General features: G+C 68.5%; 44 protein-coding genes and 1 pseudogene (1 of these 45 running past the window's edge). 18 read left to right on the top strand and 27 right to left on the bottom strand.

Features of this window, described 5'->3' with window-relative positions:
- The 4 genes and pseudogenes from Q8N19_RS11305 to Q8N19_RS11290 all read right to left on the bottom strand — a co-directional run.
- Nucleotides 1–223, bottom strand: a pseudogene (locus Q8N19_RS11305) (ferritin-like domain-containing protein); the annotation flags it as partial.
- A gap of 232 nt (nt 224–455) precedes the next feature.
- Nucleotides 456–1586, bottom strand: coding sequence for a ferritin-like domain-containing protein (locus tag Q8N19_RS11300; protein ID WP_305590689.1), 1131 nt, complete (start codon nt 1584–1586; stop codon nt 456–458).
- Between the two features lie 154 nt (nt 1587–1740).
- On the bottom strand, nt 1741–2148 hold the full coding sequence (locus Q8N19_RS11295; RefSeq protein WP_305590687.1) for a metallopeptidase family protein: 408 nt from the start codon (nt 2146–2148) through the stop codon (nt 1741–1743).
- Entirely contained in the window at nt 2145–2753 is a 609-nt protein-coding gene (locus tag Q8N19_RS11290) for a hypothetical protein (RefSeq protein WP_305590685.1), read from the bottom strand. The genes Q8N19_RS11295 and Q8N19_RS11290 overlap by 4 nt, the downstream gene beginning before the upstream one ends.
- 104 nt (nt 2754–2857) lie before the next feature.
- Here Q8N19_RS11290 and Q8N19_RS11285 point away from each other — a divergent pair, with 104 nt between their 5' ends.
- Nucleotides 2858–5179, top strand: a complete 2322-nt coding sequence (locus Q8N19_RS11285; RefSeq protein WP_305590683.1) for an ATP-binding protein — start codon at nt 2858–2860, stop codon at nt 5177–5179.
- Nucleotides 5180–5231: 52 nt separating this feature from the next.
- Here Q8N19_RS11285 and Q8N19_RS11280 read toward each other — a convergent pair whose 3' ends face one another.
- The 6 genes from Q8N19_RS11280 to sdhC all read right to left on the bottom strand — a co-directional run bounded on the left by Q8N19_RS11280 (nt 5232) and on the right by sdhC (nt 10336).
- Nucleotides 5232–5552: a 2Fe-2S iron-sulfur cluster-binding protein gene (locus Q8N19_RS11280; protein WP_293319931.1), complete on the bottom strand. Its 321-nt coding sequence runs from the start codon at nt 5550–5552 to the stop codon at nt 5232–5234.
- A gap of 20 nt (nt 5553–5572) precedes the next feature.
- Entirely contained in the window at nt 5573–6802 is a 1230-nt protein-coding gene (locus Q8N19_RS11275; RefSeq protein WP_305590681.1) for an NAD(P)/FAD-dependent oxidoreductase, read from the bottom strand.
- Nucleotides 6803–6863: 61 nt separating this feature from the next.
- Nucleotides 6864–7646, bottom strand: a complete 783-nt coding sequence (locus Q8N19_RS11270) for a succinate dehydrogenase iron-sulfur subunit (protein ID WP_293319927.1) — start codon at nt 7644–7646, stop codon at nt 6864–6866.
- 97 nt (nt 7647–7743) lie between these two features.
- Nucleotides 7744–9531: a succinate dehydrogenase flavoprotein subunit gene (sdhA, locus tag Q8N19_RS11265; RefSeq protein WP_305590680.1), complete on the bottom strand. Its 1788-nt coding sequence runs from the start codon at nt 9529–9531 to the stop codon at nt 7744–7746.
- A 2-nt stretch (nt 9532–9533) separates the two neighbouring features.
- Nucleotides 9534–9926 (bottom strand): succinate dehydrogenase, hydrophobic membrane anchor protein, encoded by a 393-nt coding sequence (gene sdhD / locus Q8N19_RS11260; RefSeq protein ID WP_305590678.1) that lies wholly within the window; start codon nt 9924–9926, stop codon nt 9534–9536.
- Nucleotides 9927–9928: 2 nt separating this feature from the next.
- A complete protein-coding gene (gene sdhC / locus Q8N19_RS11255; RefSeq protein ID WP_305590676.1) occupies nt 9929–10336 on the bottom strand; it encodes a succinate dehydrogenase, cytochrome b556 subunit in 408 nt (135 codons plus the stop codon).
- Nucleotides 10337–10522: 186 nt separating this feature from the next.
- Here sdhC and Q8N19_RS11250 point away from each other — a divergent pair, with 186 nt between their 5' ends.
- A complete protein-coding gene (locus Q8N19_RS11250) occupies nt 10523–11410 on the top strand; it encodes a LysR substrate-binding domain-containing protein (RefSeq protein ID WP_305590674.1) in 888 nt (295 codons plus the stop codon).
- Here Q8N19_RS11250 and zapE read toward each other — a convergent pair.
- Complete coding sequence (gene zapE / locus Q8N19_RS11245; protein WP_305590673.1) at nt 11407–12522, bottom strand: cell division protein ZapE; 1116 nt, start codon at nt 12520–12522, stop codon at nt 11407–11409. The genes Q8N19_RS11250 and zapE overlap by 4 nt on opposite strands.
- Before the next feature lie 131 nt (nt 12523–12653).
- Here zapE and Q8N19_RS11240 point away from each other — a divergent pair, with 131 nt between their 5' ends.
- On the top strand, nt 12654–13103 hold the full coding sequence (locus tag Q8N19_RS11240; protein ID WP_305590671.1) for a hypothetical protein: 450 nt from the start codon (nt 12654–12656) through the stop codon (nt 13101–13103).
- Between the two features lie 6 nt (nt 13104–13109).
- Here the strand turns inward: Q8N19_RS11240 and Q8N19_RS11235 are convergent, their stop codons facing one another.
- Together Q8N19_RS11235 and Q8N19_RS11230 are read right to left on the bottom strand one after the other, a co-directional pair.
- Entirely contained in the window at nt 13110–13838 is a 729-nt protein-coding gene (locus Q8N19_RS11235; RefSeq protein ID WP_305590670.1) for a hypothetical protein, read from the bottom strand.
- A 58-nt stretch (nt 13839–13896) separates the two neighbouring features.
- The gene (locus tag Q8N19_RS11230; protein ID WP_305590669.1) at nt 13897–15408 is read right to left on the bottom strand and encodes a CoA-acylating methylmalonate-semialdehyde dehydrogenase; all 1512 of its coding nucleotides are present in this window, start codon (nt 15406–15408) and stop codon (nt 13897–13899) included.
- Between the two features lie 77 nt (nt 15409–15485).
- On the opposite strand from Q8N19_RS11230, the gene Q8N19_RS11225 reads away from it, so the two are divergent.
- From Q8N19_RS11225 to trxA, 7 genes are all read left to right on the top strand, one after another.
- Nucleotides 15486–16361, top strand: coding sequence for a GNAT family N-acetyltransferase (locus Q8N19_RS11225; protein ID WP_305590667.1), 876 nt, complete (start codon nt 15486–15488; stop codon nt 16359–16361).
- On the top strand, nt 16358–16819 hold the full coding sequence (gene tsaE, locus Q8N19_RS11220; RefSeq protein WP_305590665.1) for a tRNA (adenosine(37)-N6)-threonylcarbamoyltransferase complex ATPase subunit type 1 TsaE: 462 nt from the start codon (nt 16358–16360) through the stop codon (nt 16817–16819). The genes Q8N19_RS11225 and tsaE overlap by 4 nt, the downstream gene beginning before the upstream one ends.
- Nucleotides 16803–17897, top strand: a complete 1095-nt coding sequence (gene amgK / locus Q8N19_RS11215; RefSeq protein WP_305590701.1) for an N-acetylmuramate/N-acetylglucosamine kinase AmgK — start codon at nt 16803–16805, stop codon at nt 17895–17897. The genes tsaE and amgK overlap by 17 nt, the downstream gene beginning before the upstream one ends.
- Nucleotides 17894–18616 (top strand): nucleotidyltransferase family protein, encoded by a 723-nt coding sequence (locus tag Q8N19_RS11210; protein WP_371133836.1) that lies wholly within the window; start codon nt 17894–17896, stop codon nt 18614–18616. Before amgK ends, Q8N19_RS11210 begins: the two co-directional genes overlap by 4 nt.
- The gene (gene addB / locus Q8N19_RS11205) at nt 18613–21642 is read left to right on the top strand and encodes a double-strand break repair protein AddB (RefSeq protein WP_305590663.1); all 3030 of its coding nucleotides are present in this window, start codon (nt 18613–18615) and stop codon (nt 21640–21642) included. Before Q8N19_RS11210 ends, addB begins: the two co-directional genes overlap by 4 nt.
- Complete coding sequence (gene addA / locus Q8N19_RS11200; protein ID WP_305590661.1) at nt 21639–25136, top strand: double-strand break repair helicase AddA; 3498 nt, start codon at nt 21639–21641, stop codon at nt 25134–25136. The genes addB and addA overlap by 4 nt, the downstream gene beginning before the upstream one ends.
- A 79-nt stretch (nt 25137–25215) precedes the next feature.
- On the top strand, nt 25216–25551 hold the full coding sequence (gene trxA, locus Q8N19_RS11195; RefSeq protein ID WP_305590660.1) for a thioredoxin: 336 nt from the start codon (nt 25216–25218) through the stop codon (nt 25549–25551).
- A gap of 153 nt (nt 25552–25704) precedes the next feature.
- On the opposite strand, the gene Q8N19_RS11190 is transcribed toward trxA, so the two are convergent.
- Together Q8N19_RS11190 and Q8N19_RS11185 are read right to left on the bottom strand one after the other, a co-directional pair.
- Nucleotides 25705–26199: a hypothetical protein gene (locus Q8N19_RS11190; RefSeq protein WP_305590657.1), complete on the bottom strand. Its 495-nt coding sequence runs from the start codon at nt 26197–26199 to the stop codon at nt 25705–25707.
- Nucleotides 26200–26370: 171 nt separating this feature from the next.
- The gene (locus Q8N19_RS11185; protein WP_305590655.1) at nt 26371–28293 is read right to left on the bottom strand and encodes an ATP-binding protein; all 1923 of its coding nucleotides are present in this window, start codon (nt 28291–28293) and stop codon (nt 26371–26373) included.
- A gap of 224 nt (nt 28294–28517) precedes the next feature.
- Here Q8N19_RS11185 and Q8N19_RS11180 point away from each other — a divergent pair, with 224 nt between their 5' ends.
- Together Q8N19_RS11180 and Q8N19_RS11175 are read left to right on the top strand one after the other, a co-directional pair.
- Nucleotides 28518–29495 carry a nitronate monooxygenase family protein gene (locus Q8N19_RS11180; protein ID WP_305590653.1) on the top strand — a complete coding sequence of 326 codons (978 nt, stop codon included), beginning with the start codon at nt 28518–28520 and terminating at the stop codon, nt 29493–29495.
- Nucleotides 29496–29559: 64 nt separating this feature from the next.
- The gene (locus Q8N19_RS11175; protein WP_305590651.1) at nt 29560–29802 is read left to right on the top strand and encodes a DUF5961 family protein; all 243 of its coding nucleotides are present in this window, start codon (nt 29560–29562) and stop codon (nt 29800–29802) included.
- Nucleotides 29803–29828: 26 nt separating this feature from the next.
- Here the strand turns inward: Q8N19_RS11175 and Q8N19_RS11170 are convergent, their stop codons facing one another.
- Complete coding sequence (locus Q8N19_RS11170) at nt 29829–30224, bottom strand: helix-turn-helix domain-containing protein (RefSeq protein ID WP_305590649.1); 396 nt, start codon at nt 30222–30224, stop codon at nt 29829–29831.
- Between the two features lie 54 nt (nt 30225–30278).
- On the opposite strand from Q8N19_RS11170, the gene Q8N19_RS11165 reads away from it, so the two are divergent.
- From Q8N19_RS11165 to Q8N19_RS11140, 6 genes are all read left to right on the top strand, one after another.
- The gene (locus Q8N19_RS11165; protein ID WP_305590647.1) at nt 30279–31385 is read left to right on the top strand and encodes an SDR family oxidoreductase; all 1107 of its coding nucleotides are present in this window, start codon (nt 30279–30281) and stop codon (nt 31383–31385) included.
- Between the two features lie 59 nt (nt 31386–31444).
- Nucleotides 31445–31618, top strand: a complete 174-nt coding sequence (locus Q8N19_RS11160; RefSeq protein ID WP_305590645.1) for a hypothetical protein — start codon at nt 31445–31447, stop codon at nt 31616–31618.
- Between the two features lie 64 nt (nt 31619–31682).
- On the top strand, nt 31683–32033 hold the full coding sequence (locus Q8N19_RS11155) for a DUF2200 domain-containing protein (RefSeq protein WP_305590643.1): 351 nt from the start codon (nt 31683–31685) through the stop codon (nt 32031–32033).
- Nucleotides 32034–32038: 5 nt separating this feature from the next.
- On the top strand, nt 32039–32440 hold the full coding sequence (locus Q8N19_RS11150; protein ID WP_305590641.1) for a GFA family protein: 402 nt from the start codon (nt 32039–32041) through the stop codon (nt 32438–32440).
- Between the two features lie 324 nt (nt 32441–32764).
- Entirely contained in the window at nt 32765–34105 is a 1341-nt protein-coding gene (locus tag Q8N19_RS11145; RefSeq protein ID WP_305590639.1) for a hypothetical protein, read from the top strand.
- Nucleotides 34102–34719: a hypothetical protein gene (locus Q8N19_RS11140; protein WP_305590637.1), complete on the top strand. Its 618-nt coding sequence runs from the start codon at nt 34102–34104 to the stop codon at nt 34717–34719. The genes Q8N19_RS11145 and Q8N19_RS11140 overlap by 4 nt, the downstream gene beginning before the upstream one ends.
- A gap of 9 nt (nt 34720–34728) precedes the next feature.
- Here the strand turns inward: Q8N19_RS11140 and Q8N19_RS11135 are convergent, their stop codons facing one another.
- The 11 genes from Q8N19_RS11135 to aroA form a co-directional block, all read right to left on the bottom strand.
- Complete coding sequence (locus Q8N19_RS11135; RefSeq protein ID WP_293320161.1) at nt 34729–35058, bottom strand: hypothetical protein; 330 nt, start codon at nt 35056–35058, stop codon at nt 34729–34731.
- A gap of 9 nt (nt 35059–35067) precedes the next feature.
- Entirely contained in the window at nt 35068–36387 is a 1320-nt protein-coding gene (locus Q8N19_RS11130) for a folylpolyglutamate synthase/dihydrofolate synthase family protein (protein ID WP_305590634.1), read from the bottom strand.
- 42 nt (nt 36388–36429) lie between these two features.
- Entirely contained in the window at nt 36430–37341 is a 912-nt protein-coding gene (gene accD, locus Q8N19_RS11125) for an acetyl-CoA carboxylase, carboxyltransferase subunit beta (RefSeq protein ID WP_305590632.1), read from the bottom strand.
- A 12-nt stretch (nt 37342–37353) separates the two neighbouring features.
- The gene (gene trpA, locus Q8N19_RS11120) at nt 37354–38187 is read right to left on the bottom strand and encodes a tryptophan synthase subunit alpha (protein WP_305590697.1); all 834 of its coding nucleotides are present in this window, start codon (nt 38185–38187) and stop codon (nt 37354–37356) included.
- Nucleotides 38184–39425 carry a tryptophan synthase subunit beta gene (gene trpB, locus Q8N19_RS11115; RefSeq protein WP_305590630.1) on the bottom strand — a complete coding sequence of 414 codons (1242 nt, stop codon included), beginning with the start codon at nt 39423–39425 and terminating at the stop codon, nt 38184–38186. Before trpB ends, trpA begins: the two co-directional genes overlap by 4 nt.
- 28 nt (nt 39426–39453) lie before the next feature.
- Nucleotides 39454–40104: a phosphoribosylanthranilate isomerase gene (locus Q8N19_RS11110; protein ID WP_305590628.1), complete on the bottom strand. Its 651-nt coding sequence runs from the start codon at nt 40102–40104 to the stop codon at nt 39454–39456.
- 51 nt (nt 40105–40155) lie between these two features.
- Nucleotides 40156–40602, bottom strand: a complete 447-nt coding sequence (gene mscL / locus Q8N19_RS11105) for a large-conductance mechanosensitive channel protein MscL (protein WP_305590626.1) — start codon at nt 40600–40602, stop codon at nt 40156–40158.
- Nucleotides 40603–40650: 48 nt separating this feature from the next.
- On the bottom strand, nt 40651–40932 hold the full coding sequence (locus tag Q8N19_RS11100; RefSeq protein WP_293320148.1) for an integration host factor subunit beta: 282 nt from the start codon (nt 40930–40932) through the stop codon (nt 40651–40653).
- Nucleotides 40933–41097: 165 nt separating this feature from the next.
- Nucleotides 41098–42810, bottom strand: a complete 1713-nt coding sequence (gene rpsA, locus Q8N19_RS11095; RefSeq protein ID WP_305590623.1) for a 30S ribosomal protein S1 — start codon at nt 42808–42810, stop codon at nt 41098–41100.
- 177 nt (nt 42811–42987) lie between these two features.
- Nucleotides 42988–43635, bottom strand: a complete 648-nt coding sequence (gene cmk, locus Q8N19_RS11090; RefSeq protein ID WP_305590621.1) for a (d)CMP kinase — start codon at nt 43633–43635, stop codon at nt 42988–42990.
- A protein-coding gene (aroA, locus tag Q8N19_RS11085) for a 3-phosphoshikimate 1-carboxyvinyltransferase (RefSeq protein WP_305590695.1) crosses the window boundary here: on the bottom strand, nt 43632–44023 show its 3' end. The gene runs 955 nt beyond the window's last position; the window shows 392 of its 1347 coding nt (coding positions 956–1347); its start codon lies off the right edge, out of view — the gene reads right to left on this strand; the stop codon is at nt 43632–43634. Before aroA ends, cmk begins: the two co-directional genes overlap by 4 nt.

Here is a 44023-nt window from a genome sequence, read left to right as displayed (position 1 = left end):
GTTCCTCGGGCACCAGGGGCTGGTTGTCCATGTCCCAGGGCTCGTCGAAGTCGATGTACTTCTTGTCCAGCGGATCCCAGAAGTGGTCGTGGGTCGCGGAGATGATCTTGTCGAAGGCGGTGGACCGGTTGTTGTAGCGGTCCAGCTCAAGCATGGACTCGAAATCATCCGGCGCCACGGCGTCGTAGATCAGGTCCTTGGTGATGTTGCCGTCGGCGGCCATTCGTTCCTCCTGGAATGATGTGGGATTGCCGGCGCCCTTGGTTCCGTATGCGGGTTGACCCCGCTGTCGCCACGGATGGGCGGCTCTGTCCTTGGGAAAAGAGCCTGACTCCCAGACCGCCGTTCGTCAAAGGAAACCGTGACGCCGGCGTCAGTTTTGAGAGCGGTCCAAACGAAAAACGCCCGCCGGGGGTCCGGCGGGCGCTGTCGTCAGGTTCGAGAGACCCTTCGCCTTACTCGGCGGCGATGGTCACCGGGGCGGCCCGGCGATCCTTGAAGTTGATCTCCTGGAGGTACTTGATACCCTCCTCGGCGATGTCGTCGCCGACCATGCGGTCGCCCTCGGCCTTGAGCTCGTCCATGTCCACATAGATGGCGTAGAAGGCGCGCGTCCGGTCGGTGATGATGCCGGCGTTCAGAAGGGTCTTCACCAGCACCCGGAAGATGTTGGTCTGCTCCTTCATATTCTCCCGGCGGGTCTCGTCGGTGACCATTTCGGCCATCTCGGCGATCACCTTGTCGGGGTCGAGCCCGAACTCCTCATAGAGGTCGCGCTGCTGGCTCGGCGACACCAGGTTGAACAGCAGGGTCTGGAAGCAGTGGGCCGCCCAATCCTCGATGATGGCGTGCTCTTCGGGGTTCAGGTGTGGGATGGTCCGGTCGGCCCAGATCTTCCCGAACTTGTGGTGGAAGGCCTCGTCGGTCATCACCAGCTGAAGCAGCTTCTTGCCGGTCGGGTCGTTGATATTGTTGAAGAAGGTGGCGAAGGCGCCCATGGCCAGGCCTTCCACCAGCATCTGCATGCCGATGATCTTCTTGTAGACCTCAGGGCTGCCGATGATGTCGACGAGCAGGGTCTTCAGCGTCGGGCCGCATTCCACCGGCCGGCCCCAGCGGGCCTTGATGTACTTGGCGAAGCCGGTGACGTGGCGGGCCTCCTCGCGGGTCTGGTTGGCGGCGTATTCCTGGGCGCCCTGGTCCTTCAGCACGTGGCAGAGGCTGGCCGACAGGTTCAGCGCGCCCTGCTCGCCGTGCAGGATGGAGGAGAAGGACCGCAGGGCCGACTGGTTCACGAAGCGGACCCGGGTCTTCCAGTCGCTGAGGTGATTGGAGACATAGTCGGTGGACATCGAGATGATCATGTCCTCCGGCAGGATCATCTGGTTTTCCATGTCGAAGGGCTCGTCGAAGTCGATGTACTTCTTGTCGAGCGGATCCCAGAAGTGATCGTGGGTGGCCGAGATGATCTTGTCGAAGGCCGTGGAGCGCGCGTTGTAGCGGTCCAGCTCCAGCATGGACTCGAAGTCGTCGGGCGACACCGCGTCGTAGATGATGTCCTTGGTGATGTTGCCGTCAGCGGCCATGACTACGTCCTCCAGGAGATGGGGGCAGGCTCTGCGGCCCTGGCTCCGCACCTTGCGGGCAGCCCCTTCGATCTGGGGCGAAGTCATGCACATGAACCCTGTTCAGTCAAGAAGATGACGGGGGCGTCACTTTCGCCTCCCGGGCGAGGACGGCTCAGTCGGCCGCCGCCTCGATCGCCTCGATCTGGTCATCTGACAGACCGAAATGGTGGCCGATCTCGTGGACCAGGACGTGGCTGACCAGCTCCTCGAGGGAGACGTCGCCCCGGGCGGCCCACTCATCAAGGATCGGCCGTCGATAGAGCAGCACCATGGAGGGCTGGGTTTCCGGGTCCAGCACCGAGCGATGGGCCAGATCAACCCCGTGATAGAGGCCCGTCAGGTCGAAGGGGTCCTGGATCTCCAGGGCGTCCAGGGTTTCCTGGTCAGGGAAATCGTCGACCCGGATCAGCACGTGCCCGGTCATCTGCCGGAACTGCGCCGGGAGACGGTCGAAGGCGGCTTCGGCCAGGGCGGCCATGTCATCCAGGCTGGGCGCCAGGCCCGAGACTAAGGCGGTCATTCGTCGGCGATCACAGTGTGCGGGGCCTCGGGCGGGCGCACCTCGAACAGGCCGATGTCCAGGGGCTGCTGCGGCCGGAGCGCGCGCAGGGGCTGGCGGGTGAGCGCATTCAGGGTGTCCCGGTCAGCCTCGGCGCCGGCGCGGCGAACCTTGCGGGCCTGGGGCCCCTCCAGAGACACCTCGGCCCCGACGCCGATTTTCCAGAAAGAGACTTGCAGCCGCCACACCGTCGCCACGGGCGCGGCCGGGGCGGCGGGCCAGCGGCGGCCGTCCTTCAGCACTGGCCGGGCTGGCGGCGGCGTGGGACGGCGCCCGCCCACCTGGGCGGCGAGCTCGGCCAGGCGGCAGAAGCGGTCCTCCGGCGCCAGGCTGACCAGGCGGCCCGGTCGGTCGTCCTCAACCTTGCCGGCATAGGCGTCCAGGGCCGCCGCCCGGGTGGTGAAGTCCGGTCCTACGGGGCGTGTGACGAAGCTGACGGCCTGGCCGCCGGCCAGCAGGCGGGCTTCCCGCTCCCGAGCGGCGCGCCCCAGCGGGGCGGCCAGGGCGGTCTCGGCGTCGGGTGCGACCGGATAGAGAATGGCGCTCATCGGGCCATTGTCGCTCAATCGCCCGCCTCTGGGAACGGACCGCGCGTGCGACGTCCCGGTTTGGGTCCTATGTTGATGGGTGGGTGATTCGCATCGGCGCAAGCGCCGTCGATGGAGTGGTGATGAACGCAGACGAACTGATCCTGGCGGCCGCAGCTGGCGCAGTCTGCCTGGCCATCTGCGCCACGCTCTGGGCTCTAGCCCAACAGCGGCAGGGGCGAATGCGCCTGGTCGGGCTGCAGGCCCGGGTCGCCGAGCTGGAAATGCGCGCAGAGGTCGCTCAGTCCTCGGCCGAAGCCTTCGACTCCGCCTTGCTGGCGGTGGAGGATGGCCGCGCCATCCTGGCCTCGGGCGAGGAGAGCCTGGCGGTCTGCGCCGCGGCCCTGGATCTGGTGGAGATCGACGCCCAGGGCCTGGTCAACGCCCTGATGCGCGCCGACCCCGACCATGCCCGGCGCCTGCGCGCCCTGTTCGAGCGGGGCGAGGCCTGCGCCTTCGAGGTGCGCGGCCCCGCCGGCGTCGTGTCGGTGGAGGGTCGTGCAGCCGGCGCGCTCGCCTGGCTGCGGCTGTCGGCGGTGATCGGCGAGGACGCCGGCCTGCCCACCGCGCCGCGCTTCGCGGCCCTGCTGGACGCCCGCCCGGGCCCGGCCTGGATCGCCTCGGCCGATGGAGCGCCGGTCTGGGTGAACGCCGCCTGGCTCGCCGCCGTGGACGCTGCAAGCCTGGATGAGGCCGCCGCCAAGGGCCTGACATTCGACAAGGCCGCCGACGAGATCGCCAGCGAAGCCGCCAACCTGGCCCAGGTGCGCGAGACCACCCGCTGGCTGACTCTGGGCGGACGCCGCCGAGCCTTTCACATCACCGCCCGCCCCCTGGAAGGCGGCGGGGTGGGCGTCTGGGCCGAGGACGCCACCGAAACCGAGGAGATGCGCGAGGCGCTGAAGCGCCACGTGGCCGCCCACGACGAGACCCTCAATCACATCGCCGATGCGGTGGCCATCTTCGGCGCCAACAAGAAGATGATCTTCCACAATACGGCCTTCGCCGAGCTGTGGGGGCTGGAGCCGGCCTGGCTGGGGGAGCGTCCTGGCCACGGAGAGCTGCTCGACCGTCTGCGCCAGCGCAGGCGCCTGCCCGAGACGGCCGACTATGTGAAGTGGCGCGCCGCCGAGCTCGACCGCTATGAGGCCCTGGGCTCAAGCCCCGACGACCTGTGGAGCCTGCCCGATGGCCGCACCCTGCGGGTGGTGCGCCAGCCCCACCCCATGGGCGGGGTGCTGCTGCTGTTCTCCGACATCACCGATGAGCTGAAGCTGAAGGCTCAGTACAACGCCCTGATCCAGGTGCAGCAGGCCACCCTGGACAAGCTGAATGATGCGGTGGCCGTGTTCGGCTCCGATGGCCGGCTGCGCCTGCACAATGAGGCGTTCGAGCGGTTCTGGAACGTCACCCCGACGCAGCTCGACCTGGCCGGCGACTTCGAGGGCGTGGTCGAGCTCTGCGTGCCCCGTCTGCATGACCTGAACTTCTGGCGGGAGCTGAAAGGCCGGGTGGCCGATCCCGACCCCAGCGCCCGGGCGCCGATCTCCGGCGAGGTGAAGACCTCGGACTCCCGGATCGTCGCCTATCAGTCCCGCCCCCTGCCCGATGGCGCGACCCTGATCGCCTTCACCGATGTCACCGACGCCCGCAAGCTGGAGAGCGCCCTGGCCGACCGGTCCGCGGCCCTGGCTGACGCCGAGCGGCTGAAGCGGGACTTCGTGGGCAATGTCTCCTACGAGCTGCGCACCCCGCTCACCACTATCATAGGCTATTCCGAACTGCTGGAGCGCTCAGGCGAGAACCTGTCCGAACGGGGCCGGGGCCACGCCTCAGCCGTGCGCATGGCCGCCACCCAGCTCGCTCGCTCCATCGACGATGTTCTGGACATGGCTCAGATCGACGCCGACGAGATGGCGCTGGACCTGGAGGATGTGCGGGTCGCCGACCTGATCTCAGGCGCGGCCGGTCGCTGGGCCCGGGCCGCCGAGGAGGGCAAGATCAACCTGAAGGTCGATCATGCCGAGGAGATCGGGGTGATCCGCGCCGACGCCCATCGCCTGGGCCAGATCATGGATCACCTGATCGAGAACGCCATCCGCCAGACCCCGCCGGAAGGGACCATCTCCATCTCCGCCCGCCGGGCGCTGGGTGAGGTCAAGCTGCAGGTGAGCGACACCGGGCGCGGCATTCCCTTCCACGTCCAGGCGCACATCTTCGACCGCTTCGTCGGTCGCGAGCGGGGCGGACCAGGACTTGGTCTGGCGCTGGTCAAGGCGCTGACGGAACTGCATGGGGGTTGGGTGGCCCTGGAGAGCGAGCCGGGTAACGGCGCGACCTTCACCTGCCACCTTCCGGAGCTGGCCCAGGCCGAAGCCGCCACCCACCGGGAACTGGAATTCTAAGGACCGCCTGAGCGGCGCGGGCGACCGGAAGGTCGCCCGCGCGCGTCGGGTCTTAGTGCTGGCTCTCGGGCAGCCGGACGATCAGGCCGTCCAGGGCGTCGGAGACCTTGATCTGGCAGGAGAGGCGGCTGTTGGGCTCGACGTTCTCGGCGAAGTCGAGCATCGACTCTTCCATGGCCGAGGACTCGCCGGTCTTGTCCTTCCAGGCCTCGTCCACATAGACATGGCAGGTGGCGCAGGCGCAGGCGCCGCCGCAGTCGGCGTCGATGCCCGGGACGTTGTTCTTCACCGCGCCTTCCATCACCGTGAGCCCCGTCTTCACGTCCACGACGTGCTCGGTCCCGTCGTGCTCGATATAGGTGATCTTGGCCATGACTCCCTTTCGCGCCGCGTTCAGGCGACGACCTCTTTCATTGAAACGCTGAGATCGGAAAGCTTCGCCTTGGAAACCGGTTTGCGGTTCCCGATCAGCTGCTTGCCCATCATGAATTCCGGGGGCGAGTTGATCGCCTCCACGGACTGGATCTGGTCTCCCTTGAGATGGAAGACCGCGAACTTGCCGCTGGCTGGATCGCCCCGCAGCAGAACCTCGTCGGTGTCGAAGGCGTAGCCGGCGATCTGCAGTTTCAGATCGTACTGGTCCGACCACTGCCACGGCACCTCACCGGCGGGCGCGGGCCGGCCGGTGATGGCGCTGGCGGCCTGCTTGGCCTGCTCCAGCGCATTGGGCACGCTTTCCATGCGGAACATGCGGTCATAGATCGGCATGGGCCGGTGGGCGACGTCGCCGATGGCGAAGATGGAAGGATCGGAGGTCCGCGCCTCCAGGTCGACCACGACGCCGCGGGCGGTCTCCAGGCCAGACTCCGCGGCCAGTTCGTCATTGGGCGTGGCGCCCACCCCGATAACGGCGGCGTCGCAGGGTAGGGTCCGGCCATCAGCCAGGGTGACCCCGGTGACGTGGCCGTTCTCGCCGACAAAGCCGGTGACGCTGGCGCCCATTTCGAAGATCACGCCGTGGGTCTCGTGGACCCCGCGGAAGAAGCTGGACAGGGCCTCGCAGGCCACCCGGGCCAGCAGACGGGACTCCCGTTCGATCACCACCACTTCGGCGCCTAGCGCCCGACCGGAGGCGGCAACCTCCAGGCCAATATAGCCCCCGCCCACCACGGCCAGCCGCTTACCGGGGCCGACGGCGGCCTTGAGCGCCTCGGCGTCGGCGGCGGTGCGCAACTCCAGCAGACCGGCCAGGTCCGCGCCGGGGACCGGCAGCTTGATGGCCCGAGCGCCGGTGGCCAGGATCAGAATGTCATAGGAGAGGCTCGAGCCGTCTGACAGCTCGACGACCTTGTCGGACCGCCGCAGCTTCAACGCTCGGATGTTGGGCCGAAAGTCGATCTGGTGCTCGGCGTAGAACTCCAGGGGCTTGAGCGCCAGGGAGTCGGCGTCCGCCTCTCCCTTCAGCCAGGCCTTGGACAGCGGCGGGCGCTGATAGGGGGCGAGCGGCTCGTCGCCGATCAGGCTGATCGGCCCGGCATGCCCATACTGACGCAGCAGCGCGGCGGCTGTGCCGCCGGCGTGCCCCGCCCCCAGGATCACCACGTTTGCGCCCAAATCACTCATGCCGTTCCCCGATGCAGAAAAATGACGCCGGCGTCAACTTGGGAAAAGCAGGGTGACGACTTTAGACGACCCGGTCGACCAGCATCTTCTTCACCTCAGCGATCGCCTTGGCCGGATTCAGGCCCTTGGGGCAGACCTGGGCGCAATTCATGATCGTGTGGCAGCGATAGAGCTTGAACGGGTCTTCCAGATCGTCAAGCCGCTCGCCGGTCGCCTCGTCGCGGCTGTCGATCAGCCAGCGATAGGCGTGCAGCAGGGCGGCCGGACCCAGATACTTGTCGCCGTTCCACCAGTAGCTCGGGCAGGAGGTGGAGCAGCAGGCGCAGAGAATGCACTCATAGAGGCCGTCCAGCTTCTCCCGGTCAGCCGGGGTCTGCAGCCATTCGCCCTGGGGTTCCGGGGTCTTGGTGTGCAGCCAGGGCTCGATAGAGGCGTACTGGGCGTAGAACAGGGTCATGTCCGGCACCAGGTCCTTGATCACCGGCATGTGCGGCAGCGGACTGATGGTGCAGGTCTGGCCGGGCACCTCCTCCCAGCCATGGGTGCAGGCCAGCGTATTGCGGCCGCCGATATTCATGGCGCAGGAACCGCAAACCCCCTCGCGGCAGGAGCGCCGGAAGGCCAGCGTCGGGTCCATGGTGTTCTTGATGTAGATGAGGGCGTCCAGGACCATAGGTCCGCAGGCCTCGACATCCACGTCATAGGTGTCCCAGCGGGGGTTTTCGGTCCCCTCGGGATCATAGCGATAGACCTTGAAGGTCTTCACCTTCTTGGCGCCGGCCGGGGCCGGGTGATGCTGGCCCTTCTGGACGCGGGAATTCTTGGGCAGGGCGAGTTCGACCATCGGAGGCTTTCCTTAGGCGAAGACCCCAGACCCCGCGCAGGGCGCGCGTTCGGTCCGAGGCCGGAAATGAGCGACGAGGCGGGCCACGAACCCGACCCTAGTAGACCCGCGCTTTCGGCGGGATATAGGCGATGTCGTTGCTGAGCGTGAAGGAGTGCACCGGACGGTCGTCCAGCTTCACCTTGCCGGTGGCGTCGTCGAACCAGGTGAGCGTGTGCTTCATCCAGTTCTCGTCGTCACGGTCGGGATAGTCTTCCCGGGCGTGCGCCCCGCGGCTCTCGGTGCGGTTCAGCGCTCCGTTCACCGTCACGGCCGCTTGGCCGATCAGGTTGTCGAACTCCAGGGTCTCGATCAGGTCGGTGTTCCAGATCATGCCGCGGTCGGTGACCTGGATGTCGGTGCGCTGGCCGTGGATCTTGTCCAGACGGGCGACGCCGGAGGCCAGGCTTTCGCCGGTGCGGAACACCGCGGCGTCCTCCTGCATGGCTTTCTGCATGTCGAGGCGCAGCTGGGCCGTCGGCGTGCCGCCCTTGGCGTTGCGCAGGCGGTCGAAGCGGGCGAGGTGCGCCTCGGTCTGGGCCGGCTTCAGGTCAGGCTGCTTGGCGCCCGGCGTCAGGATGTCGGCTGCGCGCAGGGCGGCCGAACGGCCGAACACCACCAGGTCGATCAGGGAGTTGGAGCCCAGGCGGTTTGCGCCGTGCACCGAGACGCAGGCGGCCTCGCCCACGGCCATCAGGCCGGGGATGACGCTGTCGGGATTGTCGCCGTCGCGGGTGACCACCTCGGAATAGAAGTTCGTCGGGATGCCGCCCATATTGTAGTGCACGGTCGGCAGCACCGGGATCGGCGCCTTGGTCACGTCCACGCCGGAGAACACCCGGGCGCTTTCGGAAATCCCCGGCAGGCGCTGGTGCAGCACCTTCGGGTCCAGGTGGTCCAGGTGCAGGAAGATGTGGTCCTTGCCAGGTCCCACGCCGCGACCTTCGCGGATCTCGATGGTCATGGCCCGGCTGACCATGTCCCGCGGCGCCAGGTCCTTCACGGACGGCGCATAGCGCTCCATGAACCGCTCGCCCTCGGAATTGGTCAGATAGCCGCCCTCGCCCCGCGCGCCCTCCGTGATCAGGCAACCGGCGCCATAGATGCCGGTGGGGTGGAACTGCACGAACTCCATGTCCTGCAGGGGCAGGCCGGCCCGAAGGACCATGGCGTTGCCGTCGCCGGTGCAGGTGTGGGCGCTGGTGCAGGAGAAGTAGGCGCGGCCATAGCCGCCGGTGGCCAGGATGACCATCTGAGCCTGGAACCGGTGCAGGGTGCCGTCGTCCAGCTTCCAGGCAGTGACGCCCCGACAGACGCCGTCTTCCATGATCAGGTCGAGGGCGAAATACTCGATGAAGAACTCGGTATTGTTGGCCAGGGACTGGCCGTACATGGTGTGCAGCATGGCGTGACCGGTGCGGTCGGCCGCCGCGCAGGTGCGCTGGATCGGGGCCTCGCCATAGTTGCTGGTCATGCCGCCAAAGGCGCGCTGATAGATCTTGCCGTCCTCGGTGCGGGAGAAGGGCACCCCCCAGTGTTCCAGCTCGTAGACGGCGGCCGGCGCGTTGCGGCACAGATATTCGATGGCGTCCTGGTCGCCCAGCCAGTCCGACCCCTTGACGGTGTCGTACATGTGCCAGCGCCAGTCATCCTGGCTCATATTGCCCAGGCTCGCCGAGATGCCGCCCTGAGCGGCCACGGTGTGCGAGCGGGTCGGGAAGACCTTGGAGACGCACGCGGTGCGAAGGCCGGCCTGAGCGCAGCCCAGGGCCGCGCGGAGGCCTGAGCCCCCGGCGCCGACGACGACGACGTCGAACTTGTGGTCGATGAATTCGTAAGCGGCCATGCTCAGTAAGCTCCGCCCGAGAGGGCGACCTTCAGGATGGAGAAGAGGGCGAGCGCGCCGAACAGCGCGCAGACGAAGAGGTTCAGCAGCAGCAGGCCGGTCTTGGTGATCCGGCGGTGGATATAGTCCTCCACCACGACCCGCATGCCCGAATGCATATGCATCAGGCTGACCACCGCGAGCAGGGCCAGCAGCACGGCGTTCACCGGCGAGGCGAGCCAGGCCACGGCCATGTCATAGTCGCTGCGCGCCAGGCGCAGGACGGCGAAGACGCCCCACAGCACCAGCGGGATCAGGGCGACCGAGGAGACGCGCTCGGAAATCCAGTGGCTGACCCCATGGCCGGCGGCGCCGAGGCCCTGGGCCCGGGAGCGGGGGGTGCGGAAATCAGTCATGCTCAGAGCGCTCCCGTCATGGCGGCGATGATCCAGACCACCACAGTGGCGACGAGCGCAAAGGCCAGGGTCGCCACGGCGCCGGCGTTGGCGGCCCGCACCTTCAGCGCCAGGCCAGTGTCCCAGATCAGGTGCTGCACGCCCTTGGCCAGGTGGAAAAAGACCGCAAAGCTGAGGCCGAACATGACGAGCTTGCCCAGCGGCGAGCCCAGCAGGCCCATATAGGTCGCATAGGCCTCGGGCCCGAAGGCGAGCGCGATGGTCCAGCCCGCCAGGATCAGGGTCCCGCCATAGAGGGCGACGCCGGTGATCCGGTGCATGATCGAGGTGATGGCGGTGAGATGCCAGCGCCACACCTGAACGTGCGGCGAGGTGGGCCTGGCCCGGATGGTCTTCGAGACGTCCGACATCGGTTCTACAGCCGCTCCCTGTTGCCCTGCGAATGCCTGGCCGCTTTTAAGCCGCCATCTGGGGGTGTCAACGAAGGCCCCACACGGAGACGCAGCCGCCGCCCTTCGCAGATCGGCGAACATCTGCGGTTTCCAACTCCCGGGCAATGCGTCTTTGTTGTAGGCTTCCTTCGCGGGAGGCGAAGGATGAGGTTTGACCTGATCGATCTGCGGCTGTTCTGCGATGTGGTCGAGGCCGGCTCGATCACCCGCGGGGCCGAGCGCGCGGCCCTGGCCCTGGCGGCCGCCTCCACCCGGATCCGCGCCATGGAGCAGTCCCTGGGGGCCTCCCTGCTGACCCGTTCGCGCCAGGGAGTGACGCCGACGCCGGCTGGGCTGCTGTTGCTGAAGCACGCCCGCGCCCTGCTGGAGCAGAGCGCCCGGATGCAGGACGAGCTCGGCGTGATGGCCGAGAGCGGCGCGGCCGAGGTCCGGGTCCTGGCCAACACCAATGCGCTGACCGAATTCCTGCCTGAGGCCCTGTCTTCCTTCCTGGCCGACCATCCGCAGGTGAGCGTCGATCTGGAGGAGCGCCTGTCGGACGAAATCGTCGGCCTCGTGGCCGAGGGCGCCGCCGATGTAGGCATCGTCGCCGGCACCGTGGATGTCGGCGCCCTTGAGACCTTCGCCTTTCGCACCGACCGGTTCGTCGTGGTGACCGCCCTGGACCACCCCCTGGCCCAGAATGTCAGCGCCGCCTTCGCCCAGGTGCTGGACTACGATCTCGTGGGCCTGGACCGGGCGAGCTCACTGCAGCGCTTCCTGGCCGCCCGGGCCGGCCGCGAGGGGCGCCGCCTGCGGCTGCGGGTGCAGCTGCGCAGCTTCGATGCGGTGTGCCGGCTGGTGGAGTGCGGCGTCGGCGTGGGCGTGGTGCCGGAGACCACGGCGGCGCGGGCGGTCTGCACCATGAACCTGGCCATCGTGGCCCTCACCGACGACTGGGCGGTCCGGGAGCTGAAGATCTGCGTTCGCAGCCTGGATGAACTGCGCCCCATCGCCCGCCAGCTGGTCGAGAGCCTGCGGGCCCCGCCCTAGGCCCGATCCGTCAGCCAGTCGGCGGAGCGCATTTCCTGCAGGCGCGAGGCGGTGCGTTCGAACTCGAAGGCCCCGTCGCCTTCCGGATAGAGCTTGGCGGGTTCGGCCTCGGCCAGGACGATCAGCTTGGCGCGGGCCTCGTAGAGCGCATCGATCAGGGTGACGAAGCGCCTGGCCTCCTCCCGTCGCGCCGGGGTGAGGCGCGGCACGCGTTCCAGGAAGACAGTGTGGAAGCGTTCGGCCAGGGCCAGGTAGTCATTGGGTCCGAGCGCGACGCCGCACAGGCTGGCGAAGCTCGCCCGCAGCAGGCCGCCGGTGGCGTGGGGCAGGTGGATCTTACGGCCCAGCACCTCGAGGGTCTCCCCGAGCTCTTCATCGCCGTCGAGCATCTCGCCCCAGAGGGCGTCGTAGGTCCGCACATTGTCGGGGTCGATCGGCGAGAACCAGACTCCAGCCGCCCGCAACCGGTCGAGGCGATAGTCGTGCTCGCCGGCCACCGAGACCACCTCGGTCTTGGCCTTCAGCAGGTCGATGAAGGGCAGGAAGAGCTGGCGGTTGATGCCGTTCTTGTAGAGGGCGTCCGGCACGCGGTTGGAGGTGGCCACCAGGGTCACGCCCCGGTCGAACAGGGCGGTGAACAGCCGGCCGAGGATCATGGCGTCGGCGATGTCGGTGACCTGGAACTCGTCGAAGCAGAGCAGCCGCGCCTCGGCGGCCACCACATCGGCCACCGGCGGGATGGGGTCATCGCCCCGATGCTGACCGAACCTCGCCTTGCGGGCGGCGGCGTCCCCCTTGCGCCAGGCGTCGATGAGCCGGTGAACCTCGCCCATGAAGACGTGGAAATGGACCCGGCGTTTCTTGGCCACCGGCGCGGTCTCGTAAAACAGGTCCATCAGCATGGACTTGCCCCGCCCCACCGGCCCCCAGAGATAGACGCCTTGCTGGCTTTCTGGCTTGCGGAAACGGCCCAAAAGCCCGCCGGGCTCGCTGGCGGCGAGATCGGCCTCCAGCCGGGCCAGGGCCGGCAGGGCCGCGGCCTGGGCCGGATCGGGTCGGATCTCCCCGCGATCCAGGCGGTCGCGGTAGGCGGCTTCAAGGGCGGATGTCATGCCCCGCCCCTAGCCTGACAGGACGCGCATCACAATCGGCCTGACGCCGGATCAGCGAGCTTGAGCGTCGGAACAGCCTCCGGCGCCGGCCGGTTGTTCTTCCATGACCCGCAACAAGGAGGAGAACGGCCATGGCCGACGAACCCCGCAGCTTTGATCCTGACACCACCCAGTCCAACCGCACCCGCCAACAGGGCGGCGGCGTGGGCCAGCGAGAGATGGACCAGCAGCGCGACCCTGATCGCGACGCCGACGCCCCCCGGGCCCAGCCCCAGCAGCAGCAAAAGCAGCAGGACGACCGGGCCGAACCCAAGCCAGCCGTGTCACGGCTGGATGGGACGCGGCTTGAACCTCGCAATGGGACGGGCATGGGCGACACCGGCGGCGACCTGGGCGCCGGAACCCCGGCCAATGTCGACGTTCACGACATCGGCCAGGACGACAATCCTCAGGCCGAGTGGGGCCAGGACACCGGCGGCGCGGCGGTGCATTCCACCAGCCGGGGCGATCGCGAGCCGGGCAAGAGCCAGGGTCCGAAGACCCAGGCCCGCGCCAAGGAGATCAATTCCGGCGGCCAGTAGGCGCCCTTAGATGGACGCAGGCTCGGCAGACGTCTCCGGAGGCGGGGCGATCGCCCGGTCCTCCTCGCCCGCCGGCACCAGGGGCGTGTCGCTCTGCGGCGGCAAGCCGAGGTCCTCGCGCAGGAAGCGGTAGGTTTCCCGACGCTCACAGGCGCAGGCCTTCATCTGGCCCTCCTGGTCCCACCAGACCAGCAGCGGATAGGCGAAGTCGACCCCGTTGTCCTTCAGGAGCGGCCTGAGTTCGTCGACCATATTGCGGCCGGCCTCGACAACGGCCGTGCGCGCCGTATCGCCATCGGCCGGCGGAATGCCCGGCGCGGTCCAGGCCGACACCGGGACGCTGACCCAGCGCTCGAACAGGCTCCAGTCCCGATTGAGCCACAGCTCGGCCACTGTCGCCCGCTCGGCGGGGGTTGAGCGCTCCAGGCCGTTGACCTCACGCCGGGCGACCTCGATCACCCGGGTGTCGACGCCCGCCGCATGCAGATCGGGGAACTGCTCGGCCTTGAAGCGCAGGCAGTCGGGGCAGCTGCGGAACGAGACCATGTAGATGGCCCGGCCCTCAATACCCGGCGACACCCATCCCGCGCCCTCCAGCAGACGAGCGATTTCAGCCTGGTTCTTGGTCACGGTGGTCGGCCTCCAGCGCAGTTCGAAATTCCAATAGGCGAAGGCGCCCGCGCCGGCCACCACCAGGACAAGGGCCAGGATGGCCCAGAGGCGGAAGTTCTTCATGCGCGTTTTCTCCTGAATTCGAGACCCCTGAGGGCCAGATCGCGTCAGTTTCAGCCGTCTATTTCATCGTCGGGATGACAAAGGCCTGGTCGCTTGTCTCGCCCTCAGGCCAGCGGGCGGTGACCGTCTTGACCTTCGTATAGAAGCGCACCCCCTCCATCCCATGCTGATTGGCGTCGCCGAAGGCGCTGCGCTTCCAGCCGCCGAAGCTGTGATAGGCCACCGGTACGGGGATGGGGACATTGATCCCGACCATGCCGACATTGACCCGGGAGGCGAACTCCCGGGCGGCGCGGCCGTTCCGAGTGAAGATCGCCACGCCGTTGCCGTAGGCGTGCTGCGATGGCAGGGCGAGCGCCTCGTCGAAGGTCTCGACCCGCGCGATCTGCAGGACAGGACCGAAGATCTCATCCTGGTAGGACTTCATGGTCGGCTTCACATGGTCGAACAGGGTCGGGCCGATGAAGAAGCCCCGCTCATGGCCCTGCAGGGAAAAGCCGCGGCCATCGGCCACCAGCTCGGCGCCCTCATCAATCCCCATCTGGATGTAGTCGGTGATCCTCTTGCGGTGGGCGGCGCTGACCACCGGGCCGTACTGGGCGGCCGGGTCGGAAGAGACGCCGATCTTGAGCGTCTCGATCTTGGCGACCATCAGCTCGCGGAAAGCCTCCGCCGTCCTGGTCCCCACTGGCACGACCACCGGCAGGGCCATGCAGCGCTCTCCGGCCGAGCCGAAGGCGGCGCCGAGGATGTCATTGGCCGCCGCCTCCAGGTCGGCGTCGGGCAGGAGGATGCCGTGGTTCTTTGCCCCGCCCATGGCCTGCACCCGCTTCCCGTGGGCGGCGCCGGTCGCATAGACATACTGGGCGATGTCGGAGGACCCGACGAAGCTCACCGCGGCGATATCCGGGTGGTTCAGGATGGCGTCGACGCAGACCTTGTCCCCGTGGACCACGTTCAGCACACCGGCCACATCGACGCCGGCTTCTGCGCCGGCCTCCATGAACAGCTCGGCGAGCCTCACCGGCACGCTGGGGTCCTTCTCCGAGGGCTTGAGGATGAAGGTGTTGCCCACCGCCACCGCCACCCCGAACATCCACATCGGAATCATGGCCGGGAAGTTGAACGGGGTGATGCCGGCGGCCACGCCCAGGGGCTGGCGCATGGAATAGACGTCGATGCCCGGCCCGGCGCCCTCGGTATATTCGCCCTTCAGGGCATGGGGGATGCCGCAGGCGAACTCGATCACCTCCAGGCCCCGCTGGATATCGCCTCGCGAGTCGGCGATCACCTTGCCGTGCTCAGATGACAACAGGGCGGCCAGCTCATCCATCCGCGCCTCCACCAGACGCTTGAAGGCGAACATCACCCGCGCCCGGCGCTGGGGATTGACCACGGCCCAGGCGGGCTGGGCGGCCAGGGCGGCCTGGACGGCCATGTCCAGCTCGGCGACTGAGGCCAGGGCGACGCGGGCCTGGACCTCGCCGAGATTGGGATCGAAGACCTCCGAGTGGCGGCCCGAGGTTCCGGCGACCGCGCGGCCGGCGATGAAGTGGCTGATCTCACGCATGGCAAAAGCTTAGGCCGCCGCAGCGCCCGCGCCTAGCGCTTGCCCAAATTGCGGGCGCAGGCGCATTCTGGAGGGCCATGAGCGTCGCGTCGTCCACCGATATCCTGCAGTCCGCCCGGCGGCGTCACGACCACATCGTGGACGTGCTCATCGCCGAGCGCGCCCCAGCCCTGAGCCGTCACCCCACCTGGCCCCTGCTGCGGCCGGCCCTCTATGGCCTGCTGGACTACGCCAAGGCCCGGCGGATGGCTGACGCCATCGCCCCGCTGCCAGGGCGCGAGGCCCTGGAGCGGGTTTCTGGTCTGCTGGATGTAAAGCTCTCGGTGAACGGGCTGGAGCGGCTGCCGAAACAGGGCCGCGTGGTGGTGATCGCCAACCATCCCACCGGCATCGCCGACGGGGTGGCGGTCTATGACGCTTTCAAGGCCCGGCGGCCGGACCTCTGCTTCTACGCCAATTCCGACGCCCACCGGGTGGCGCCTGGCTTTTCCGAGGTGCTGATTCCCGTGGAGTGGGTGGAGGAAAAGCGCACCCGCGAGCGCACTCGCCTGACCCTGCAGCGCACCCGCGAGGCCATGGAGGCCGAACGCGCCCTGGTGATCTTCCCCTCCGGACGGTTGGCCCGGCGGCAGCCCGACGGCCTGCTGGCCGATCCGCCCTGGATGAGCAGCGCCGTCTCCATCGCCCGCAAGTACGAGGCGCCGGTCGTGCCCCTGCATGTGACCGGACCCTGGTCGACCCTGTTCCACCTGTTCAACCGGGTCTCAGCCGAGCTGCGGGACATCACCCTTTTCCATGAACTGCTGAACAAGCGCGGCGGCCAGTATGGCCTGACGCTCGGCCCCGCCGTGCCGCCCGAAGCCCTGGCGGGGGATCCTCAAGCCGCCACCGAGGCCCTGAAGACCTATGTGGAGCGGGTTCTCCCTGCTGAGCCGGACCGGCCCTTCGCATGAGGCCTTCGCTTGAGGGCGATGTGCGCCTGGAGAATGAGGCGGCCACCGCGCGCCTGGGCGCAGCCCTGGCCCACGCCCTGAACGCGGGAGAGGCCATCTGCCTCACCGGGCCGCTCGGCGCGGGCAAGTCGACCCTGGCCCGGGCGCTGATCCGGGCGCGCACCACGCCGGACGAGGACGTGCCCAGCCCCACCTTCACGCTGGTGCAGTTCTATGAGGGTGATGGCCTGGCCCTGGCCCATTTCGATCTGTACCGGCTGACCAGTCCCGATGAGGCCTATGAGATTGGCCTGGACGAGGCCCTAGAGGATGGGGCGGCGATCATCGAATGGCCCCAGCGCCTGGAGGGTCGCCTTCCCCCCCATCGCCTGGATATAGAGATTGAACTGGACGGGGCGGCGCGCCGGGCGCGGCTGACGCCCCATGGCGCCTGGGAAGGACGTGCGGTTGAGTTCTGATCGTGAGGGCCTGAAGGCCGAGTTTCTGTCCCGGCATGGCCTGGCCGACGCCGAGCGCATCCCCCTGGCCGGGGACGCCTCGACCCGGCGCTATGAGCGCCTGTCCCGGCCGGGCAAGGCCAGCCTGATCTTCATGGACCAGCCGCCGGTGGAGACCGCGCCCTGCCCGCCGGACGCCACACCCGATCAGCGCCGTCTGGCCGGCTACAACGCGATGGCGAGGCTGGCGGCCGGGCGTGTGGACGCCTTCGTGGCCACCGCCGGCTGGCTGCGCGGCCAGGGCCTGTCGGCCCCGGAGATCGTCGCCCATGAGGCCGGTGAGGGCCTGGCGGTGCTGGAGGACCTGGGCGATGACCTCTATGCCCGGCTGATCGAGACCGGGACCGACGAGGCCCCCCTCTATGAGGCCGCCGTCGAGGTGCTGGCGCAGCTGCATGAGGCCACGCCGCCGCCGGTGCTGGAGGCGCAAGGCGCCGCCTGGCCCTTCCTGACCTATGACGACCTGGCCCTGCGGACCGGCGGCGACATGTTCCTGGAATGGTGGCCGAAATTCTCCGGCCTCGCCCCTTTCTCCACCGACGCCGAGGCTGAATGGGAAGCCCTGTGGGCGCCCATCCGCGCCCGGGCCGAGGCGGCGGCCAGCGTCTTCTGCCACCGGGACTATCACGCCGAAAACCTGATCTGGCTGCCTGACCGCACCGGCGTGGCCCGGGTTGGGCTGCTGGACTTCCAGGACGCGGTGCTGGCGCATCCGGCCTGGGACTTCTCCATGCTGCTGCACGACGGGCGTCGCGATGTGTCACCCGAGCGCGAGACCGCGGCGCTGGCCCGCTATCTGGAAATCCGCAGCGATATCGACGCGCAGGCCTTCCGCGCCGACTACCATGCGCTCGGCGCCCTGAACTCGGCGCGCATCCTGTTCATCTTCGCCCGGCAGGTGGCGGGCTTCGGCAAGCCGCGCTACGAGGCCTTCATGCCCCGCACATGGCGCTATCTCGAACGCTGCCTGGCCGATCCGGCGCTCGCCCCGATCAAGGCCTGGTTCGACACCCACGTGCCCCGGGAGGCCCGCCGGTGAGCGCAAGCGGCTTCCCCAAGACCGCCATGGTCATGGCGGCGGGGCTCGGCACGCGCCTGCGGCCGCTCACCGACCACCGGCCCAAGCCCCTGGTGGAGGTGGCAGGTCGCGCCCTGATCGATCATGTGCTGGACCGGATGGTCGAGGCCGGGGTCGAGACCGCCGTGGTAAATGTCCATCATTTCGCCGACCAGATGGTCGCCCACCTGGCCCGGCGAGACGACATCCGCATCAAGATCAGCGACGAACGCGCCGCCCTGCTGGATTCCGGCGGTGGCATCGCCCATGCCCGCAACCTGCTGGGGAATGAGCCGATCCTGGTGGCTAATATCGATTCCCTCTGGACCGGCGGCGAGACCCCGCCGCTGCAGACCCTCGCGCAGGCCTGGGATCCGGAGATCATGGACGTCCTCCTGCTGCTGGTCCCCCGGGGCCAGGGGCTGGGCTTCGAAGGACCACAGGGCTTCTTCCGCGATGAGGCCGGCCGCCTCACCCACTCGGCCGAGCCGGAGCCGCCGACCCCCTTCGCCAATGTCGGCTTCCAGATCATCAAGCCGCAGATTCTCGACGGCATCCGCGAGGACGCCTTCTCCATCGTGCCGATCTGGCGGCGCCTGGCCGAGCAGGGGCGCCTGCACGGGGCGGTGATGGACGCCTTCTGGATGCATGTCGGCGACCCGGCCGCCCGGGAGGCCGCCGAAGCCAAGCTGGCGACGTGAGCCGGCCGCCGCTGTTCGAGGGGGCCAGGCCCCGCTGGTTCAACATCCCGGCCCACCGGCCCTTCGTCCACGACCTCGCCCGGGGCCTCTATGAGGCCCTGGCGCCCCTGGGGCCTGAGGCCCTGTCCCAGGCCACGGTGCTCACCCCCACCCGCCGGGGGGCCCGCGCCCTGGCCGACGCCTTCCTGGCGGCCGGCGGCGGCCTGGCCCTGTTGCCGCCGCAGATCAGGCCCCTAGGGGATCTGGACGCCGGCGAGCCGCCCTTCGAGCCGGGCGATCTGGCCGCCCGCCTGCCCGCCGCCATCGATCCCCTGCGGCGGCGGCTGGAGCTGACAAGGCTGGTCAAGACCCACGAACATCTTCTGTCGCGGGACCTGGACGCCTCGGCCGCCCTGGAGCTCGCCGACGCCCTGGGCGGTTTCCTCGACAGCCTTCAGATCGAGGAGGTGGACGCCTCTGGCGCCCTGGCCGGACTGGTGGATGTCGAACTGGCCGAACACTGGCAGGTCTCCCGCACCTTTCTGGAGACCGCCCTGGCCGCCTGGCCCGAGCGCCTCGAGGCGCTCGGCGTCGTCGACACCAGCCAGCGACGGGTGGCCCTGCTGCGCGCCCTTTCCGAACAATGGAGCGTCCGGCCGCCCCAGGGGGTGTTGGTGGCCGCCGGCTCCACCGGCACAGCGCCGGCCACCGCCGACCTGCTGGCGGTCATCGCCGAGGCGCCGCAGGGCTGCGTGGTCCTGCCGGGCCTGGACGAAAGCCTGGCGAGCGCCGCCTGGGAGCAGGTGGACGAACAACATCCGCAAGGGGCGCTCAGCCGCCTGCTGACCCGCGCCGGCCTCACCCGGGAGGCGGTGGAGATCTGGCCAGCCTCGGCCCCCTATCAGAGCCAGGGCCGCTGGCGCCGGCGGGTGATCAACGAGGCCCTGCGCCCGGCTCAAGCCACCGCCGACTGGTTGAATGTCATCAGCGCCCTGCGAGCCGAGGGCGCCACAGAAGGGGTCGATCCCATCGCTGAGGGCCTGGCCGGCCTGTCGGTCGTCACCGCCCGCAGCGAGGAGGAGGCCGCCACGGTGGCCGCGCTCTTGTTGCGCGAGACCCTGGAAATCCCTGGCGCCACGGGCGCCCTGGTGGCGCCCGACCAGAACCTGGCCCGCCGGGTGTCTCTCAAACTCGCCCGCTGGGGCGTGATCCCCGACTCCTCGGTCGGCGCCCCGCTGATGGCCTGTCCGGCGGGCGTGCTGGCGGGCCTGGTCGCCAGGCTGGCGGCCGAGCCGCTCAATCCGGTGCTGATGCTCGGCGTCCTCAAGCATCCCCTCACCCGCCTTGGGGAGAGCCGCGAGGCCCTGGAGGCCCGGCTGATCGACCTGGAGCGCTATGGCTTGCGCGGGCCGCGCCCGGCTGACTGGGCGGCGCTCACGAGACGCCTGGATGAGAAGCTAACCGACGCGACACGCAGGGCTGGCGCGGCCGGACTGATCACCGTCCTGCGCGCAGCGCTCACGCCCCTGACCGATATGAGCGAGCCCAGCCCCGCCGCCGAGCGGGCCCGCGCCCTGGCGCTCGCCCTCGAAGCCCTGGCCGCCGACGGCGCCGGCGCTTCGGGACGCCTGTGGGGCGGCGCCGGCGGCGAGGCCCTGTCGCAGCTTCTGGCCGGGCTGATGGCTGAGGCCGGCGCCCTGCCGCCGGTGACGCCCAAGGGCTTCGCCGACCTGCTGGTGCGGCTGATGGGGGACGAGACCGTCCGCGTCGGCGGCGCCACCCATCCGCGCCTGCGGATCCTCGGCGCCATCGAGGCGCGCCTGGTGCGGGCTGACCGGCTGGTGGTGGCCGGCCTGGAGGAAGGCGTCTGGCCGCAGGGCGCGCCGCTGGATCCCTTCCTGTCGCGGCCGATGCGCGAGCGGCTGGGCCTGCCGCCGCCCGAGCGCCGGGTGGGCCTGGCCGCCCACGACTTCGCCCAGGCCGCCTGCGCCCCCAATGTGGTGCTGCTGCATTCGGAGCGTCGGGACGGCCAGCCGACGGTGAAGTCCCGCTGGCTCTGGCGGCTGGAGACCCTGGCCAGGGGCGCAGACCTCACCCTGCCCGGCCGCCCCGACCTGCTGGACTGGGCCAGAGCCCTGGATGCGGCGCCGGACTATGAGCCGATCAGCCGCCCGGCCCCGCGTCCACCGGTGGCCGATCGGCCGAGCCAGTTCGCCGTCACCCGGATCGAGTCCCTGACCCGGGACCCCTATGCGGTCTGGGCCCGGGACATCCTGAAGCTCTACCGGCTGGAGCGGCCGGATGAGCCGGTGGAGGCCCGCGCCCGGGGCACGGCCATCCACGAGGCCTTCGAAACCTTCGCCAGGCGCCACCCCAAGGCCCTGCCGCCGGAGCCGGCCCGGGAGTTCGCCGCCCTCTATCTGGAGGCTCTGGTCGCCGCCGGCGCCCCGCCGGAGTCCCTTGCCCGCGAGCAGGCCCTGGCCCAGGAGGCGGCCGCCTGGGTGGTCGCCCTGGAGGCCGAGCGAAGGGCCGATGGCCGCGACATTCATGTGGAGGCCAAGGGCGAGATCACGGTTCGCGCCGGCCTGCGGGACTTCACCCTGACCGCCAAGGCCGACCGGATCGAGACCGGCCCGGACGGCTATGCCCACGTCCTCGACTACAAGACCGGCCAGGCGCCCTCGAAGAAGATGGTCGAGACCGGCTTCTCCCCGCAGCTGACCCTGACGGCGGCCATTGTCGCCCGGGGCGGGTTCGAGGGCGTGCCGGCCAGGCCCCCCGGCGACCTCGTCTATCTGCAGGTCACCGGCCGCAAGCCGGCCGGCAAGGTGGAGATCCGCGGGGCGGCAGGCGACGAGAGCCATGACGCCGCCGAACAAGCCCTGGCCGGCGCCCTGCGCCTGCTGATCCAGTTCGATGATCCTGAGCGGGCCTATCTCTCGCGGACCGCCCCACAGTTCGTCCATGACTATGCCGGCGACTACGCCCACCTGGCCCGGGTGTTCGAATGGTCCACCAGCGGCGAAGACGGCGAGGGCGAGGCATGAGCCCAGTCATAGACATCGGCATCGATCCCCAGCGCACGGCGGCCGATCCGAACCTCTCGGCCTTCGTCACCGCCAATGCCGGCTCGGGCAAGACCAAGACCCTGATCGACCGGGTGGCCCGGCTGCTGCTGGCCGGCGCCGCGCCCGCCGCCATCCTGTGTGTCACCTACACCAAGGCCGCCGCCGCCGAGATGCAGCGCCGGCTGTTCGACCTCCTGGGCCAGTGGTCGGTGTGCGATGATACGGCCTTGCGCCAGGCGCTGGCCAGGCTGGAGGGCCGCAAGGCCAGCGACTATGACGCCGCCCGCCTGTCGGCCGCGCGCGCCCTGTTCGCCCAGGCGCTTGAGACGCCGGGCGGGCTGAAGATCCAGACCATCCACGCCTTCTGCGAGAAGCTGTTGCGGCGCTTCCCCCTGGAGGCGGGGATCTCGCCGGGCTTCCGGGTGATGGACGATCCGGCCGCGGCCCTGATCGCCCGGGCCGCCCGCCAGGACGTGGCCCGCCATGCGCTCACCGGGACCGGCGCCGTGGCCCAGGCCTATGCGCGGCTGTCGGTCAGTCTCGACTTCCGCGCCTTCGAGCAGATGTTCGCCACCTTCGAGGCCCGTCGCGGCGCCCTGGACGCCTTTGTCGCCCGCGAGGGCGGACTGGAGGGCGCGCTCGCCTGGATCTGGCAGACCTGCGGCTTCGACGGCGAGGCCGATCCGGAGGCCGTGGCGGCGGACGCCATGGCCGAGCTCGACCGGGCGCTGTGGCGGGAGGCGGCGGAGGTGCTGGCGCTGGGCGGCAAGACCGACCAGTCCTGTTCGCAGACGCTTGCGGCGGTGGCGGCCGACCCGCACGCGACCCTCTCCGATGCGCTCAAGGCGCTGTTCACCCAAGGGGGCGAGGGCACGCCGGCCACCTGGGTGGCCAAGACCAAGGCCCTGGGGGCTGCTGAGCCCTTGCGCCAGGCCCTGCTGGACGAACAGGACCGCCTGGCCACGGCGCGGGACCAGGTGCGGGCCGCCAACATCGCCTGGGACAGCGCCTATGTGCTGGTCTTGGCGAAGGCCTATCTGACGGCCTACGGCCAGGAGAAGGCCGCCGCCGGCGCGCTGGATTTCGGCGACCTGATCGAGAAGACCCGGGCCCTGGTAGCCGAGCGCCCCATGGCCGCCTGGGTGCTCTACAAGCTGGACGGCGGCATCGACCACATCCTGCTGGACGAGGCCCAGGACACCGCGCCGGAACAGTGGGAGATCCTCAGCGCGCTGACCGCCGAGTTCTTCGCAGGCGAGGGGCGCGAACGCGAGGCCCTGCGCAGCCTGTTCGTGGTCGGCGACAAGAAGCAGTCGATCTATTCCTTCCAGGGCGCCGCGCCAGAACGTCTCGAACTGGAGACCGAGGCTTATCTCACACGCATCCACGACGCCGGAGCGCGGGCGGAGAGCGTGCCGCTGGCCGCCTCCTGGCGCTCCACCATCGATGTGCTGAGCTTTGTCGATGCGGTCTTTTCCGCGCCCGAAACCCAGGGCGGCGTGCCGCCGGCCCGGGGCGAGGACGCCGTGCGCCACATCCCCATGCGCCGCGACCACCGGGGCTGTGTCGACATCTGGCCCCTGGAGCGTGAGCCCGAGGGCGAGGAGCGCGAGGCCTGGGACGCGCCCCTGGACGTGGAAGGCCCGGCCAGCGCCAATCGCCGCCTGGCCGAGAACATCGCCTGCGAGATCGAGGACCTGGTGGCCCGGGGCGATGGGGTGTTCGACAAGGACCTGGACGCATCCGACGGAACCCGCGGCGCCTGGCGGCCGGCCCGCTATGGCGACGTGCTGATCCTGGTGCGCCGCCGTAAGGCCCTGTTCGAGGACATCCTGCGCGCCCTGAAACGCCGGGGCGTGCCCGTGGCCGGCGCCGACCGGCTGGCCCTGTCGGAGCACATCATCTTCGACGATTTGCTGGCCGTGGCCCGCTTCGTGCTGTTCCCGCAGGACGAGCTGAACCTGGCGGCCTTGCTCAAGAGCCCCTTCTGCGGCCTGGACGACGACGCCCTCTACGCCCTGGCCAAGCCCCGCAAGCCCGGCGACCTGTGGAGCGCCCTGCAGGCCCGCGCCCATGAGCGCCCCGACTGGACACAGGCCTTCGCCTTCCTCACCGCCGCCCAGGCTGAGGCCCGGACCCGGCGGCCGTTCGAATTTTACGGCCGGCTGCTCACCCTGCGGGACGGCGCCGGCGCCTCCATGCGCCAGAGGATCGTGCGCAGGCTGGGGACCGAGGCCGAGGACGCCCTGGACGAGTTCCTGGTCCAGGCCCAGGCCGCCGAACAGCGGGGGATCTGCGACCTGGAGGGCCTGGCCGACGCGCTCGCCGGGCTCAACATCACCGTCAAGCGCGAGATGGAGGCGGCCCGCAACGAGGTCCGCGTCATGACCGCCCACGGCGCCAAGGGGCTGGAGGCGCCCATCGTCTTCCTGCCCGAGACGACGCTCTCGGGCCTGGGCCGCGGCTCGCCGCTCCTGGAAACCGAAGACGGCGGCTTCCTCTGGTGCCCGTCCAAGACGCTGGACTGCGCGGCCTCGACGGCGGCGCGGGACTTGCGCGCCCGCAAGGACGAGGAGGAGGCCTATCGCCTGCTCTATGTGGCCCTGACCCGCGCCCGCGACCGGCTGGTGATCTGCGGCCGGATCGCCGCCAAGGCCAAGGAAGAGAACCTCAAAGGCTGGTGGGCGGCCATCCAGGCCGGCTTCGCCCATGAGGGTGTAGGCCCCCATCTGCGCCCCGCCGCCTGCGGCCAGGTCGAGGCCCAGCGGTTCGGCGAGGACCCGCAGGTGCTGGGCCGCGGCGCCGCGCCGAGCGAAACCACCGCCCCCCTGCCGGCCTGGGCGCGGGCCGATGCAGGCGTAGATCCCCTGGCCCGCTTCGCCTCGCCGTCCGACCTGGGCGAGGCCGACGAGATCCTGGCGCCCTCGCCTCTCGCCCGCGTCGGCGGGCTTGGCCGGTTCCGCCGCGGCGAGCTGATCCACCGGCTGTTGCAGATCTTGCCCGATCTGCCCCTGGAGGACCGCGACGCCGCGGCCACAGCCATCCTCGCCCGCGAGCCCGACCTGACCGACGATCAGCGGGCCGAGATGGCGGGCGCGGCGCTCGCCGTGCTGACTGATCCCCGTTTCGCCGACGTGTTCGCAGCCGACGGCCGGGCCGAGGTGGCCATCGCCGGGCGAGCCGCCGCCCTGCCCCAAGGCCTGCAGATCTCCGGCCGCATCGACCGCCTGGTGGTGCGCGCAGACCGGGTTCTGGTGGCCGACTTCAAGACCAACCGCCCCTCGCCCGACGCAATAGAAGACGCCGATCCCGCCTATATTCGCCAGATGGCGCTCTATGCCGCCGTGCTGGCCGAGGTCTTCCCCGGCCGGGCCATCGAGGCGGCCCTGGTGTGGACCGATGGTCCGAAGCTGATGGCGGTTCCAGAATTCCTGATGGCCCAGGCCCTGGCTGATCTCCGGTCCAGGAGTTGATCGCCGGCCGCCTGCGCCTTAAATCCTGGATCGAGAAGCGCCCGTCGCACGTTGTCGCCGGGTCGCAAAAGGAGCTTCCATGAGCACCGTCACCGTCACCGACGAGTCCTTCGAGAAAGACGTGCTGCAGGCGCAAGGCCCGGTCCTGGTGGACTTCTGGGCCGAGTGGTGCGGCCCCTGCAAGCAGATCGCCCCGGCCCTGGAGCAAATCTCCGACGACCTGGCCGGCCAGGTCACCATCGCCAAGCTGAACATCGAAGACAGCCCCACCACCCCGTCGCGCTACGGCGTCCGCGGCATCCCGACCATGATGCTGTTCAAGGACGGCCAGATGTCGTCCATGAAGGTCGGCGCCATGCCCAAGCAGAAGATCCTCGAATGGCTCTCCGAAGCCGGCGTGCAGCCGGCGGCGTAAGGCTGAGGCCTGAGAGATGGCAGAAGGGGTCGGCGAAAGCCGGCCCTTTTTCGTTGGGCGAGTCGATGCACCAGCAGCGCCCGGTCCGGTCCGGTTATGCGCTGAATCCACGGAGAAGGTAGCCGCCCACGGGGACGCATCACAAAGGCCCCTCTAAAGGTCTCCGTATCGGTCCAGCACCTCCATAAGCACTCGGTTTGCGTGCCGGAAGTTGCCCTCCTGATCTGCCAGGCCGTACTGCCATTTCAGACCGTGGAAGAGGTTGTTTCGAAGTCGGTAGATGATCAGAAGAACCGCTGCCATGACGCTTTCTGCGTCGTCAGGCGCACCGGCCATCACATCTACGACCAGTTCTTCATGATCGTTAGGCCTGAACAGAAGGCTTTCGAAGCGCCCATTGGGCTCTCCTCCAGCAAAGTACCGATTTCGCCAGTAGTTGAGTGCGGCGCAAACGGGTGCTGAGTCGGCTAGATCATCGCTGTTCCAGCGCGCAGCTAAGCGACAAATCTTGTCTGGCCCGGCACGCTCGTTGAGGAGACGCCCCTCGAACAAGGCCCAGAAGTGGAGGAAGCCGGCAATCGCGTCCCGTTCCGCGGGCGCCAGAGACTTGTATCCCGGAGCCCTGGCCTGCAGCCACTCCTCGTACATGGCTCTCCTCCGCACAATTTGAGTTCTGCCGCACTTTTGCTGGTTTGGGCGGCGGTATTCTAGAAGAGGGGCATGGAAACCCGGCTCAAGAGCTGAATACCGACAGCCCCATTCAAGTTCGAAATGCGTTGTCTGCGGCCGTCGAATTACGGCGGCCACCAAACCCTATCCCTAGTCGAGATCCAGGCCGCGGTGAGGTGGCTGTGCCAAAAACCCTTCCACGTCGACCTGAAGGTCGGCGAGGAACGGCGCACCCTTAAGACGCTCGTAGAGGTTCAGCATGCGCGACTCAGCTCGCCTGACAAACGTGTCATAGGCAAGCGGAACAATCCGTGTTGAGCCTTCCTCGCGAATTCGCTCTCGCGGCGCAAGTTTCGAGCCCATGACGAAGCAAGTCACCTTGGTCGACTCCTCGATCAGCCCTTGATCGAGAAGCTCAGTGACATACTTCCAGGCCTGGTTCTTGTGGTCCATGCCGATCGCTATTCCGGGTCGCTTAAGCTCAACGACAACCAGATGCTCGATACCCTCGACCTCATAGCCGTCACCGTATTTCGGTCGAGAAAACAGGCCGACGCTGCCGTCATCAAGGATGACGAAGTCTGGCCGGTTCAGGCTGCCGCGCACTTTGCGGCCCAGAAGCTTGCGAATAACTTCCGACATGCCGCGATTGGAGGTGAACTCAATGGTCTCGAACTCAGGCCCGAATACCCACAGACTGCGTTCCATCAAGGGCTGCAGTTCACGAACCTCGTCGGCACGCTCGTCTCGCAACTTGGCGTGAAGTTCGGCGATTAGCTTCAGTCGATTTTGGATCTCATCGAGCGCCACCTTGGCTGTCGCCACGCTCCAATCACCCAGGATAGCGTCTAACTCGTCCAGCTCGTTCGGTTGCATGCGATGGAGCTTGTCGACGAGACCGTAGCGAGAACGGGAAACTTCGAGGTTCGCGAGAATCCCCGCGACCTGTTCGACCTGCTCACCCGAAATGCCCGGACAACTGTCGACGACTGCTTCGACAAACTCATTCCACCGCTCCCGCGCCAGCGGCGGCGCTTTGCGGATTGTGTTGGCATGGTGCTCCTTGACCGCCTCCTTGGTCTCCTTTCGTCGCTGAGCGCCATGGGCGAAGATCTGCTCGCGAATCCGGTCTTGGACCAAGGACTGTGTGAGCTTCCAAACTTCATTCTTAGGGTTGAACCCGCTCCAGTCCGGCTGAACGGCGTTGGCTGATGCCAGAAAGTCCGCCGTCACAATGAAGGTGAAGCGCTTGGCTTCGCTAGTGCGACCGTCAAGGATGCGACTGTAGTCGCTCCCGAGCCATCCGCACTCGCCGACGAGGCGGTTGTTGACGTGCCAGGCGATTCCATGTTGGCGCGTGGTTCGGTCCGCGTGCTGCGCATCGATCATCACAATTCGAACCTGCCCGTGGCCGGGCACACCGACGAAGCTCTCCTGTAGGAAGGCGTTCGGGATGTCGTCGAACGTCACCGTCACGCCATCGACGACGACGGTGAAATCTGGGTCCGTCAGGAACCGGGCACCGAGCATTTCACGAACAGCCGCAGCGTTGGTCCGTGTTCGCGTTGCATGGGTGGCGCGGATTTCAAGACCATGGTCGCTTGCTGATTTGCTGGAGATCTCTCGCCAGTCGAAGGGCAGCGCTCCACTCGATCTCCTGACCTCGAACGTGACCTCATCGCCGCCAGCTCGTGTGATCACCTCGTATGGATCAGAAAAGGCAAAGCCTGCTAAGCGCCCTTGCCCATTTCGTCCATAGGGACGTCGCGGCTTGCTGCTGCCAAGGTCCGAGGGCGGAAGCGAAAACTCGCCTTCTGCCGCAACTCGATTGTAATTGAGCGTACGCCAGCGCAGGGCGAACTGCTCTCGGGTCAGCCCCTTCCCGTTGTCCTTAATCGAAAATAGCCGGTCTCGAGAGCCATCGGGCCACTGAATCTCGACCCGCGTGGCGTAGGCGTCCCAAGCGTTTGCGACCAGCTCAACGAGCGCCACACTGAGGTCGCTGATTATCGCGCCCGCGTGCTTGTCGAGAAATCGATCGTCAAAGAGAGTCGGCTTAATCTGGACCGTCATTTTTCGCCGCATGCCCCCTTGGCTGGCTGGTGACTATAGCGCCAGGGTCCTCGTTGTCTGCTTTGAAGAGTGGCGGCGCGTGAGCCACAGGCGAACGGTTCCACGACGAGGCGATGTGACCACCCTTCCACTCGCGACCCATTCGCCCCAGCCCCACTTGCACACGCCCCCCATTCCGCGCACGACTCCGCCCCAACAAACACAGCCCCCGGGAGGAGCCGACCATGAAGACCCGCATCACTGACCTGCTCGGCGTCGAGCATCCGATCGTGCAGGGGGGCATGCACTATGTGGGCTTCGCCGAGATGGCCGCGGCCGTGTCCAATGCGGGCGGGCTTGGCATCATCACCGGCCTGACCCAGGGAACGCCGGAGAAGCTTTCCGCCGAGATCGCCCGGTGCCGGGGGATGACCGACAAGCCGTTCGGGGTGAACCTGACCTTCCTGCCCTCGGTGACGCCGCCGGACTATCCGGGCTTTGTCGAGGCGATCGTGAAGTCCGGCGTCAAGGTCGTCGAGACGGCGGGCAACAATCCGCAGAAGTACCTGCCGGCCCTGAAAGAGGCGGGCATCAAGGTGATCCACAAGTGCACCGCCGTGCGCCATGCGGTGAAGGCCCAGGCCATCGGCTGCGACGCGGTCAGCGTCGACGGCTTTGAATGCGGCGGCCATCCGGGCGAGGACGACGTGCCGAACTTCATCCTCCTGCCCCGGGCGGCCGAGGAGCTGGAGATCCCGTTCCTGGCCTCGGGCGGCATGGCCGATGGGCGGTCGCTAGCCGCGGCGCTCTGCCTCGGCGCCGACGGGATCAATATGGGCACCCGCTTCATCGCCACCCAGGAGGCGCCGGTGCATCCCAATGTGAAGCAGGCCCTGGTGGAGGCCAGCGAGCTCGACACCCGGCTGATCATGCGGCCCCTGCGCAATACCGAGCGGGTGCTGGTGAACGCGGGCGTGGAGCGCCTGCTGGCCAAGGAGAAGGAGATGGGCGCCGCCCTCACCTTCGCCGACATCGCCCCGGAAGTGGCAGGCGTCTATCCGGCCATCATGCGCGACGGGAATATGGACGCCGGCGGCTGGTCCTGCGGCATGGTCGCGGGCCTGATCCACGACATCCCGACCGTGAAGGACCTGATCGACAAGATCATGGCCGACGCCGAGGCCATCCTGCGCAAGCGCGTCGGGCAGTTCGAGCTGGCTTAAGGCGGGCCGCGGCGCTCACGAATCCTTTCCGGCGCCTGCACGTTCTTCCGGGGAGGAGATGACCATGCCGCAGACCCAAGAGCTTTCGCGCCGCTTCAGCGTTCACGCCCGGCAGGACGACCACCACCCCGCACAGATCGTGGAGGAGGCCTCCTTCGAGGCCGCCGCCCTCGCCTATGTGGAGGATTTCCACCCGCCGGCCGACTCGGGCGGGGAGATCCAGGTGGTCGTCTGCGACCTGGCCAACGGCCACGAGCACTGTTTCCGCATCGACCTGGGCGGCGGCGAGCCCCAGCCCTGCGCCTAGGGCGTGGGGCGGTAGGGTCTCCGCCGTCAGGCCGCAGGCGCGGGGTCCGCCGGCGAGGCGGGCTTCTGGGCCGCCCATTCCAGCAGGGAGTCCAGGGCCGGGCACATGGCTTGGCCCCAGTCGGTCAGCCGGTATTCCACCTTGGGCGGCACCTGGGCGTAGATCTGGCGCTCGACGATGCCGTCGCGCTCCAGGTCCCGCAGCTGCTGGATCAGCATCTTCTGCGAGACGCCGGGGATGGCGCGCTCAAGTTCGGAGAACCGCAGCACCTGGCGGTCGAAGAGGTGAAAGATGATCACCATCTTCCAGCGGCCCTCCAGCATGCGGAACGCCGTCTCGACCCCGCTCGCCGCCAGGTCGGGGGTGACGTCGGCTAACTTACCTGTAGGTGAGTACCCTACGATTTTGTCGGTTCTTGCCATGACATCTGTATAGCGCCAGATCGGGGGTATCGCCACCCCAGAGGCCCGAGCCCCATGATCAAACTCCCCGCCCCGATCGCCCGCTACTTCGCCGCCGCCGAGGCCGATGACGCCGACGCGCTCGCCGCCGGCTTCGCGCCGGACGCGCACGTCCACGACGAACAGCGCGACCACCAGGGCCGGGCCGCCGTGCGCGACTGGGCCGCCGAGGCGCGAGCGCTCTACAGTTTCCGCGCCGAGCCCCGCAGCTTCGAGCCCACGGCCGACGGCGGCGTGGTGACCGCCCACGTCACGGGGACCTTCCCCGGCGGCCGCGCCGACCTGCGCTACGCCTTCCGCCTAGCCGGCGACCTGATCCAGACCCTGGAGATCACGCCGCGGCCTTCGAACGCCGAGTTCACCGGCCGCCGGGTGCTGGTGACCGGCGGGACACAAGGGGTGGGCGCAGCGGTGGCCGACCGGCTGGCCGGCGCCGGGGCCACCGTCTTCCGCGCCGCCCGGACCCGGCCGGCGAAGCTAGCCCAGCCGGACCTGTTCCATGGCGTTGATCTCGCCGATCCGGCCGGGGCAGCGGAGCTGGCGCGGGTCGTCCTTGAGCGGCTCGGCGGCGTGGACCTCATCGTCCACAGTCTCGGCGGCTCGACGACGCCCGGCGGCGGGTTTTCGGCTTTGACCGAAGACCACTGGGTGAATGAGCTGAACCTGAACCTCTTGTCAGCCGTGCGGCTCGACCGGGCGCTGGCCCCGGCCATGCTGGACCAGGGCTATGGGGTGATCGTCCATGTCACCTCCATCCAGCGCCGGCTGCCGCTCTACGACTCCACCCTGGCCTACGCCGCGGCCAAGGCCGCGCTCGGCGCCTACAGCAAGGCCCTGTCCAATGAACTGGGGCCGAAGGGCGTGCGCGTGCTCAGCGTCGCGCCGGGCTTCACCGAGACCGAAGCCGCCACGCGGATGATCGAGCGGCTGGCGGCCAGCGAAGGCGGCGACGTGGAGACCGCCCGCCAGGACCTGATGCGTGCGCTGGGCGGCATCCCCATCGGCCGGCCCAATACGCCGGACGAGGTCGCCGACCTGATCGCCTTCCTGGCCAGCGACCGCGCCGCCACCATCCACGGAACCGAGGTGGTCATCGACGGCGGCACGGTGCCGACGGTCTGAGCCCAGGCGCCGGGAACCGGCCTTCGCCGCGGCCGGTTACCCGGTGGCAAGGAGCGTCCATGTCTGTTCCCGACACCCCGCCCCCGCCGTCCGTCCCCCCGGCTTCGCTGCCTGAATCGCCCGAGCGCGATGGCCCTGGCCCGGACGACGTGGGCGCCCGCGTCCGTCAGCAACGTCGCCACATTGAGGGCCTGGACGGGCGGGATCCGCTTCGCCCCGGCATCGACGACTAGGGCCAACCGGGGCATGATCGCCTGGAACCGGACGCCCCGCCGTCCGCTGACGTGTGAGCGCCCGATGCCAGAACACCGCATCTTCACCACCAGCTTCGCCAGCGTCTATCCGCTCTATGTAGCTAAGGCCGAGCGCAAGGGCCGCACCAGGGCCGAGGTCGATGAGATCATCCTGTGGCTCACCGGCTTCAGCTCCGAGGCCTTCGCCGCCCAGCTGGCCGACCAGTCGGACTTCCGCACCTTCTTCGCCCAGGCCCCGGCGATGAACCCGGCGCGGGCCCAGATCAAGGGCGTCATCTGCGGCGTACGGGTGGAGGACATCGAAGACCCGCTGATGCGGGAGATCCGCTACCTGGACAAGCTCATCGACGAACTGGCTAGGGGCAAGGCGATGGGCAAGATCCTGAGGGGCTGAACGTCATGCTGACCGGTTCCTGCCACTGCGGACAGAGCCAGTGGACCCTGGAGGGTGACCCAGGCCCGGTCACCGCCTGCAACTGCACGCTCTGCCGCCGCTATGGCGCGCTCTGGGCCTATGACTATGAGGGGGAGCGGATCGCGCTCAGCGGACCGACCTCGTCCTACAGCCGGATCGCCGAGGACGAGCCGGGGCTGGAGGTCCTGTTCTGCCCAGCATGCGCCGGCGTGCTCGCCTGGCGCGGCCTGCGCCTGCGGCCGGACGGCCGGCGGCGGATGGCGGTCAATCTAAGGCTCGCCCCGCCGGACGAGGTGGCTCACCTGCCGATCCGCCATTTCGACGGCCTGGGCGCCTTCGAAGACCTGCCGTCCCGCGGCCGCTGCGTGGGCGACCTCTGGGCCTAGGGGGTAGGCGGCCAGCCTTCGATCTGATCAAGCAGACCCACTACAAGGAGGTCATGCCGCGGGTGGACTAAGGCCGCGCCCACTGGGGCGCAGCCTAGTCGAGGCCCTGGCCCCCTCTGCGCCTGAGGCGCCGAAACCATGGCCGAAGTCACCCGCGTCATCGCCCAGCCGGCAGCCGCGCGGCGTTAGGGAGGGTCAGATGCGGCCGGTGCGTCAGGGTAGATGTTCTACTTTTGTTCTTGCTCCAAAGCTCAACCGCGGTAGTATCGGGCCTCAACTCGCGCTGAGCGAGAAGTCGTCGTCGGTCCGATCGAGGAGCATGACTTGAGACAGTTTCAGGACGCCCTGCGCCGTGGCGCAGGCGATATGAAAAGCTGGATTGCCGCGCGTGAGGTGGAGTTGCAACGCGGTCTTCAGCGGTCCGAACAGGCCTTGGACACGTACCGTCGAGGCGTGGAAAGAGCGGCGCAGTCGGCGCAGAGCGCCCTGGTTTCAAAAGCCGAACAGCTCATTGAAACCGGCGCAAGCCGGATCCTGCCTCGTCCAGCAGCAAGGTCCACAGCGGTTTCCAAGCCGCCGAGTCCGTCGACGCCCACCCGAAAGCCAGCCTCAGCGCAGCCTGGGCAAGCCGCCCAAGATTGGCTGCAGGAGGCGACGGCTCAAACCGCCGCCGCCGCACGCGGCGCGCAAGATGCATTCACCCTCGGCCTGGGCGACCAAGCCTATGCTGGCCTCGGCGCTGTGGGCGATGTTCTTCAGGGAGACGATTTCGGCGCATCGTACCAGAAGCGGATGGCGCAAGAGCGCGCGCGGGACGCCGCCGATGCTCAAAACTATGCCGCAGCAAGGACGACCGGACAGGTCCTGGGGGTCGGCGGTCAGGTGCTCGTCACAGGGGCGCTTCTTGGTCCATGGGGGGCGGCGCTCGTCCCCGCCGCCCAAGGTGTTCGCATCGGGCAGACAGCCCCGCTGATCCTTCGGGAAACGGCCGCGCTGGCTGGGGCTGGTGGCGCAGCCGGCGTGATAGGCCAAGCTATCGACGACGTCGCGCATTGGAAGGTCGGAACGCCAGGCGACTATGGCGGCGCTATCGTTGGGGGAACACTCGGCGCCTTGGCCGCTCGGCGCGGCAATGTGGCCCGGGCGGGCGCCGCAGCTGGGTTAACCGAGTCTGTGGCGCAGGATACCCTAAATGGCGGCCTCAATGCGCAGTCCGCCGCAAGAGCGAGGGAAGCGGCCGCTGCCGGAGCCACCGTCGCCGGTTTGGTCGGGGCAAGCGTAGCCAAGCATATGGATGGCTTGCCGATTAAGGCTAAGGGAGTGATGGGCGAGCGAGTCTCCCGTGTCAGGAACTTTGTGCGCGGCCACAAGACTGGTCCGACAAAAAAGACCGCGCACAAGCTACCGGGTGGGGGCCACACGTTTCCTGACCTGCGCACATACAAAAATGGACTTCCGCAGCAACTTATTGAATCGAAATTCGGGCGCAAGGCTCATTTAAGCCCGCGACAAATACAAGCCACCATTGAACTCAATAACTATCGAGTAGACCACTCGGTCCCGCGGGATATTGGGGCCGCCCTTGGCCTGCCAATTTCAGTAATCTTCCCCTGGGACTGGGCAACGACCCAACCGCAGCTTGAGCCCGGAGCGACTGCGCCATGAGGGCGACCTTAATCGGGGTGCAGGGCGTCGAGCTGGAGGTGGTTCTGGCGGCGCTGGGGCTTGAACCCATACCGGGTGCGCCGACGGGGGATTGGGTGGATTGCGACTATAGCTGTCGCACCTTTCCTGGGGGTTGGATCGTGGTGACCAGTCAGCTGAACCTGGACCTGGCCACCGACCTCGAACTGGCCGCTTCCACCACCGACCAGATGGCCGTGGGGTGCGAGATGTACTCCATCCCCATGCACTCCTATGCGCACGGATATCGGAACGGCCAGCTTGAATGGTCAGTGACCCATGACCCGGACGACGAGGCACGTCCCCTGGCCGTGGAGGGAACGCTCCCGGCCATCGTGGCGGAGCTGAGAGCCAAGGCGCTCAAGGCGCAGGCGGACGAGGATGGCGTCGATTTCGCGTTCGACGTGCCCATGCAGCTGGTCGCCCACTATACGGGCTTCGTCTACGATGAGGATGAAGCTACCGACTGGGTCCGCCTGCGAGCGACCGCCGCGCGCCCTGTTCGGCCCGAGAGGCCGCGGCGCAACCTCTGGTGGCCCTTGTTGCTGATCGGACTACTCTTCCTAGTCCTCTGGCGCTGGTGGACGATCCCGTAGGACGAGCCCTCAGCGGCCCTCGGCGTCGACCACGATAGCCACCGTCTTGCCCCGGGACAGGGGCTCCCAGCCGGCGGCGATGGCCGAGGTGATGGCCCGGGCCACCAGATCGGTGGGGATGTGCGAGGGCTGGAGCTGCGGGGCGCCATAGCGGCGCTGCGGACCGGGGGGAAACTCCACCACCGCCTCCCGCTGGCCTTCCACGTGGCGCACCGCGATGGCCATGCCGCGCCATTCGGCCGCGTCGCTGGACCACTGGGGCTGGCGCTGCAGCCGCCAGACATAGGGGTCCCCGTCCACCGTGATCGGAAATTCAGGGTTCAGTTTCGTGCGCGCCATGGCTGGCTCTTACCGGGGCCAGGTCGCGGGGTCCATGGCCAGGACCTCGCCGGCGAAGTGCAGGCCGCCGCAGATCAGGACGTGCGGGGCCGGACCCTCCAGGGCCAGGGCGGCCGACAGCGCGGCGGTGACGTCAGCCGCCGTCTGCGCCACGAGCCCCGCCGTCCTCGCAGCGGCGGCGATCTCTTCGGCCGGGGCGGCGTTGGGAGAGTCGAAGCTGGTGGCCACCACCTGGGGGGCCAGATCGGCGAAGGGGGCGAAGAAGCCGACGGCGTCCTTGCGGGCGAACATGGCGACGATCAGAACCACGGGCCGCGGATCGCGGGCGGTGAGTTTGGCCAGGGCCTGGGCCAGAGCCGCCCCGGCGTGAGGATTGTGGCCGCCGTCCAGCCACAGCACCGCGCCGCGATCAGCCGCCATCTGGCCGAGCGCACCCTCCCGCAGGCGCTGGAAGCGTGCGGGCCACTGGGCGGACGCCACGCCGCGGGCCATGGCGTCCTCGTCGATGCGGGGATCGCCCAGGGTCAGCATCGCGGTGACCGCCAGGCCGGCGTTGTCGAACTGGTGGGCGCCGAACAGGGCCGGCGGCGGCAGGTCGAGCAGTTGCTCCCCCCACTGCACCAGCAGTCGGCCATTGGCCTCCCAGGCGTCCGCATCGGCGCCGATCAAGGTCATGGGGGCGCCCAGGGCCTGCGCCTCCGCCGTGATGACCCCTAGCGCCTCATCCATCTGGCGGGCGACCACGACGGGGCGGCCGGCCTTGATGATGCCGGCCTTCTCCCAGGCGATCTTGGAGAGCTCAGGCCCCAGCATCTCCAGATGGTCGTAGTCCACAGGCGTGATGACGCTCACCGCCGGGGCGTCGAAGATGTTGGTGGCGTCGAACCGGCCGCCCAGGCCCACTTCGATCAGGCAGAGATCGGCCGGAACCTTGGCGAAGGCCTGCAGGGCGAGGACCGTGGTGATCTCGAAGAAGCTGATCGGCTCGCTGGCGTTGGCGGCCTCCACCTCACTGATCAGGGCCTCCATCGCCGCGTCGCTGATCAGCTCGCCGGCCACCCGGATGCGCTCGGCGAAGCGGACCAGATGGGGCGAGGTCAGGACATGGACCTTGAGACCCGCAGCCTCGCCGATGGCGCGCATATAGGCGACCGTCGAGCCCTTGCCGTTGGTGCCGGCCACATGGATCACCGGCGGCAATCGCTGTTCGGGGTGGCCAAGGGCCGCCAGCAGGCGCTCGACCCGCCCGGTGGTCAGGTCGATCAGGCTGGGATGGTTGGCGCGCAGCCGCGCGATCACCGCGTCTGAGGCCCGGATCGGATCATACATGGCGGGGGCTCGGGCGGCGGTGCCTTTGAGGGAGGGACGGCGTCAGGCGGCGCGGGAACGGGCGCGTCCCAGCATCAGGGTCGTGAGAATCGAGCCCAGCATGACCGGCAGGTCGGGCCGGCTGACGACCCGGTCGACCATGCCGCGCTCGGCCAGGAACTCCGAGCGCTGGAAGCCCGGCGGCAGGATTTCGCGGATGGTCTGCTCGATCACCCGGCGGCCGGAAAAGGCGATCATGGCGTTCGGCTCGGCCAGATGCACGTCCCCCAGCATGGCGTAGGAGGCGGTCACCCCGCCCGACGTGGGGTCGGTCAGCACCACCACATAGGGCAGGCCGGCGGCCCGCAGCTCGTTCACCGCCAGGGTGGTGCGGGTCATCTGCATCAGGGACAGGGTCCCCTCCTGCATCCGCGCCCCGCCCGAGGCGGTGAAGATCACGAAGGGGCATTGCCGGGCGATGGCCTCATGGGCGGCCTTGATGAAGGTCTCGCCCGCCGCCATGCCCAGCGACCCGCCCATGAAGGCGAAGTCCTGGACCACCACCACGGTCTCCTGGCCCTGGATCTTGCCGACGCCGATGGCCATGGCGTCGTGTTCGCCGGTGGCCTTGCGGGCGGCCTTCAGCCGTTCCCCATAGGGCCGGTCGTCGGGGAATTTCAGCGGGTCTTCGGTGACGTGCGGGGTGGCGATGCGTTCGACCGCGCCGTCATCGAAGGTGATCTTCAGCCGATCCTTGGCGCCGATGCGCATGTGGTGGCCCGACGGGGTCACCCAAAGGGCGGCCTCGAGGTCCGGCCGGTAGATCATCTCGCCGGTGTCGGGGCACTTGACCCAGAGGTTCTCCGGCGTCTCGCGCTTGACGAAGGCGTTGCGGATGCCCGGGGCGATCCGGGAGAGCCAGCCGCCCTGGTTCCCCTGCGGGCGGGCGGGCTTTTCGTTCTTCTGATCTGCCATCTCTGTCGGGATCTAGGCCGAAACGGGGGTGGTGCGGGCTGAGCGGACAGCCTTAGCCAGGGATTGGACTTTGGAAAGCACCCGGGCGGTCACGTCTTCGTTCCGCTCCAGAGCCTCGGCCACCTCGTCCACCAGGGCCGAGCCGACCACGGCGGCGTCGGCCACCTGGGCGATGGCGCCAGCGCGCTCCGGCGTGCGGATGCCGAAGCCCACCGCCACCGGCAGGCCAGACGCAGCGCGGATGCGGGCCACGGCCGGGCGCACGGCCTCGGCGTCGGCCTCCTTGGCGCCGGTCACCCCGGTGACGGAGACGTAGTAGACGAAGCCCGAGGTCCGCCGCAGGACCACCGGCAGGCGCTTGTCGTCGGTGGTGGGCGTGGCCAGCCGGATCAGGGAGATGTCGGCTGCGTCCAGGGCGTCGGCCAGGGGATCGGCCTCCTCCGGCGGGCAGTCGACGATGATCAGCCCATCGATGCCGGCCGCCGCGGCGGCCTGGGCGAAGGCCTCAAAGCCCCAGGTCACCAGGGGATTCAGATAGCCCATCATGATCAGCGGCGTGGTGTCGTCGCCCTGCCGGAACTCCGCAGCCAGGTCGAGGACGCCCTTCAGGGTCATGCCGTCCTTCAGGGCGCGCTGGGCGGCCTTCTGGATGGGCGGGCCTTCGGCCATGGGATCGGAGAAGGGAAAGCCCAGCTCGATCAGGTCGGCGCCGGCTGCGGGCAGGCCCTTGAGGATCTCCAGCGCCGTGGCGCGGTTCGGATCGCCAGCCATCACATAGGCCACGAAGGCGGCGCGATCCTCGGCTTTCAGGGCGGCAAACCGCGCGTCGATACGGGATTTCATCAGATGGTGCGTCCCAGGTGGTCGGCCACGGTGGCCACGTCCTTGTCGCCGCGGCCCGACAGATTCATCACCACGACTCCGCCCTTGCCCACATCCCGGGCGATGTCGGACAGCCGCGCGATGGCGTGCGCCGATTCCAGGGCCGGAATGATGCCCTCCAGCTCGGCGCAGAGCTTGAAGGCGTCCAGGGCCTCGGTGTCGGTGCAGGTCAGGTACTGGGCCCGGCCCACATCGTGCAGCCAGGAGTGCTCTGGACCGATGCCGGGATAGTCGAGGCCCGCCGAGATGGAGTGGGCCTCGGTGATCTGGCCCTCGGCGTCCTGCAGCAGGTAGGTCTTGTTGCCATGGAGCACGCCGGGGCGGCCGCCATTGATGGCCGCGGCGTGCCGGTCGGTGCCCATGCCGTCGCCGGCGGCCTCGACCCCGATGATCCGGACCTGCTCGTCATTCAGGAAGGGATGGAAGGTGCCGATGGCGTTGGAGCCGCCGCCAACGCAGGCGACCACGGCGTCGGGCAGGCGGCCCTCGGCCTCGATGATCTGCTCGCGGATCTCCCGGCCCATGATCGCCTGGAAGTCCCGGACCATCATCGGATAGGGGTGCGGGCCGGCCGCCGAGCCGATCAGATAATAGGTGTCCTCCACGTTCGTAACCCAGTCGCGCAGGGCCTCGTTCATGGCGTCCTTCAGCGTCGAGGCGCCGCTGGTCACCGGCGTGACCTCGGCGCCCAGCAGGTTCATGCGGAAGACGTTCGGACGCTGCCGGGCGACGTCGACGGCGCCCATATAGACCACGCAGGGCAGGCCAAAGCGGGCGCAGACCGTGGCTGTGGCCACCCCGTGCTGACCGGCGCCCGTCTCGGCGATGATCCGGGTCTTGCCCATGCGGCGGGCCAGCAGGATCTGGCCGATGCAGTTGTTGATCTTGTGCGCGCCGGTGTGGTTCAGGTCCTCGCGCTTGAAATAGATCTTGGCCCCGCCGAAATGGTCGGTCAGGCGCTCGGCGAAGTAGAGCGGCGAGGGTCGGCCCACATAGTGGGTCAGCAAGCCATTCAGCTCGGCCTGGAAGGCGGCGTCTTCCTTGGTGGCCAGATAGGCGGCCTCCAGGTCCAGCACCAGCGGCATCAGAGTCTCGGCCACATAGCGGCCACCGAACTCGCCGAAACGGCCGTTGGCGTCCGGATAGGCGGCGAAATCGTTGGGCGTCGCGGGCGGCGCCTGGGGGTGCGTCGGGGCGTTCATCGTCTTGCGCGTCCTTGCAAAGAGCTCGTCATGCGCGGCGCACGGCGTCCAGAAAGGCCGTGATCAAGGCCGGGTCCTTTAGTCCGGGACCGCGCTCCACACCAGAGGAAACGTCCACCGCGGGCGCGCCCGACAGGCTGATGGCCTCGGCCACGTTCCAGGGGTCAAGGCCGCCGGCCAGGAACCAGGGCCGCGAAAACCTGCGTCCCGACAGGAGTGTCCAGTCAAAGCGGGCCCCGACGCCGCCCGGCAGGGCCGCCTCCTTGGGCGGACGGCCCTCGAACATCAGATGATCGGCGGCGCTGTCATAGGCGCTGACGCCCGCCAGATCGGCGGCTTCTGACACCGGTATGACCTTGATGGTCCGCGCGCCCGTCCGCTGGCCGATGGCCGCTACCCGGGCCGGCGGCTCAGCCCCGTGCAGCTGGATCAGGTCCGGCCGCAGGTGAGTCATGATCTGATCGATGAGCGCGTCCGAGGGATCGACGCTGACGGCCACCACCTGGGCCTGGCCGCGCACGGGTCCGGTCAGGGCGCCGGCCGCCTCTGGCGAGATATCCCGCGGGCTGGCCGGAAAAAAGATGAAGCCGAGATAGGCCGCCTGGCCGTCCAAAGCGGCGGTGACCGCCTGCGGCGTGGACAGGCCGCAGATCTTGGAGGCGATGCGGGGGGCGCTCATGTCTCGTCGATTAGGGGATGGTCCCCCTGGTCCGCAAGGCGCCGCGATGATTCAAGGCGCGGGCGGGGTCTGGCCGGTCACGCCGTTCTGCGCCTTGAGCTGGTCGCGGATCTCCATCAGCAGCACCTCGGTGGGCGAGGGCGCCGGCTGGGCCTCAGGCGGCTTTTCGGCCTCCTTGCGGCGGATGGTGTTCACCAGCTTGACCAGCACGAAGACCGCCCAGGCGACGATGACGAACTGGATCACCGTGTTGATGAACGCCCCGTACTGGATAGCCACCAGCTCGATGGCCTCCGTCTCGGGGTTTTCTGGGCGCAGAACCCACCGCAGCCTCGAGAAATCTACCCCGCCGGTAAGCAGTCCGATCGGCGGCATGATCACCTGGTCCACCAGGCTTTTGACGATGGAGTTGAACGAGGCGCCGATGATGACGCCCACCGCCAGGTCGATGACATTGCCGCGGGAAATGAACTCGCGGAATTCTGAGACGATGCTCACGCCAGGAGATCCTCAGGCATAGGAACAGGGAAAGGCAGGGGCCGCGGCTCAGTCGGCGTTGAGGCGCTCGCGCAGTTCCTTGCCGCTCTTGAAGAAGGGGACGTGCTTGGCGCGGACGTCCACCGGCTCGCCGGTGCGCGGATTGCGACCCGAGCGGGCGTCGCGGGCCCTGACCGACAGGGCGCCAAAGCCCCGCAGCTCAACGCGACCGCCCTGTTCGAGGGCCACGATCATCTGCTCGAGGACCACGCCCACCACCCGCTCGATGTCGCGCTGGGTCAGGTGGGGGTTTTCCTCGGCCAGACGGGCGATCAGTTCGGATTTGATCATCGCACTTTCCGCAGGTTCGGCGCGGGGGACCATGGGCGAGTCCCTGAGGATGTTCAAGGCTGTATGCGGAACACTCCCAGGGCTTTCGGGGCGATGGCCATGAAAAAGCCCCGCCCGGCGAACCGGACGGGGCGATCTCAGATCAATGTCCTGAAGCCAGGACGATCAATCCTTGGGCTGGCCCTTTTCGCGCAGGGCCGCACCCAGGATGTCGCCCAGCGAGGCGCCGGAGTCCGACGAGCCGAACTGCTCGATGGCTTCCTTTTCCTCGGCCATTTCCAGGGCCTTGATCGACAGGGACAGACGACGGGCGCCCTTGTCGACATTGGCCACCTGCGCATCGACGCGGTCGCCGACGGCGAAACGCTCGGGACGCTGGTCAGCCCGGTCGCGGGACAGGTCGGACTTGCGGATGAAGGCCGTCATCGGGGCTTCATCATCGCCCAGCCGCACCTCGATGCCGCCCGAGGTGACCTCGGTGACGGTGACGGTGACGGTCTGGCCCTTGCGGTAGGCGTCGCCGGCCATCGGATCGCCGGCCAGCTGCTTGATGCCCAGCGAGATGCGCTCCTTCTCGACGTCGACGTCCAGGACCTGAGCCTTGACCATCTCGCCCTTCTGGTAGCGGGTGATGACTTCCTCGCCCGGCGCGGTCCAGTCCAGGTCGGACAGGTGCACCATGCCGTCGATGTCGTTGTCCAGGCCGATGAACAGGCCGAACTCGGTGGCGTTCTTGACTTCGCCCTCGACGGTGGAGCCGACCGGATGGGTTTCCAGGAAGGCGTCCCAGGGGTTGGCCATGGCCTGCTTCAGGCCGAGCGACACGCGACGCTTCGACGGATCGACGTCCAGGACGACCACTTCCACTTCCTGAGAGGTGGAGACGATCTTGCCCGGATGGACGTTCTTCTTGGTCCAAGACATTTCCGACACGTGGACCAGGCCCTCGACCCCGGCTTCCAGCTCCACGAAGGCGCCGTAGTCGGTGATGTTGGTGATCCGGCCGGTGAACTTGGCGCCGACGGGATACTTGGCTTCCACGCCGTCCCAGGGGTCGGACTGCAGCTGCTTCATGCCGAGCGAGATGCGCTGGGTGTCGGGGTTGATCTTGACGATCTGCACCTTGACGGTGTCGCCCACCGCCAGAACCTGGCTCGGATGGTTGACCCGCTTCCAGCTCATGTCGGTGACGTGCAGCAGGCCGTCGATGCCGCCCAGGTCCACGAACGCGCCGTAATCGGTGATGTTCTTGACCACGCCTTCGCGGACTTCGCCTTCCTGCAGCTGGGCCACCAGCTCGGTGCGCTGTTCGGCGCGGGCTTCTTCCAGGATGGCGCGACGGGACACGACGATATTGCCGCGGGGACGGTCCATCTTGAGGATGGCGAAGGGCTGCTCCTTGCCCATCAGCGGGCCGACGTCGCGCACCGGGCGGATATCGACCTGGCTGCCCGGCAGGAAGGCCGAGGCGCCGCCGAGGTCGACGGTGAAGCCGCCCTTCACGCGGCCGACGATGGAGCCCATGACCGGCTCGTTCAGGGCGTAGACCCCTTCCAGACGGGTCCAGGCTTCTTCGCGGCGGGCCTTGTCGCGGCTGATGACCGCTTCGCCCATGGCGTTCTCGACCCGCTCGAGGAAGACCTCGACGGTGTCGCCCACCGCAACGGTGGCCTTGGAGTCGTCTTCGCCGCCGAATTCCTTCAGCAGGACGCGGCCCTCGGTCTTGAGGCCCACATCGATGATGGCGAAGTCCTTCTCGATGCCCACCACCAGGCCCTTGACCACGGTGCCTTCCATGAAGTCACGGCCGCCGAGCGACTCGTCGAGGAGGGCGGCGAAGTCGTCGCGGGAGGGGGAGAGGCTCCTATCGTCAGCCATAGTGCTCTTTCGTTCGAATTGACGCAGGCGCCCTGGCCGCGCGCGGTCTCAGGGACGGAGTCCTGACGTCAGGTTAGGGGTTGCAACCGAAAACGTGAGGCGGACCTCACGAGATGAATTTGCCCGCAGCCGTACGAGGAAAAGGCGCGGTTGGATTTGCTCGGCCAGTCTTCCGGTTCAGGGAGCCTGGCGGGCGCGCGCCGCCTCGACGATGCGGCGGGCCGCATCGGCGGCTTGGTCTATAGTCATTTCCGAGGTGTCCAGCAAGACGGCGTCCGGCGCCGGCGCCATGGGCGCGGTCGCGCGGCCGGAGTCACGTTCGTCCCGCACCCGGATATCGGCTAGGATCTCCTCCAGGCTGACCGCCTCCCCCTGCCCCGTCAGCTGGCGCCAGCGGCGCTCGGCGCGCACCTCGGGCCGGGCGGTCACATAGAGCTTGGCCCCGGCGCTCGGGCAGATCACCGTGCCCATGTCGCGCCCGTCCAGCACCGCCCCGCCCGGCTGGGCGGCGAAGTCCCGCTGCAGGGCCAGCAGCACCTGACGGACCTGCGGATGCACCGCCACCCGGCTGGCGGCCTCGCCGGCGGAGCGGGTGCGGAAGGCGTCATCGTCCAGGGCCTCAGGCCGAATGGCGCGGGCCACGGCGGCGGCCGCGGCGGCGTCATCAAGATCGCCGCCGGCCTGCTGCAGCAGGACGCCCACAGCCCGGTAGAGCAGGCCTGAGTCCAGAACCGGCAGGCCATAGAGCCGGCCGAGGCCCGAGGCGATGGTGCCCTTGCCCGACGCCGCCGGCCCATCCACCGTAATCACACCCGCCCCGCTCATGCGGGCTGCAGCTCCGTGGCCTGAATCTGTCCGCCCAGGCCGGTCATCATCTCGACGAAGCCCGGGAAGCTGGTGGCGATCATGCCCGGTTCATCCACGCTCACCGGAGCCTCGGCCGCCAGGCCCAGGACCAGATGCGCCATGGCGATCCGGTGATCCCCGTGGGTGGTCACCCGACCCCCGCCCGCCACCGGATGGTTGGCCCGCACCGTGCCGTTGACGATCAGACCCTCGGGCTCTTCCTCCACGCCGACGCCGCAGGCGGCCAGGCCCGCCGCCGTCAGGGCGATCCGGTCGCTCTCCTTGACCCGCATCTCGCCGATGCCGCGCATGATGGTCGGCCCCTCAGCGAAGGCCGCAGCAATGGCGAGGATGGGATACTCATCGA

Origin of the sequence: Phenylobacterium sp. (assembly GCF_030693405.1) — a bacterium.
Lineage (GTDB): Bacteria > Pseudomonadota > Alphaproteobacteria > Caulobacterales > Caulobacteraceae > Phenylobacterium.
Note: the sequence above shows the minus strand (reverse complement) of the source record. Positions and strands in the feature narration are given on the sequence as shown.

Coding starts and splice junctions, on each gene's coding strand:
- Q8N19_RS11300 (WP_305590689.1), bottom strand. CDS start 1,586: ATGGCCGCTGACGGCAACATCACCAAGGACATCATCTACGACGCGGTG.
- Q8N19_RS11295 (WP_305590687.1), bottom strand. CDS start 2,148: ATGACCGCCTTAGTCTCGGGCCTGGCGCCCAGCCTGGATGACATGGCC.
- Q8N19_RS11285 (WP_305590683.1), top strand. CDS start 2,858: ATGAACGCAGACGAACTGATCCTGGCGGCCGCAGCTGGCGCAGTCTGC.
- Q8N19_RS11280 (WP_293319931.1), bottom strand. CDS start 5,552: ATGGCCAAGATCACCTATATCGAGCACGACGGGACCGAGCACGTCGTG.
- Q8N19_RS11275 (WP_305590681.1), bottom strand. CDS start 6,802: ATGAGTGATTTGGGCGCAAACGTGGTGATCCTGGGGGCGGGGCACGCC.
- Q8N19_RS11270 (WP_293319927.1), bottom strand. CDS start 7,646: ATGGTCGAACTCGCCCTGCCCAAGAATTCCCGCGTCCAGAAGGGCCAG.
- sdhA (WP_305590680.1), bottom strand. CDS start 9,531: ATGGCCGCTTACGAATTCATCGACCACAAGTTCGACGTCGTCGTCGTC.
- sdhD (WP_305590678.1), bottom strand. CDS start 9,926: ATGACTGATTTCCGCACCCCCCGCTCCCGGGCCCAGGGCCTCGGCGCC.
- sdhC (WP_305590676.1), bottom strand. CDS start 10,336: ATGTCGGACGTCTCGAAGACCATCCGGGCCAGGCCCACCTCGCCGCAC.
- Q8N19_RS11250 (WP_305590674.1), top strand. CDS start 10,523: ATGAGGTTTGACCTGATCGATCTGCGGCTGTTCTGCGATGTGGTCGAG.
- zapE (WP_305590673.1), bottom strand. CDS start 12,522: ATGACATCCGCCCTTGAAGCCGCCTACCGCGACCGCCTGGATCGCGGG.
- Q8N19_RS11240 (WP_305590671.1), top strand. CDS start 12,654: ATGGCCGACGAACCCCGCAGCTTTGATCCTGACACCACCCAGTCCAAC.
- Q8N19_RS11235 (WP_305590670.1), bottom strand. CDS start 13,838: ATGAAGAACTTCCGCCTCTGGGCCATCCTGGCCCTTGTCCTGGTGGTG.
- Q8N19_RS11230 (WP_305590669.1), bottom strand. CDS start 15,408: ATGCGTGAGATCAGCCACTTCATCGCCGGCCGCGCGGTCGCCGGAACC.
- Q8N19_RS11225 (WP_305590667.1), top strand. CDS start 15,486: ATGAGCGTCGCGTCGTCCACCGATATCCTGCAGTCCGCCCGGCGGCGT.
- tsaE (WP_305590665.1), top strand. CDS start 16,358: ATGAGGCCTTCGCTTGAGGGCGATGTGCGCCTGGAGAATGAGGCGGCC.
- addA (WP_305590661.1), top strand. CDS start 21,639: ATGAGCCCAGTCATAGACATCGGCATCGATCCCCAGCGCACGGCGGCC.
- trxA (WP_305590660.1), top strand. CDS start 25,216: ATGAGCACCGTCACCGTCACCGACGAGTCCTTCGAGAAAGACGTGCTG.
- Q8N19_RS11190 (WP_305590657.1), bottom strand. CDS start 26,199: ATGTACGAGGAGTGGCTGCAGGCCAGGGCTCCGGGATACAAGTCTCTG.
- Q8N19_RS11185 (WP_305590655.1), bottom strand. CDS start 28,293: ATGACGGTCCAGATTAAGCCGACTCTCTTTGACGATCGATTTCTCGAC.
- Q8N19_RS11180 (WP_305590653.1), top strand. CDS start 28,518: ATGAAGACCCGCATCACTGACCTGCTCGGCGTCGAGCATCCGATCGTG.
- Q8N19_RS11175 (WP_305590651.1), top strand. CDS start 29,560: ATGCCGCAGACCCAAGAGCTTTCGCGCCGCTTCAGCGTTCACGCCCGG.
- Q8N19_RS11170 (WP_305590649.1), bottom strand. CDS start 30,224: ATGGCAAGAACCGACAAAATCGTAGGGTACTCACCTACAGGTAAGTTA.
- Q8N19_RS11165 (WP_305590647.1), top strand. CDS start 30,279: ATGATCAAACTCCCCGCCCCGATCGCCCGCTACTTCGCCGCCGCCGAG.
- Q8N19_RS11160 (WP_305590645.1), top strand. CDS start 31,445: ATGTCTGTTCCCGACACCCCGCCCCCGCCGTCCGTCCCCCCGGCTTCG.
- Q8N19_RS11155 (WP_305590643.1), top strand. CDS start 31,683: ATGCCAGAACACCGCATCTTCACCACCAGCTTCGCCAGCGTCTATCCG.
- Q8N19_RS11150 (WP_305590641.1), top strand. CDS start 32,039: ATGCTGACCGGTTCCTGCCACTGCGGACAGAGCCAGTGGACCCTGGAG.
- Q8N19_RS11140 (WP_305590637.1), top strand. CDS start 34,102: ATGAGGGCGACCTTAATCGGGGTGCAGGGCGTCGAGCTGGAGGTGGTT.
- Q8N19_RS11135 (WP_293320161.1), bottom strand. CDS start 35,058: ATGGCGCGCACGAAACTGAACCCTGAATTTCCGATCACGGTGGACGGG.
- Q8N19_RS11130 (WP_305590634.1), bottom strand. CDS start 36,387: ATGTATGATCCGATCCGGGCCTCAGACGCGGTGATCGCGCGGCTGCGC.
- accD (WP_305590632.1), bottom strand. CDS start 37,341: ATGGCAGATCAGAAGAACGAAAAGCCCGCCCGCCCGCAGGGGAACCAG.
- trpB (WP_305590630.1), bottom strand. CDS start 39,425: ATGAACGCCCCGACGCACCCCCAGGCGCCGCCCGCGACGCCCAACGAT.
- Q8N19_RS11110 (WP_305590628.1), bottom strand. CDS start 40,104: ATGAGCGCCCCCCGCATCGCCTCCAAGATCTGCGGCCTGTCCACGCCG.
- Q8N19_RS11100 (WP_293320148.1), bottom strand. CDS start 40,932: ATGATCAAATCCGAACTGATCGCCCGTCTGGCCGAGGAAAACCCCCAC.
- rpsA (WP_305590623.1), bottom strand. CDS start 42,810: ATGGCTGACGATAGGAGCCTCTCCCCCTCCCGCGACGACTTCGCCGCC.
- cmk (WP_305590621.1), bottom strand. CDS start 43,635: ATGAGCGGGGCGGGTGTGATTACGGTGGATGGGCCGGCGGCGTCGGGC.